At 67.9% G+C, this 55,058-nt stretch carries 55 protein-coding genes, 2 tRNA genes and 1 pseudogene (1 of these 58 running past the window's edge); 32 read left to right on the forward strand and 26 right to left on the reverse strand.

Features of this window, described 5'->3' with window-relative positions; translation table 11 throughout:
• The 4 genes from AC07UH_RS06255 to AC07UH_RS06270 form a co-directional block, all read left to right on the forward strand.
• On the forward strand, positions 1-456 hold a 456-nt coding region (locus tag AC07UH_RS06255), incomplete at its 5' end, for a Dps family protein (RefSeq protein ID WP_495180467.1).
• Between the two features lie 279 nt (positions 457-735).
• Entirely contained in the window at positions 736-1,152 is a 417-nt protein-coding gene (locus tag AC07UH_RS06260; RefSeq protein WP_495189930.1) for a hypothetical protein, read from the forward strand.
• A complete protein-coding gene (locus AC07UH_RS06265) occupies positions 1,149-1,643 on the forward strand; it encodes a DUF427 domain-containing protein (protein ID WP_495180465.1) in 495 nt (164 codons plus the stop codon). Before AC07UH_RS06260 ends, AC07UH_RS06265 begins: the two co-directional genes overlap by 4 nt.
• A gap of 47 nt (positions 1,644-1,690) precedes the next feature.
• Positions 1,691-3,115, forward strand: coding sequence for a deoxyribodipyrimidine photo-lyase (locus AC07UH_RS06270; protein WP_495180464.1), 1,425 nt, complete (start codon positions 1,691-1,693; stop codon positions 3,113-3,115).
• Positions 3,116-3,228: 113 nt separating this feature from the next.
• Here AC07UH_RS06270 and AC07UH_RS06275 read toward each other — a convergent pair whose 3' ends face one another.
• Positions 3,229-4,008, reverse strand: a complete 780-nt coding sequence (locus tag AC07UH_RS06275) for an SDR family oxidoreductase (RefSeq protein WP_495180463.1) — start codon at positions 4,006-4,008, stop codon at positions 3,229-3,231.
• Positions 4,009-4,521: 513 nt separating this feature from the next.
• Here AC07UH_RS06275 and AC07UH_RS06280 point away from each other — a divergent pair.
• The 5 genes from AC07UH_RS06280 to AC07UH_RS06300 all read left to right on the forward strand — a co-directional run bounded on the left by AC07UH_RS06280 (position 4,522) and on the right by AC07UH_RS06300 (position 7,567).
• Complete coding sequence (locus tag AC07UH_RS06280) at positions 4,522-5,070, forward strand: hypothetical protein (RefSeq protein ID WP_495180462.1); 549 nt, start codon at positions 4,522-4,524, stop codon at positions 5,068-5,070.
• 331 nt (positions 5,071-5,401) lie between these two features.
• On the forward strand, positions 5,402-6,370 hold the full coding sequence (locus AC07UH_RS06285; RefSeq protein ID WP_495180461.1) for a magnesium and cobalt transport protein CorA: 969 nt from the start codon (positions 5,402-5,404) through the stop codon (positions 6,368-6,370).
• Between the two features lie 145 nt (positions 6,371-6,515).
• Positions 6,516-6,779: a hypothetical protein gene (locus AC07UH_RS06290; protein WP_137898540.1), complete on the forward strand. Its 264-nt coding sequence runs from the start codon at positions 6,516-6,518 to the stop codon at positions 6,777-6,779.
• Between the two features lie 12 nt (positions 6,780-6,791).
• Complete coding sequence (locus tag AC07UH_RS06295; protein WP_495180460.1) at positions 6,792-7,307, forward strand: SAM-dependent methyltransferase; 516 nt, start codon at positions 6,792-6,794, stop codon at positions 7,305-7,307.
• Complete coding sequence (locus AC07UH_RS06300; RefSeq protein WP_495180459.1) at positions 7,304-7,567, forward strand: hypothetical protein; 264 nt, start codon at positions 7,304-7,306, stop codon at positions 7,565-7,567. Before AC07UH_RS06295 ends, AC07UH_RS06300 begins: the two co-directional genes overlap by 4 nt.
• Positions 7,568-7,829: 262 nt before the next feature.
• Here the strand turns inward: AC07UH_RS06300 and AC07UH_RS06305 are convergent, their stop codons facing one another.
• Both AC07UH_RS06305 and AC07UH_RS06310 read right to left on the reverse strand, forming a co-directional pair.
• On the reverse strand, positions 7,830-8,534 hold the full coding sequence (locus tag AC07UH_RS06305; RefSeq protein WP_495180458.1) for a hypothetical protein: 705 nt from the start codon (positions 8,532-8,534) through the stop codon (positions 7,830-7,832).
• Positions 8,531-9,736, reverse strand: coding sequence for a glycosyltransferase family 4 protein (locus AC07UH_RS06310; RefSeq protein ID WP_495180457.1), 1,206 nt, complete (start codon positions 9,734-9,736; stop codon positions 8,531-8,533). The genes AC07UH_RS06305 and AC07UH_RS06310 overlap by 4 nt, the downstream gene beginning before the upstream one ends.
• A gap of 152 nt (positions 9,737-9,888) precedes the next feature.
• On the opposite strand from AC07UH_RS06310, the gene AC07UH_RS06315 reads away from it, so the two are divergent.
• Both AC07UH_RS06315 and AC07UH_RS06320 read left to right on the forward strand, forming a co-directional pair.
• Entirely contained in the window at positions 9,889-10,563 is a 675-nt protein-coding gene (locus AC07UH_RS06315) for a response regulator (RefSeq protein WP_495180456.1), read from the forward strand.
• On the forward strand, positions 10,560-11,909 hold the full coding sequence (locus tag AC07UH_RS06320; RefSeq protein ID WP_495180455.1) for a sensor histidine kinase: 1,350 nt from the start codon (positions 10,560-10,562) through the stop codon (positions 11,907-11,909). Before AC07UH_RS06315 ends, AC07UH_RS06320 begins: the two co-directional genes overlap by 4 nt.
• A gap of 39 nt (positions 11,910-11,948) precedes the next feature.
• On the opposite strand, the gene AC07UH_RS06325 is transcribed toward AC07UH_RS06320, so the two are convergent.
• A complete protein-coding gene (locus AC07UH_RS06325; protein WP_495180454.1) occupies positions 11,949-12,452 on the reverse strand; it encodes a homogentisate 1,2-dioxygenase in 504 nt (167 codons plus the stop codon).
• A gap of 161 nt (positions 12,453-12,613) precedes the next feature.
• Here AC07UH_RS06325 and AC07UH_RS06330 point away from each other — a divergent pair.
• Both AC07UH_RS06330 and AC07UH_RS06335 read left to right on the forward strand, forming a co-directional pair.
• Positions 12,614-12,745 (forward strand): annotated as a pseudogene (locus AC07UH_RS06330) (helix-turn-helix transcriptional regulator); the annotation flags it as partial.
• Between the two features lie 4 nt (positions 12,746-12,749).
• On the forward strand, positions 12,750-13,670 hold the full coding sequence (locus AC07UH_RS06335; RefSeq protein ID WP_495180453.1) for an alpha/beta fold hydrolase: 921 nt from the start codon (positions 12,750-12,752) through the stop codon (positions 13,668-13,670).
• 344 nt (positions 13,671-14,014) lie between these two features.
• On the opposite strand, the gene AC07UH_RS06340 is transcribed toward AC07UH_RS06335, so the two are convergent.
• A complete protein-coding gene (locus tag AC07UH_RS06340) occupies positions 14,015-15,121 on the reverse strand; it encodes a helix-turn-helix transcriptional regulator (protein ID WP_495180452.1) in 1,107 nt (368 codons plus the stop codon).
• Positions 15,122-15,696: 575 nt separating this feature from the next.
• On the opposite strand from AC07UH_RS06340, the gene AC07UH_RS06345 reads away from it, so the two are divergent.
• Positions 15,697-16,806 carry an alkene reductase gene (locus tag AC07UH_RS06345; protein WP_495180451.1) on the forward strand — a complete coding sequence of 370 codons (1,110 nt, stop codon included), beginning with the start codon at positions 15,697-15,699 and terminating at the stop codon, positions 16,804-16,806.
• Between the two features lie 107 nt (positions 16,807-16,913).
• Here AC07UH_RS06345 and AC07UH_RS06350 read toward each other — a convergent pair whose 3' ends face one another.
• On the reverse strand, positions 16,914-17,555 hold the full coding sequence (locus tag AC07UH_RS06350) for a hypothetical protein (protein ID WP_495180450.1): 642 nt from the start codon (positions 17,553-17,555) through the stop codon (positions 16,914-16,916).
• A 151-nt stretch (positions 17,556-17,706) separates the two neighbouring features.
• A tRNA-Pro gene (locus AC07UH_RS06355) sits at positions 17,707-17,783 on the reverse strand.
• A gap of 315 nt (positions 17,784-18,098) precedes the next feature.
• Here AC07UH_RS06355 and AC07UH_RS06360 point away from each other — a divergent pair.
• Positions 18,099-18,725, forward strand: coding sequence for a hypothetical protein (locus AC07UH_RS06360; protein ID WP_495180449.1), 627 nt, complete (start codon positions 18,099-18,101; stop codon positions 18,723-18,725).
• 96 nt (positions 18,726-18,821) lie between these two features.
• Here the strand turns inward: AC07UH_RS06360 and AC07UH_RS06365 are convergent.
• Together AC07UH_RS06365 and AC07UH_RS06370 are read right to left on the reverse strand one after the other, a co-directional pair.
• A tRNA-Thr gene (locus AC07UH_RS06365) sits at positions 18,822-18,897 on the reverse strand.
• Positions 18,898-18,929: 32 nt separating this feature from the next.
• Positions 18,930-20,258 carry a replication-associated recombination protein A gene (locus AC07UH_RS06370; protein ID WP_495180448.1) on the reverse strand — a complete coding sequence of 443 codons (1,329 nt, stop codon included), beginning with the start codon at positions 20,256-20,258 and terminating at the stop codon, positions 18,930-18,932.
• 165 nt (positions 20,259-20,423) lie between these two features.
• On the opposite strand from AC07UH_RS06370, the gene AC07UH_RS06375 reads away from it, so the two are divergent.
• Entirely contained in the window at positions 20,424-21,017 is a 594-nt protein-coding gene (locus AC07UH_RS06375; protein WP_038666204.1) for a PadR family transcriptional regulator, read from the forward strand.
• Positions 21,014-21,304 carry a DUF2218 domain-containing protein gene (locus AC07UH_RS06380; RefSeq protein WP_495180447.1) on the forward strand — a complete coding sequence of 97 codons (291 nt, stop codon included), beginning with the start codon at positions 21,014-21,016 and terminating at the stop codon, positions 21,302-21,304. The genes AC07UH_RS06375 and AC07UH_RS06380 overlap by 4 nt, the downstream gene beginning before the upstream one ends.
• Before the next feature lie 432 nt (positions 21,305-21,736).
• On the opposite strand, the gene AC07UH_RS06385 is transcribed toward AC07UH_RS06380, so the two are convergent.
• The gene (locus AC07UH_RS06385; protein ID WP_495180446.1) at positions 21,737-22,879 is read right to left on the reverse strand and encodes a glycosyltransferase family 4 protein; all 1,143 of its coding nucleotides are present in this window, start codon (positions 22,877-22,879) and stop codon (positions 21,737-21,739) included.
• A gap of 71 nt (positions 22,880-22,950) precedes the next feature.
• On the opposite strand from AC07UH_RS06385, the gene AC07UH_RS06390 reads away from it, so the two are divergent.
• The 6 genes from AC07UH_RS06390 (at position 22,951) to AC07UH_RS06415 (ending at position 28,748) form a co-directional block, all read left to right on the forward strand.
• Complete coding sequence (locus tag AC07UH_RS06390) at positions 22,951-23,649, forward strand: glutathione S-transferase N-terminal domain-containing protein (RefSeq protein ID WP_495180445.1); 699 nt, start codon at positions 22,951-22,953, stop codon at positions 23,647-23,649.
• Between the two features lie 366 nt (positions 23,650-24,015).
• A complete protein-coding gene (radA, locus tag AC07UH_RS06395; protein WP_038658717.1) occupies positions 24,016-25,386 on the forward strand; it encodes a DNA repair protein RadA in 1,371 nt (456 codons plus the stop codon).
• A 273-nt stretch (positions 25,387-25,659) separates the two neighbouring features.
• Positions 25,660-26,229: a CvpA family protein gene (locus tag AC07UH_RS06400; protein WP_495180444.1), complete on the forward strand. Its 570-nt coding sequence runs from the start codon at positions 25,660-25,662 to the stop codon at positions 26,227-26,229.
• Positions 26,226-26,663 (forward strand): iron-sulfur cluster assembly scaffold protein, encoded by a 438-nt coding sequence (locus tag AC07UH_RS06405; RefSeq protein WP_038658722.1) that lies wholly within the window; start codon positions 26,226-26,228, stop codon positions 26,661-26,663. Before AC07UH_RS06400 ends, AC07UH_RS06405 begins: the two co-directional genes overlap by 4 nt.
• Positions 26,656-28,422: a cation:proton antiporter domain-containing protein gene (locus tag AC07UH_RS06410; RefSeq protein WP_038666208.1), complete on the forward strand. Its 1,767-nt coding sequence runs from the start codon at positions 26,656-26,658 to the stop codon at positions 28,420-28,422. The genes AC07UH_RS06405 and AC07UH_RS06410 overlap by 8 nt, the downstream gene beginning before the upstream one ends.
• The gene (locus tag AC07UH_RS06415; protein WP_495180443.1) at positions 28,419-28,748 is read left to right on the forward strand and encodes a DUF423 domain-containing protein; all 330 of its coding nucleotides are present in this window, start codon (positions 28,419-28,421) and stop codon (positions 28,746-28,748) included. The genes AC07UH_RS06410 and AC07UH_RS06415 overlap by 4 nt, the downstream gene beginning before the upstream one ends.
• 4 nt (positions 28,749-28,752) lie before the next feature.
• On the opposite strand, the gene AC07UH_RS06420 is transcribed toward AC07UH_RS06415, so the two are convergent.
• On the reverse strand, positions 28,753-29,235 hold the full coding sequence (locus AC07UH_RS06420) for an Lrp/AsnC family transcriptional regulator (protein ID WP_495180442.1): 483 nt from the start codon (positions 29,233-29,235) through the stop codon (positions 28,753-28,755).
• 83 nt (positions 29,236-29,318) lie between these two features.
• On the opposite strand from AC07UH_RS06420, the gene AC07UH_RS06425 reads away from it, so the two are divergent.
• The 3 genes from AC07UH_RS06425 to AC07UH_RS06435 all read left to right on the forward strand — a co-directional run bounded on the left by AC07UH_RS06425 (position 29,319) and on the right by AC07UH_RS06435 (position 34,058).
• A complete protein-coding gene (locus AC07UH_RS06425; RefSeq protein ID WP_495180441.1) occupies positions 29,319-30,209 on the forward strand; it encodes an EamA family transporter in 891 nt (296 codons plus the stop codon).
• Between the two features lie 15 nt (positions 30,210-30,224).
• Positions 30,225-30,923 (forward strand): M24 family metallopeptidase, encoded by a 699-nt coding sequence (locus tag AC07UH_RS06430; RefSeq protein ID WP_495180440.1) that lies wholly within the window; start codon positions 30,225-30,227, stop codon positions 30,921-30,923.
• Between the two features lie 624 nt (positions 30,924-31,547).
• Positions 31,548-34,058 (forward strand): TonB-dependent receptor plug domain-containing protein, encoded by a 2,511-nt coding sequence (locus AC07UH_RS06435; RefSeq protein ID WP_495180439.1) that lies wholly within the window; start codon positions 31,548-31,550, stop codon positions 34,056-34,058.
• A gap of 17 nt (positions 34,059-34,075) precedes the next feature.
• On the opposite strand, the gene AC07UH_RS06440 is transcribed toward AC07UH_RS06435, so the two are convergent.
• Positions 34,076-35,455 (reverse strand): FAD/NAD(P)-binding protein, encoded by a 1,380-nt coding sequence (locus tag AC07UH_RS06440; protein WP_495180438.1) that lies wholly within the window; start codon positions 35,453-35,455, stop codon positions 34,076-34,078.
• Positions 35,456-35,588: 133 nt separating this feature from the next.
• Between AC07UH_RS06440 and AC07UH_RS06445 the strand changes: the two genes are divergently transcribed.
• Entirely contained in the window at positions 35,589-36,290 is a 702-nt protein-coding gene (locus AC07UH_RS06445; protein WP_081974294.1) for a TetR/AcrR family transcriptional regulator, read from the forward strand.
• A gap of 119 nt (positions 36,291-36,409) precedes the next feature.
• The gene (locus AC07UH_RS06450; protein WP_169742512.1) at positions 36,410-37,012 is read left to right on the forward strand and encodes an RNA polymerase sigma factor; all 603 of its coding nucleotides are present in this window, start codon (positions 36,410-36,412) and stop codon (positions 37,010-37,012) included.
• Between the two features lie 211 nt (positions 37,013-37,223).
• Here the strand turns inward: AC07UH_RS06450 and AC07UH_RS06455 are convergent, their stop codons facing one another.
• From AC07UH_RS06455 to AC07UH_RS06465, 3 genes are all read right to left on the reverse strand, one after another.
• Positions 37,224-39,617: a DUF3772 domain-containing protein gene (locus AC07UH_RS06455; protein WP_495180437.1), complete on the reverse strand. Its 2,394-nt coding sequence runs from the start codon at positions 39,615-39,617 to the stop codon at positions 37,224-37,226.
• A gap of 592 nt (positions 39,618-40,209) precedes the next feature.
• A complete protein-coding gene (gene xylB, locus AC07UH_RS06460; protein ID WP_495180436.1) occupies positions 40,210-40,995 on the reverse strand; it encodes a D-xylose 1-dehydrogenase in 786 nt (261 codons plus the stop codon).
• The gene (locus AC07UH_RS06465) at positions 40,992-42,131 is read right to left on the reverse strand and encodes a fumarylacetoacetate hydrolase family protein (protein WP_495180435.1); all 1,140 of its coding nucleotides are present in this window, start codon (positions 42,129-42,131) and stop codon (positions 40,992-40,994) included. Before AC07UH_RS06465 ends, xylB begins: the two co-directional genes overlap by 4 nt.
• Before the next feature lie 361 nt (positions 42,132-42,492).
• On the opposite strand from AC07UH_RS06465, the gene rpsU reads away from it, so the two are divergent.
• Positions 42,493-42,699 (forward strand): 30S ribosomal protein S21, encoded by a 207-nt coding sequence (gene rpsU, locus AC07UH_RS06470; RefSeq protein ID WP_038658749.1) that lies wholly within the window; start codon positions 42,493-42,495, stop codon positions 42,697-42,699.
• 108 nt (positions 42,700-42,807) lie between these two features.
• The gene (locus AC07UH_RS06475) at positions 42,808-43,392 is read left to right on the forward strand and encodes an FKBP-type peptidyl-prolyl cis-trans isomerase (protein ID WP_495180434.1); all 585 of its coding nucleotides are present in this window, start codon (positions 42,808-42,810) and stop codon (positions 43,390-43,392) included.
• Positions 43,393-43,525: 133 nt separating this feature from the next.
• Here the strand turns inward: AC07UH_RS06475 and AC07UH_RS06480 are convergent, their stop codons facing one another.
• From AC07UH_RS06480 to AC07UH_RS06530, 11 genes are all read right to left on the reverse strand, one after another.
• Positions 43,526-43,771, reverse strand: a complete 246-nt coding sequence (locus tag AC07UH_RS06480; protein ID WP_245640815.1) for a hypothetical protein — start codon at positions 43,769-43,771, stop codon at positions 43,526-43,528.
• A gap of 129 nt (positions 43,772-43,900) precedes the next feature.
• Positions 43,901-44,671, reverse strand: coding sequence for a metallophosphoesterase family protein (locus tag AC07UH_RS06485; RefSeq protein WP_137898074.1), 771 nt, complete (start codon positions 44,669-44,671; stop codon positions 43,901-43,903).
• An 80-nt stretch (positions 44,672-44,751) separates the two neighbouring features.
• Positions 44,752-46,053, reverse strand: coding sequence for a UDP-N-acetyl-D-mannosamine dehydrogenase (gene wecC, locus AC07UH_RS06490; RefSeq protein WP_495180433.1), 1,302 nt, complete (start codon positions 46,051-46,053; stop codon positions 44,752-44,754).
• A complete protein-coding gene (wecB, locus tag AC07UH_RS06495) occupies positions 46,037-47,173 on the reverse strand; it encodes a non-hydrolyzing UDP-N-acetylglucosamine 2-epimerase (RefSeq protein WP_038658762.1) in 1,137 nt (378 codons plus the stop codon). The genes wecC and wecB overlap by 17 nt, the downstream gene beginning before the upstream one ends.
• A gap of 23 nt (positions 47,174-47,196) precedes the next feature.
• A complete protein-coding gene (locus AC07UH_RS06500) occupies positions 47,197-47,958 on the reverse strand; it encodes a HesA/MoeB/ThiF family protein (protein ID WP_495180432.1) in 762 nt (253 codons plus the stop codon).
• Positions 47,955-48,350: a hypothetical protein gene (locus tag AC07UH_RS06505; protein ID WP_495180431.1), complete on the reverse strand. Its 396-nt coding sequence runs from the start codon at positions 48,348-48,350 to the stop codon at positions 47,955-47,957. The genes AC07UH_RS06500 and AC07UH_RS06505 overlap by 4 nt, the downstream gene beginning before the upstream one ends.
• Positions 48,347-48,793: a dUTP diphosphatase gene (gene dut, locus AC07UH_RS06510; protein WP_038658771.1), complete on the reverse strand. Its 447-nt coding sequence runs from the start codon at positions 48,791-48,793 to the stop codon at positions 48,347-48,349. Before dut ends, AC07UH_RS06505 begins: the two co-directional genes overlap by 4 nt.
• Positions 48,794-48,824: 31 nt before the next feature.
• On the reverse strand, positions 48,825-50,006 hold the full coding sequence (coaBC, locus tag AC07UH_RS06515; protein WP_495180430.1) for a bifunctional phosphopantothenoylcysteine decarboxylase/phosphopantothenate--cysteine ligase CoaBC: 1,182 nt from the start codon (positions 50,004-50,006) through the stop codon (positions 48,825-48,827).
• Positions 50,003-51,121: a hypothetical protein gene (locus AC07UH_RS06520; RefSeq protein WP_495189929.1), complete on the reverse strand. Its 1,119-nt coding sequence runs from the start codon at positions 51,119-51,121 to the stop codon at positions 50,003-50,005. The genes coaBC and AC07UH_RS06520 overlap by 4 nt, the downstream gene beginning before the upstream one ends.
• Before the next feature lie 7 nt (positions 51,122-51,128).
• The gene (ubiB, locus tag AC07UH_RS06525) at positions 51,129-52,664 is read right to left on the reverse strand and encodes a 2-polyprenylphenol 6-hydroxylase (protein ID WP_137898066.1); all 1,536 of its coding nucleotides are present in this window, start codon (positions 52,662-52,664) and stop codon (positions 51,129-51,131) included.
• Positions 52,665-52,965: 301 nt separating this feature from the next.
• Positions 52,966-53,712, reverse strand: a complete 747-nt coding sequence (locus AC07UH_RS06530; protein ID WP_038658779.1) for a class I SAM-dependent methyltransferase — start codon at positions 53,710-53,712, stop codon at positions 52,966-52,968.
• 55 nt (positions 53,713-53,767) lie between these two features.
• On the opposite strand from AC07UH_RS06530, the gene mutM reads away from it, so the two are divergent.
• Complete coding sequence (gene mutM, locus AC07UH_RS06535; protein WP_495180428.1) at positions 53,768-54,583, forward strand: bifunctional DNA-formamidopyrimidine glycosylase/DNA-(apurinic or apyrimidinic site) lyase; 816 nt, start codon at positions 53,768-53,770, stop codon at positions 54,581-54,583.
• Between the two features lie 256 nt (positions 54,584-54,839).
• Positions 54,840-55,058: the 5' portion of a 30S ribosomal protein S20 gene (gene rpsT / locus AC07UH_RS06540; RefSeq protein WP_038658785.1), read on the forward strand. Its footprint extends 45 nt past the window's final position; 219 of the gene's 264 nt are visible here — the first part of the coding sequence; the start codon lies at positions 54,840-54,842; the stop codon falls past the right edge of the window.

Consider the following 55,058-nt stretch of genomic DNA (forward strand, 5'->3'; position numbering starts at 1 on the left):
GTGGAAATCCTGAACCAGATTCTGGTCGATACCATCACTCTGCGCGACATGTACAAGAAGCACCATTGGCAAATGTCTGGCGCGACCTTCTACCAACTGCATCTACTGCTCGATAAGCATTTCGAGGAGCAGTCCGACCTGGTCGACATGATTGCGGAGCGGATCATGGCGTTGGGCGGTATCAGCATCGCCATGGCGCCCGACGTGGCCGAGATGACCCGCATCCCTCGCCCTCCCAAGGGACGCGAAGATGTTCCCTCACAGCTCGCGCGTCTACTCGAAGCGCACGAGATCATCCTGCGTCAGGCCCATGAAGGCGCGGAAGCCGCGGACGAGTCCGGCGATGACGGCACGAACGATTTGCTGGTCAGCAACATCATTCGCACCGGCGAGCCGCAAGTCTGGTTCTTAGCCGAACATCTTGCGGCAACCGAACTGGTACGTCCCAACGCATAAGCCTCAGCGGGTGGCGCACACGTAATCTCCGTGTGCGCCACGTTCCATACGAGGCGAATTGGAGATGAACAGATGTCCAAATATGGGAGCAACGAAGGAGCGCAAAAATGGCTGAAAGTGGATTGGATCAGACAAAGCGGCCGTCTGAAAGAGGGCGCAGTAGTCCATGATAGTCGTCAACGTACCAATCATTGCTTTCCGCTCGTGATCAGCCAACAACATTTCGGCTGTGCGACTTAATCGCTCCCGTTCGTTGGGCGGGTAAGGAGTAACATGCCGATGACCCATCGCATTCTTATCACCGGCGCGAGCGTCGCCGGCAACACCGCTGCCTGGTGGCTGGGGCGCGCTGGCTTCGGCGTCACCGTGTTCGAGGGCACGCCCGGGTTTCGCAATGGCGGCCAAAACATCGACGTGCGCGGTGTCGGCCGCGAGGTGTTGCGCCACATGGCGCTGGAGCCGGCGGCATTGAACCTGAGTACAGGCGAGAAGGGCACTGCCTGGGTAAACAAGAACGGCAAGATCACGGCGGAGTTTCTAACCAACGATACGGGTGCCGACGGTCCTACCGCGGAGGTGGAGATCTTGCGTGGCGACCTCGTTCGGCTGCTCTACGAACCGGCACGCGAGCGCGCGACCTACCGGTCCCGGCCGCACTTGCAGCCGTTGCCGGCCCGGCTCGAGGCGCGGACATGAGGCCGCGTCCAGATCCGGTCGCGTCCGGTCAGGAAAGCGTGTGGCGCTATCCCCGACCCGCCATCGCCGCGCCCAGCGATCGGCATATCCGCATCGAACATCACGGCGTCCTCGTCGCGGACACCCATGCGGCCGTCCGGACGCTGGAAACCAGCCATCCGCCGACCTGGTATCTGCCGCCGGTCGATCTGACGCCCGGCCTCCTGCAACGGTCGGAGCGACAATCGTTCTGCGAGTGGAAGGGCCATGCGGTCTACTGGCACCTGATGATCGGCGGCGAGCTCTTGCACGACGTGGCGTGGAGCTATCCCGATCCGACGCCGGGCTTTGCCGTGATGCGCGACCATGTCGCCTTCTACGCCGGTCCGCTCGATCACTGCACGGTCGACGGCGAACAGGTCCGTCCCCAGCCGGGCGGCTTCTACGGCGGGTGGATCACGTCCGACCTCGCCGGGCCCTTCAAGGGCGCGCCGGGCAGCATGGGATGGTGACGCCCCCTCTGCCCCCCGGCCTTCACGACTGGTGGGAGGCACCGCGCGTGCGGCCGTTGAACGAGCGCGTAGGGAAGCCTGACGGTCGCTACGTTCTCTGCTGGCTCCAGCAGGCGCTGCGCGCGCGCGATAATCCCGTGATCGATGCGAGCATCCGGCTCGGTAACGCACTTGGGCTCCCGGTGCTGGTCTATCATGGCGTACGCGAGGATTATCCTTACGCCTCCGACCGGCTGCATCGCTTCATCCTGGGAGCCAGCCGCGATTTGGGGACCGAATGCCGCGACCGCGGCCTCGCCTGCGTTCAGCACGTCGACAGGGCAGGCCACCGGGAAAAAGGCCTCGTCCATCGCCTCGGGGCCGAGGCGGCGGCGATCGTGCTTGAGGATCAGCCGACCTTCGTCGCGCGCTGGCAGGCCGGGCGGGTCGCAACCCGCACCGCCGTGCCCGTCTATGCAGTCGACGCCGCCTGCTTGGTGCCACCGGCGGTGCTGGGTGACGGCATCGGCGGCCGGTCGGCCTTTCTGCGCCGCCACGAGCCCGAGCGTGACGGCTGGATGAAAACGCAAGACGTGGTGCCGCAGCTGCCGGTCTATGCGGGACCGCTGCCGTTCGTCCCGGATGCGTTGGACGCGTGCGATCTCGACGGCCTGGTCGCCGGGCTCGCGATCGATCACACGCTGCCGGTCAGCGCCATGCATCCGGCCGGGCGGGGTGCGGCGGCCGACCGGCTGCGTCGCCTGACAACTCAGGTGCTACCCGGCTACGCCTCGACCCGCAACGACGCCACCCGGCCCGACGGCGCGAGCGGGCTGTCGCCCTATCTGCACTTTGGCGTGCTCGGTCCTAGGGAGGTGATGGCCGCCGTCGCTGCCGCTGACGCAGGCAGCCAACACAAGCGCAAATTTGCCGATGAGCTGCTCGGCTGGCGCGAATGGTTCCACTTCCAGGCGCGGGCGCTCGCCGCACCGGAACGCTACGATCGCATACCAGCATGGGCGTTGCAGACGCTCTCAGCTCATGCCGGAGATCCAAGGCCCGAGCTGGAGACGCTGGAGGCGCTGCTTCATGGCGAGACGCGCAACGAAACTTGGAACGCCTGCCAGAGGCAATTTCTGGCCGACGGGTGGATGCACAACAACCTGCGGATGTACTGGGGCAAGCGCCTCCTGGCGATGACGCCCAGTCCCGAGGCGGCATGGGCGACCGCCTGCTATCTCAACGATCGACTGAGCCTCGATGGTCGCGACCCGTCGACCTACGGCAATATCGCCGCCATGTTCGCGAGCTCCCCATCAGACCGCGAGCGGCCGATCTACGGCCGCGTCGCGACCCGCGGCGACGGCTCTACCCGCCGCAAGGCAGGCGGCGATGCATGGCTAACGGCCGCCGCGTCAAGGCCCGTCCCGCAGGTATCGACTCCCGTGGAGGTGCCCGTCGATCCGTATCTCACCGGCGAGCCGACGATCTAAAGCATAGTGGAACCGGTTTTGTGAGGCGTTCGATTTTGCACTGAGGTCGGTGCGGCGACAGGTCTTCACGCATGTCGGAAGGCCTGTGGCCGACCACCTGACGGGCAGCACGTTCAGCTCGGTTGGTTACCCTCTTCACGCTGCTTGGCGGCGCGCTCCGTCAGCGTTTTCAACGCCTCGTCGAAGCGGCCCTCGCGTTCAGCCTGACGCAGGAACTGGACCTCGTCGACAAGGATTTCGGCTGGCGTAGGTTGCTGGGCGAATTGCATGGCGACAGCATCGGCGAACGCGTCGAGCGGCATGTAGCCTGGTCGGTTCGCCTGTCCTGGCGTGAGGTCGGTCTGCACGCCCGGCGGGGCCAGCTCGATCACCTCGATCTTGCCTGCCAACTGGGTCCGGAGCGAGACTGAGTAGGAGTGGATAGCTGCCTTGGTCGCCGAGTAGGTCGGCGCCGCCACCAGCGGCACATATGCAAGGCCCGAGGTGACCGTGACGATCGCGGCATCGGGCTGACCCATAAGATGGTCGATCAGCGCGTTCGTCAGCCGGATCGTGCCGAGTATGTTGATCGCCAGCGTCGCTTCGGCGTCGGCCAGGTCGCGCCGACCCGTCAGATCCTCAAACTTCATGATGCCGGCATTGTTGAACAGCACGTTCAGCGCCGGAAAGTCGGCTACGACCTGCTTGGCGAAATCGTCGACTTGCGCAGCGTCTTCGACATCCAGCGTCATGGTATGGATGCGATCACGCCCATCTGCCGCCCGCTGAAGCGCCTCTTGGCGTCGCCCGGCGATTATGACCGTGTCACCGCGATCATGGAAGCGGTGCGCCAGCGCTTCGCCGATACCGCTGCCTCCACCCGTCATCAGGATCGTGTTGCCGCTAATCTTCATGGTTGATCGCTCCGCATCGGGAAAAGGTCGTCGGCTCAGAATGATCGCCGCACCGGATCGTTCATCGATGCCTGAGCCGGCGCGTCGACATACCTGAACGAGCGACCGAATTCGGTAGAGCCTCAACCTGTCCTGAATGACTGCAACTGGGCGGAAGCGGAAGCGATACCCACCAATCGCCCGTGATCGCATAATGAACGGGTGTCCGAAGATGGTGAGCGCACAAATTGGTTTGGCAGTCGGCTTCCGGGTCCGAACGGTTATGGCCTGCCGAACATCGCTATCATCGATGCCTGCCGTCGATCTATGCGCCAGTGAGGTCGGTGGATGCCGTAAATGTGCAAGAATATCCCGGAATGCTATCGACGGCCGGCCGGGTACGTCGTGCTGAATGGCCGCTCGAAGCGCAAGCGAGACAGCAATCGCTATGCCGGCACTATGAAGAAATCTAAAATCAATCTCGAGATGCTACGTCGCGCGCGATAGCTGAACTGCCACAACAAGGATTGTGGCATGCCTGCTCGACATCGTCTGCAACCCGTCGATTTTGGTCTCCGTGCTGTCGGTGCACTTCTCTGCTGCATCGCCTACGTTGCGATCGCGCATCTCACGGCCATGCACATCCGGCCTCGATCGGCAGGAGCGCTCGCCTACGGCCTGGCCACGGCCGGCTTCTTGGGTGCGAGTGCGGGCAGCGCCATGACCGTTCTCGGTCATCATCTCTTCGATGCAATCGAGGTGAGCCAGCGGTGGCAGCACCGGCCTCAAGCCATAATGCAATCGTATCTTCAACCGGAGTTTGCAACTGCGATGGACAGGTCGGATGTCGAGATGCTGGTCGTCGGTATGGATGCCGACGGCGGCTGGACGGTACTAGGCGGCGAAGGGTGGCTGCTCGGACGTTTTCCCACAAGACAAGCGGCCCAGCATTACGCGCGCGACCAGCGGCGGCAGCGTCCGGCCATTTCGATCGCGTCGTCATCGGGCCATCCTCCCCGGCTTGAGGGGCGTCTCAGCCTGGCAAGCGTGCAGCGGCCCAACGGATCTGTCGGGAATGTATGACATGGGCCACCGCCTCTGCGGTCTCGCCACGTTCGTGTTGGGATGTCTCGGATGGCTGCTCGTCATCCACGGCAGGGCGCTATTCAGGCGTGGAGATCGGTCAACGGGTATAGCAGGACGCGCGCCATATCCCAGCTTCCGCTCGAGACTGATAGCGCCGATCACTGCAGCCGGGCGCGCCTACGATACGCGACATGGTGCCTTGGCGATGAAGACGCGGCACGCGGCGGCTTCAGGGCAGGCATCGGCCGGCCGGCACGCCAGCGAAGGGACGGGTTGCCCGGGACATCAAAGCGCTGTCACCATCCGGCCGCGGCGTTAAACGATATCAATGCCTGTCATTGCTGCCTATCTATACCGGCATGGCCGCCGGGTACGCGAGATTGCCATCGACGAGCGCGTCGACTGCCCAATCGATCGGTCTGAGTTCGTCTGGATCGGGCTGACCGATCCGTGCGCGCAGGAGGTGGATCATCTCCGGCAGCTCTACGGTCTCCATCCTCTTGCGGTGGAGGATTCGCTGAAGGACGGGCAGCTGCCCAAGGTCGACGTCTACGGCGACCAGCTCTTCGCCATCGGCCGCACGGCCTATCTCGACGGCGGACATATCGTCTATGGCCAGACCGCCGTCTTTTTGGGGCATAGCCACATCATCACCGTGCGGCAGGGCTCGGTCCGCTCGCACAAGCCGCTGCGAGCACATCTGGAAGCATCGCCCGATCTGCTCGGCCAAGGCTGCGACTACGTTCTGCATGCGATCCTCGATTTCATCGTCGACGGCTATCTGCCGTTGGTGACGGCGCTCGAAGACGAGGTCGCCGCGATGGAGCAGCGGATGCTCGACACGTTCCTCGACCGCGCCGAGATCGCGCGCATTTTCGCGCTGCGGCGCGAGCTGATGCGCTTCGACCGTATCCTGGTGCCGATGGAGGAGGTCGCCCGCAAGCTCGCCAAGAACGACCTGCCGTGCATCGATGAGGAAGCGCGCCATTATTTCCGCGATGTGCTCGACCATGTCCGCCGGGTCGAAGCGATGGCCAGCGGCTTGCGCGAAGTCCTGACGTCGGTGTTCGAGTTCAGCAACCTGATCGAGCAACAGCGCACCGGCACGATTACGCGCCAGCTCGCCGCCTGGGCGGCAATCCTCGCGGTGCCGACCGCCATCGCCGGCATCTATGGCATGAACTTCGAGCATATGCCCGAACTGCATAGTCCCTACGGTTATCCGGTGACGTTGGGCGTCATCCTGACCGTCTGCGTGTCGCTATACTGGCAATTCAGGAAGGCACGCTGGCTCTAGCCGACGGCTGGAATGCGACGAACCGTTTGCAATGCTATGCGCGCGCTATGCCGTCTCCGCAAATCGACCTCGAATGGCTATGCGCGGCTGCGTAGCTATGCCGGGCGGGCGCAGGACGCCCGATCATAGAGGCAATCGAGGCGACATGTCGTCTGAACCCATTGCGGAGCCCGACGAACGCGGGCTCGTCATCTACGTCGGTCAAGATGTGGCGGGTCACTGGCTGGTGCAGGACAATTGCAGGAAGCTGGAGGGCCGTTTCGTCTCCCGGAGTGCGGCGCTGAGTTTCGCACATGCCGAACGCGACATCTATCATGCACGCCTTGAGCTGAGCGCGCTGCCCATGGTGCCGCTCATCCCCTTCGGTCCCGTCGCAGCCGAAGGGCATATGCCCCTTCGCGCCGCCTGACAGGATCCGAACATGACACCCGAGATGACGGTCGGCACCATGCCGACGTGTTTCCGCGCGTATCGTCGCGCCTCCCAGGCACCCGGCTGCCGAACCGTTCGCGCTGACCGACGTTGGCCGCAGATCGCTGCAGCCCTCGGAGAACTGCGGGAGCGCGGTCGCCATGCGGTGCGTATCGTCGATGCCCAGTGCGCCTGCGGTACGCTTCTTATCGTGGCGGCGCGCCACGCTCACACAATGGGATTCACAGGCATCGAGGCACGCGGGATCGACCACTCGCCGGCGCGCATCGGACGGGCGCGGGCGGCGGCCAACCGTCTGCGCGATCCGGCGATAGGCTTTCGCTTCGATGTCGCCGATACGGTGCAGGCGCTCGCCGAAGAGGCCGACTTCCCGGCGGACATTGTTTTGTGGCACGACCAATCATCAGGCGGTTTGCAAGCCGGCATCCGCGAGGCGGTGGCTGCTGCAGGCGACCTCATCATTGGTGATCCGGCGCCTGGTACGTTCATGAAGGCGGCGGCATGACTCGTCGCGACCTGCAATGGAAGGCGGTTGGCTTCGTCCTGACCGCAGGCTCCTGTGCGATGTCGCTCGCGCTCGACGGTTCGCCGCTCATGATTGGCTTCTTCTTCCTGGCCTTCGTCGGCTTGCCGCTGATGATCCACGGCAAGCGGGTGGGCCAGGCACTCCGTGCCGAACGAGGTGGGCATTATCACACCGCCGACGTGCTGCACGCCGCCCGACTTCGCCGACGCCTCAAGCGTGACGGCGATTCCGACTTATGATCCTCGCGGAGCAGATCGCCGTCGTTGCGCAGGAAATCAGCATCGTCCGCCGGATACAGTTCGAGCTTCAACCGCCCTTTGGCGCCATGAAGGCCCTGGACCCGGACCGTGACGAACGGCCCCGCGCCGGCGACGCAACGGCCATCGCCCGGCAGCGCTGCCGAGGCAGGTTGAACCGCGCAACCCGTGCCGATGAGCGCCGCAAGACGACAGAGCGTCATCGCAAGCCGGGCCGGTCGGGCGGGATAGCCGGCAGCCATGCTCATAGCTGGTGCACCATGCGAAGCCCGGCGCGGGGCCGCCACGTGCTGCCCTCGTCGCGTGCCGCCCCGAGGCCGAACTGCAGCTGAATCCGCCGGCTCAGGCCCTGTTGCAGCTGCGGCATCACCAGCGTCGAACGCGCGCGGCCGATCCTCAGGTTGACCTCGACCCCCGCGGTACTCGCGGCGGCGATATCGTAGAAACTGGTATGGTTGATCAGCAACGCGCGGGTCTCGGCGCCTGCTGCGCCGACATCGCCGATGCCGACCATCGTCAGCGTGCTGGTCCTGCGTCCGAACCGATTGCCGATCACGTACAGCACCGAACTCTGGAAGCGACGATGCTCGCGGTTCCACAGGCCGAGATATTGGACGCCGTGGATGCCGCGGCCCCGATTGAACTGGCCGAACGTCCCTTGCAGGCCGAGCTTATATTCGGTGACGTGGCGATCCTCGAACGGCAGCTCGAGCTCGATCGCCATATTATCGGCAAAGGCATATTCGATTTCGGGCGCCCATTCGACCGTCCGATGCGGGCCGGACAGGCTGCGCTGCGCCAAGGCGTTGATCTCCAGTTCGCCGCGCCGGGCGCCGAGCGGGCGAACGAGGTCGAAGACCATCGGCTCGGCGATCACCGGCGCATCCTGTGCTTCGGCATCGGCGGGGAAAGCCGCGAGCAGCAGGAGACCGAACCACAGCCGGGTCATCGCGTCGCCGCGCGCGCAAGCAATTCGGTATAGGCGTCCCATACCATGGCGGAGGCGCGATCCCAGCTATAGCCGGCGCTTGCCTCGCGCGCCCGCCGGCCGATCGCTCGGCGCCGCTCGGGAAACATGACGAGACGGGCGAGCGCTTCGGTCGCGGCATCGAGATCTCCCGCCGGATAGAGGAGACCGCCACCGTGATCGAGCAAGGCCGCGGCGCTCGGCGCATCGACGCTGACGGTCGGTAGGCCGCTCGCCATGGCTTCCAGCGTGACGTTGCCGAACGCCTCGGTGACGCTTGGATTGAAGAAGATATCGGCGCTGGCGACAGCGCGGCCGAGCGCGGCGCCGTCAAGATGGCCGGTCAGTCGCGCGGCCGGCAGCCGCTGCCGCAGCCATTCGCGCTCCGGTCCATCGCCGATGACGAGCGGTTTGACCGCGACGCCGGCACCGGCCAGCCGGTCGATGACCTCGACATAGTCCGCCAGCCCCTTTTCCCGGACGAGGCGGCCGAAGAACAGGACGGCACAGTCGTCGCCGGTGATATCGTTGACGCGCCGCCACGATAGGTCACGGCGGGCGGGATCGAACTGATGACGGTCGACGCCGCGGCTCCACAGTCGCGCCACCTCGCCGAGACCTTCGGCGGCGAATTCGTCAAGGATCGGGTAGGTCGGCACAAGAACACAGTCGCACTTGCGATAGAAGCGCCGGAGATGGCGTTCGATCGCCGGACGGACGAGGCCTGCACCATAAAATCGGGCGTAGGTTTCGAACCGGGTGTGCAGGCTGGCGACGAGTGGCACGTGCAGTGCGCGCGCGAGGCGCTGCGCGGCTAGCCCTGTCCAGTCGGGCGCCGAAACGTGGATCAGGTCCGGTTTGAAGCTGTGGATGTCGCTTCGCAGCCGGGAGGACAGGCCAAGGCCGAGGCGATAGTCGCCGCGTCCGGGAAGACGGACCGATGGCACGGAGACCAGTGTGCCGCTAGGCGCGAAGGCGGGATCGGGGGCGGTGGGTGAATAGACGCGAACCTGTGCGCCTCGCTGTTCGAGGTCTTCGACAAGCCGGTTGAGCGCGCGATTGGCGCCGTCGCGGACATAATTGTAATTGCCCGAGAACAGCGCGATGCGGATGGCGGGCCGGGTCTGCGCGCCGGGCATCGGATCAAGCGGAATCGGACGCGCGCGGGTGGCGGCGGTCGCCATTGTCGAAAACTCCATTTCGAGAGCGAGGGATCGGCCGTCGCCGCAGCGACGGCGGCGCGGGTGCTGGAGATCGGCTAAATCCGCTGGATTACGTGAACCTTACGTCGCGCCGACGAAGACAGGGCGGGGCAACTGGGCTAGCCGGAGCAACGATGCGCTTGTTGATCATCGAAGACAGTGCCGATCTGGTGCGGATGCTGCGCCGCGTGTTCGAGGGCGCGGGGCTCGCACTCGATCATGCCGGCACCGCGGAGGACGGCCTGCTGATGCTCGATGTCGGTCATTATGCCGCGGTCATCCTCGACATCGGTCTGCCCGATCGCGACGGGCGCGAGGTGGCGCGGGCGATGCGGATGCGCGACGATCCGACCCCGGTCCTCCTGCTGACCGCGCGCGGCAGCGTCGCCGACCGCGTGTCCGGCTTCGATGCCGGTGGCGACGACTATCTCGTCAAGCCGTTCGCGCCGGAGGAACTGGTCGCACGCGTCCAGGCGCTGCTGCGGCGGAGCGGGATGGTCGCGCATCGCGAGATCGTCTGCGGCAATATCGTTTTCGACCCGGCATCACGCGACGTCCGCATCGCCGGCGTCGTGACGGTGCTGTCGGCGCGCGAGCTCAGCGTGCTGGAAGCGCTCATTCACCGCCACGACCGCGTCGTCGCCAAGACCCAGCTCGAAGCGCAATTGTTCGGCATGGGCGACGAACTCGGCTCGAACGCGCTTGAGGTGTATGTTCACCGCCTGCGCCGCCGATTGGCCGAGGCGGCGGCGAGCGCGCAGATCGTTACGGTCCGCGGAGTTGGCTATATGCTGGTCGCATCGGCGTGAGGATCGTCGGCCCCCGCTCGCTACTGTCGCGCATCCTGTTGTGGCACGGGGTGGCGGTGATCGTCACCGCACTCGCCGTATCGCTCGGCGTCTACCTGTTTCTCGAAGCCACCGCGGACCATCTCGAACGGCAGACGTTGCGCTCGCAGGCGCTGGCGGTGCAGCGCGCGCTCGTTATCGACCGCACCGGCAGGCCGGGCATCGCGATACCGCGCGATGCGGTCGCGCCCGGCACGGCGGCGGGGATGGGCTATGTTGTGGTCGATCGTAGCGGCCGCGCGCTGCTGGCCTCGTCCCCCGCGCCGCCGATCATGTTCCGCCACATACCGCGCAAGGCGGAGGCGGCCTATTTCTCCCGTCGCTCGCGTCACAGCGTCTATTCGGGGTTGAGCGTACCGGTCGTCGTGAGGGGGCGGTCGATGTGGCTGGTAGCGACGCAAAATCTCGACCATCCCGCCAATATCGTCGATGATATCGTGCGACAGTTCCTGTTCTATGGCGTGCTGATCGTGCTGCCGCTGTTGCTGATCCTGCTCGCAATCGACGCGCTGATCGTGCGGCAGGCACTGCGCCCGGTACGCCGCGCCTCGGCACTGGTTCGCACCATCGCGCCGACGCGGCTCGACGTGCGGCTGACCGATCCGCGCCTCCCGCTTGAGGTCCGCCCGCTCGCCGAGGCAGTCAACGTTGCGCTCGACCGTCTGACCGACAGCCTGCGGATGCAGCGCGATTTCACCGCCGACGCGGCGCATGAGCTGCGCACGCCGATCACCGTCGCGCGCGTCCGCGCCGGTGAAATCGCCGATGCGGCGCTGCGCGATGCATTGATCGGCGATCTCGACTCGCTGACACGGACCGTCGGCTATCTGCTCGATATCGCCGAGATGGACTCGTTCGATACGCTGCCGCTGGAAAGAGTCGACCTGTCGCAACTCGCACGGGAGAGCATCGCCGGAATTGCACCTTTGGTCTTTCGCGGCGGCAAGTCGATCGCGTTGCACGATGCCGACGAGCCGGTCGTCATCCTCGCGCAGCCGCAATTCATCGCCCGCGCCCTGGGGGCGCTGCTCGAAAATGCGGTCAAGCATACGCCTGCGGGCACGCGGATCGATGTCCGCCTCGGTCCCACCAGCCTCTCCGTCACCGACGACGGTCCCGGTATTCCGCAGGCCGAACAGGATGAAGTCTTTCGGCGATTTTGGCGACGTGATCGTAGCACGGCGGTGGGCGCCGGACTTGGATTGGCGATCGTGCAGCGCGTCGCGGAGATCCACGGCGGGAGGGTCGTTCTCGACTCGCAGCCAGGGCAGACACGATTCACGATCCAATTCAAGAAACAGGCGTGATACGGGCGCCCAGGCCGCTTCGCGACAGTGTGACAACGCTTAGGAAAGGCGCGACACCATCAGCCGCAACGACGCCGCATCACTCCCAGCAACCTGCAACAGATACCGTCCTGGTTGCAGATCGAAGTCGACTATCTTGCGAACTGTCGAGCAGGCAGGACCATGGCCATGGGCAACCGATGTGGCCGGCGTGGTCCCGCGCAGAACGTCGATCCAGGCAGCGGCCCCGAGGGCTATGCGGTAGCGACCGGCGGTCGGCACCACGAACGCAAAGATCCCGCCGTTACTGGTCGAGCCACCGGGCTTCCCCGGACGAATGGCAAAGGTAATTTTCGACATCGGCAGCAGCGTCGCGGTTATACCAGTGCCGAGCGTCAGCGCCGCTGCTGCCTCGCTGCGTGCGGCCGCTTTTGCTGGCTGCGCTTGCGCCCATCCTTCCATACCTGCCGGCAACGCTGTGGGACCCCCGGTACAGGGTGCGGTCTGCATCGGCATGGCCATCGACTGTGGTGTGGCGAGCAGGAGGGCGAGAGCGAGCGGCATGGCGTCTTCTCCGTTGGGCGATGGCGATGCATACGAGCGAGCTTAGTATCTGACCAGATACGGTCTCTTCGTTCGCAAGGTTCGTCAAGCACGCTTGACGTAAAGCATGCTTGCCATGTAAAGCGTCCTTCACAGCGATTCGAAGGAGCTTCGTAATGCCTGAGGTCAGTCGGCAGAGCGTCAACGCAATCGAGACCGGGCGCTACGACCCCTCGCTCCCGCTCGCCTTCCGCATCGCCGAACTCTTCGCGCTTCCCATCGAAACCATCTTCATCAGCCCGTCGAAGGAGTAGATCCATGAACCGCATATTCGGCCTTCGCCTTGCCGCCGTCGCCTTCACGCTCGGCGTCGTCCTCCAGCCATCGCCAAGCCATGCCTCGCCCGCTGCACCCGCTCGATCGTCCGAGGTCCGGATGGACCACATCTCCATCGTCGCGACCGGCAGGGGCAGCCCGGTGATCCTGATCCCGGGCCTGTCCTCCCCACGCGCCGTCTGGGACGGCGTCGTGCCGGGGCTCGCGACGAACCACCGCGTCTTCGTCGTCCAAGTCAACGGCTTCGGTGGCGACGCGCCGGGCGCGAACCTGACACCGGGTGTGCTCGACGGAATCGTCGCCGACCTCCACGCCTTCATCGCCAAGGAGAAGATCGCCGGCGCCGCAGTGGTCGGGCACTCGATGGGCGGGCTCGCCGCGCTGATGCTGGCCAAAGCGCATCCGACCGACGCGGGCAAGCTGATGATCGTCGATTCGCTGCCGTTCATCGGCACGCTCTACTCCCCCGCCGCGACCACCACGCTGATCGAGCCGCAGGCGCGCGCCATGCGCGAAGCGCAGGTCGCGAGCTACGGCAAGCCTGTGAACGAGGCGGCGGCGGCCGCGATCGCCGACCGGCTCGCCACCAAGCCGGAATCGCGCGCCAAGGTTGCTGCCTGGGCCAAGGCCGCCGACCCACGTGTGTCTGGACAGGCGATGTACGAGGATCTGACCACCGACCTTCGTCCCGTCATGAAGGACATTACGGCGCCGATCACGATGGTCTTTCCCTGGGGCGCCGGCGGGCAGACCAAGCCATTGGCCGAAGCTATGTACAAGGGCGCTTATGCCGATGCGCCACAGGTGACCTTCATCGACATTGGCGACGCTGCGCACTTCGTGATGCTCGACCAGCCCGCCGCGTTTCAGGCGGCGGTGACGGCGTTCGCGAACGCCAGATAGGCTGCCGACGTATACGGATCGATCATGGTCTTTCCGATGACATGCCCTACGGCGATCGACAGGGCGAGGTTCGCGACCCCGCGGGCAACATCTGGTGGGTGTCGCAGCGGACGACCGCGGACCCGTATTCCGACTACCGCCCCCGCTTCTGGCGCGTTCGATCGATATTCGACGCTATTGCTGTCATCGCATGTGCTACGCGGGCGGTGACGGGCATCTCGCAGCCTATGATATCCGATCCTTGAGCGAACAAGCGAGTCGAGGCCCATTTATGCGACGCGACCTCGCCCCGGATGCGTGAGCGGTCAGACCTATGAGAGCTGCCGCTGCGTAGTTTCGTAGGCTTAAGGAAGAGGTGTGCCAGGTGGAGCGATAAATCCTCCGGCCATACGGCCATTCGCGTCGAGAACCGCGGACATCAACACGCCACCATTGGCAAATACAAGATCGTAAACGTCATCCCCCATCTTGCCCTTGCCCCGATAGGCAATCGACTTGAGCTCCCCCATGGATTTGAACATGGGGTGTGACATCGGCATATCTCGGCGCACCAGATCACCGAATTTGGGGGCAAGCCTGTCGTAGTCCGGCGAGCCGCTTGCCAAGCCGGCGACCAGGCGTCTTAGCGCAGCCTCGGTGCCCGGTGATGGCGTCGTCGAAGAAGGAATGCGGTTGCCCGGTTGCAATATGCCGCCGGCCATTCTGCCCTCCGCATCGAGTGCGGCCGACATCAAGACCTCGCCATTGTTGAAAACGAGATTGTAGACGTCATCGTTCTTCATGCCGCGCGAGCGAAACGTTACAGATTTCAGCTCGCCGAGAGCCTGGAACATGGGGCGTGTCATGGGAAGATCTCGGCGAACAACCGCGGCGAATTCCGGCGACAGTTTCTCGTAATTGGGTGAGCCACTCGCGAGACCGGTGACAAGCTGCCGGAGCGCATCTTCAGTGCCTGGTAGCGGCGCTGCGATTGTTGATACTGCAGACGGCGCACCGCCGGCACCGGGCTGAAGTCCCTGTTGGCCGGCATGGCCAGATGCTTGAAGCCAGACGAGAAGGGCGGCTGCCGCGACTAGGATCATAAGGATCGCTCCCGGAGTGATGTAGATGGAGTTGCGCCGCTCCCCCCGCGTGCTCGACGGGGGAGAGAAGGCGGCGGGAACCTCCTCCACGATCGCCGTGGCTCGGGACAGGCCGGACGTCTCGGGTACCAAGCGGTTGGACGCGTCGTCCGCGGCCACCAGCCTGGCCGCCTCGAGCGAGGACGACAGGCCCAGCTTGGCACGCGCCATCTTCAGACGCTTTTCGACAGCGTGAGGAGAGACACCCAGATCGATCGCCATTTCCTTAGCTGTCTGATGGGCCAGACAACGCCTCAAACACTCCCGCTCGCCGTCCGTCAGGCGCCGGATCGCAGCCCGCATGTTGTCGTCTATCTCGTCTGTCTTCATGCAGCTTATGGTAGCGCCTATGGGCAAAGTACCAACTCTGGCATTCTGGTACCGCTCTAGTACTCTGACAGGGTACCAGTCTGTTCCGGCGGCATGCGGCGATCGCCGTTTGGCTTGGATCGACCAGCCGGATCGGCATTTGCAACACGTTGGTGATCAGGCGTGCTGGCTGAGGAGGGGCGCACGCAGGGCTGTCGCAGAAAAGACGGCGCGGTAGCGTTATGCAGGAACGGGTGGTGGCCATCGGGCTGGGTGGCACAAATCGCACGAGGCAACGTAAGGCGCTCCCGTATGAACCTTTCGAAAAGGATGCCCATATTGTTGCAGAGGCCATGGTCGGGCTCGCCTGATGGCGCTGACGAATTTCGGGGATCGGTGGGCCATGAACCACCGATGAGCGAACAATCGCAGGTCACGGTGGCATAGGGGGCGATAGACGATCGCCGACGCGACAGCTGCGTCGTCGTGTCGTGATCGAGAGAGCCGATAGTAATTTCGGCCGAATTCCGGACCGTAATGGCAGTTTGTCCGTTCAGCGCTCCTCATCTGCTACCGCTTGCTGGACATCACCGACCATGCCTGACCATTCCGCATCGCCCATATTGCAGCCCGTCCAGATCGGCGATTTGTCGCTGCGCAATCGCATCGTCATGGCGCCGCTGACGCGCAGCCGTTCCGACGACGATGGGATCCCGCCCGCTTTCGCCGCCGACTATTACGCGCAGCGTGCTGACGCCGGGATCATCATAAGCGAGGCGACCAACGTTTCGCCGCAGGCGGTCGGCTATGCGCTGACACCGGGGATCTGGAACGATGAGCAAGTCGAGGCATGGCGCCCGATCGTGCAGGCTGTCCATGATCGCGGTGGCGTGATCTTCCTTCAGTTGTGGCACACCGGGCGCATCTCCCATCCGGACTTGCAGGGTGGGGAGCTGCCGGTTGCGCCGTCGGCGATCAAGCCGGTCGGCCAGGCGTTCACCAAGGACGGGATGAAGGACCACGTCACGCCACGCGCGCTCGAGACCGACGAGATTCCAGGCATCGTCGAGGACTACCGCCGCGCCGCCAGCAACGCCAAGGCGGCTGGCTTCGATGGGGTCGAGGTCCATTCGGCGAACAACTATCTGCTTGAACAGTTCGTCCGCGACAGCACCAACCAGCGCGCCGACCGCTATGGCGGGTCGATCGAGAACCGTTTGCGCTTCCCGCTTGAAGTCGTTGACGCGGTGGTCGGCGTGTGGGGCGCGGGGCGTGTCGGCATCCGGCTGTCGCCGGCGACGACGATGCCCGGCGAGACGCCGCTCGACAGCACCGTGATGGAAACCTTCGGCACCTATGTCGATGCGCTGTCGCAGCGCGGGCTGCTCTATGTCCACGACATCGAGGGCGTAACGCAGCAGACGCGTGAGGCGGACGGCGTCGATTTCGCCGCGCTGCGCAAGCGCTTCGACGGGACGTACATCGCGAACAACCAGTACACGCTTGCGCTGGCCGAGGAGGTTCTGGCGCGGGGCGATGCCGACCTGTTCAGCATGGGGCGACCGTTCATTGCCAATCCCGACCTCGTTGATCGCCTGCGCACCGGTGCGCCGCTCGCGGAGGCGCCGAAGGACTATTGGTATGGCGGCGGCTCGGTCGGCTATTCCGACTGGCCGACGATGCGCGGCGAACGCGATCGCGGCTGAACCGCCCCCGCTTCTGAAGCCGCTGTAGGATCGAGCCCATTCGAAGGCTCGATCCTACAGCGGGGACTTCGCCAGTTGGCGTGCCAAGTCGTGGCTGCGGCGGCAGTTTACGCTTGATCGGTTGCCAAAACGGCGTTCGCGCCGACCGGGCAGACGCTGACGCCGGCTTTTCGAAACCACCCTCGGCGTGAACCGGCCCATGCCGAGGACCTGCCGATCGTCGTATCCCCGATACCCCGCAAGGCGGCGCCGGCAAGTCCCGCACCGCGGCCGACGGCCATGGTCGTCGGGGCGATCCCGAAGGTAGCGACACAGCTTTCGATCCGCTGCCCGGAGAAGGGGCTACCACCCTGAAGGTCGAAGACCGTATCGGCGACGGCCTTCGCCTCGCAACTGTTCCAGCCGTTGTCGATCAGGCGCTCGTGATCATCGAGGGACCATTTCGCATCGACGCCACGCTTCGACAGAAAGGTCCACGCCTCGGCATAGCGAGAGTTGAGGCTGGCATGATCGATGGCGGGGCTACTGCTGGCGACCTGATCATCAAGAATACGCTGCAACTGCCAGCGCAGCGCGTCACTGAACACCTTCTTAAGCTGATCGGGGTTCACCCCCGACGACGACTGACCGTAACCCATGCGCAATGCTTCCGCCGCAGAACCGAGACGCAAGGCAATGACCCGCGCGTCTCCGAAGCTCATTGCGCCCAACGGTAACGCCAGCGTTAACCGCACGCCCGCGACCGTCATTTTCTTCCGCCATCAATAGCGACTGCCGCGCAGCGCCACGTTCGAAAAGCCCAATTCGCCATCCCAAGGGGTACAGCGAGGGGTACAGTCGGGGGTACAACCGTCACTGATCGCCGTCGTTAAGACGCGAAATCAAAGGCTTGTAGGCGGATGGTCGGGGAGACAGGATTCGAACCTGCGACATCCTGCTCCCAAAGCAGGCGCGCTACCGGACTGCGCCACTCCCCGACGCGTGGCTCCCTTAGGCGCGGGGCGAGGCGGGACGCAAGCGGCAATCGGATCTTCCGGCGACGATCCCGTATCGCAGCGACATCCCTGTTTGCCGATGGTCGTTCGCCAAGCCGCAGTCGAGCGCGCCATCGAAGCATATGCAACCATTTTGGTTGATTGATCACAAGTTAATGGCGCGTCCTACAGACGATGATCCGTCTGCAAATGGCACGCATATAGTTCGCATACCGATGACGGCCGACTTGACGGCGTGCTGCATCCATCCTCTAATTTGTTGATCGACTGGGGAAAGTCGAATCGAGGGGAGTGATCATGAAGATGTCGATGTGCGCGCTGTCGGGCGCGCTTCTTGTTTGCGCGCCTGCGACGGCGCAGACGGCGATGCCGATCATCGCCGGCGCACCGGACGCGGCGGTTCTGCGCGCGGGAACCAGCGTGCCGCTGAAGATGGCGGAAGCTTTGACCACCAACGGCAAGAAGCTCAAAGTCGGGCAGCGCTTTCAATTGCAGACCGCCGAGCCGGTCGCGGTCAACGGCATGACCGTCATCCCGGCGGGCAGCCCGGTGACCGGCGAGGTCACCGAGGTGCGCAACAAGGGCATGTGGGGCAAGTCCGGCCGGATCAACGCCCGCGTGCTGTTCGTACGGGCGAACGGTCGCCAGATCCGCATGTCGGGCCAGTTGGACGACAAGGGCACGACCGGGACGGTGGGCGTGGTCGGCGCGATCGCCGTCATTCCGGTCGCAGGCTTTTTCGTCACCGGTACGAGCGCCAACATTCCGCTCGGCGCGCCGGTGACCGGGTTCATCGATGAGGACGTGCCGGTCGCCTTTGCCGGTGGCGCGCCAGCGGCGATGATCGTAGCGCCAGCGGCTCCGGCCGCGGTGGTGGCGCCGATCAAGGTCTCGCCGGCGGCACCGGCGCCCGCGGGGAAATAGCGTCGGGATGGCGATCCCGCGCCTCGGGATCGCCGCATCGGCGCGCAACGCGACGTACCGGGTCGCATCGGACGGCAGATCCTGCGGGGATGACGATGGTGCCGGTTGCAGGAATCGAACCCGCGACCTTCGGTTTACAAAACCGCTGCTCTACCAGCTGAGCTAAACCGGCAATCGGCGCACTCCATGGATCAAGCGATGCGGCTAGTCCAGAGGGGTTTGCCGCTTGCGGCGCAGCGCGTCCCAATGCGCCAGCCGTTCCTGCAGCCGCGCCTCGAAGCCGCGGCCGCTCGGTTCGTAATAGGTCTGCGGCGGCAGCTCGTCGGGCCAATAATTGGCGCCCGAAAAGGCGTCGTCGGTGTCGTGGTCGTAGGCGTAATCGGCGCCATAGCCGATCTGCTTCATCAACTTGGTCGGCGCGTTGAGGATGTTGGCGGGCGGCATCAGCGAGCCCGTCTCCTTCGCGCTGCGCCACGCCTTCTTCTGCGCCATATAGGCGGCGTTCGATTTGGGGGCGGTGGCGAGATAGAGGCAGGCCTGCGCGATCGCCAATTCGCCTTCGGGCGAGCCGAGGAAGTCGTAGGTGTCCTTGGCGGCGATACACTGAACCAAAGCCTGCGGATCGGCGAGGCCGATGTCCTCGACCGCGGCGCGGGTCAGGCGGCGGAGCAGGTAGAGCGGCTCTTCCCCGGCGGTGAGCATCCGCGCGAGATAATAGAGCGCCGCCTGCGGGTCCGAGCCGCGGATGCTTTTGTGGAGCGCGCTGATGAGGTTGTAATGGCCCTCGCGATCCTTGTCGTAGACCGCGACGCGGCGCTGGAGGAAGCTCGACAGGCCGGCGGGGTCGAGCGGCGCGTCGATCGCGACCGAGAACAAGGTCTCGGCTTGGTTGAGCAGGAAGCGGCCGTCGCCGTCGGCGCTGGCGAGGAGGGCGTCGCGCGCCGGCGGGGTGAGGGGCAGCGGGCGCCCCTCGGCGGCCTCGGCGCGGTCGAGCAATTTGGCGAGCGCGGTGGCGCCGAGGCGGTGCAGGATGAGCACCTGCGCGCGGCTGAGTACGGCGGCGTTGAGCTCGAACGAGGGGTTTTCGGTGGTCGCGCCGACGAGGATGACGGTGCCGTCCTCGACGAAGGGCAGGAAGCCGTCCTGCTGGGCGCGGTTGAAGCGGTGGATCTCGTCGACGAACAGCAAGGTGCGCTTGCCGATGCGGGCGTGCTCGCGGGCCTCGGCGAACGCCTTCTTGAGGTCGGCGACGCCCGAGAAGACCGCGGAGATGGCGACGAAGCGCAGGTCGACCGCGGCGGCGAGCAGCCGCGCGATCGTCGTCTTGCCGGTGCCGGGCGGGCCCCACAGGATCATCGAGGACAGGCGCCCCGCTGCGACCATCCGGCCGATCGCGCCGTCGGGGCCGGTGAGATGCTCCTGCCCGACGACGTCGGCGAGCGTCCGCGGGCGCAGCCGGTCGGCGAGGGGGGCGTCGGCACCCGGGAGGTGGGGGGTCGGCTCCGGTTCGAGGCCGGTGAGCAGGTCTGCCATCGCGCCGAGATAGGCGGGCGGGGCGGGCGCGTCACCCCCCTGCTAACTTCGCTAAACTGACGCTAAGGCGCTATCCTGCCGTAGCCAAAATATATCTTAGAAGGCTCTTGCGCTCGTCTTCTCAAGATATATCTTGGGTACATCGTGATAGCAGAAGGAATGACGATGTTTGGACATATGCATGGCCGCGGTGGACGCGGCTGCGGGCCGCGCGGCGGCTGGGATCGGTGGGCGGCGCAGGCCGAGGGGCGGTTCGAGGGCTTTCGCCACGAAGGACGTGGCGGCGGCGGTGGCCGGCGACGGATGTTCGACGGTGGCGAGCTGCGGCTGGTGCTGCTGCGGATGATCGCCGACGAGCCGCGCCACGGCTATGAATTGATCAAGGCGGTCGAGGAACTGACCGGCGGCGCCTATGCGCCCTCGCCGGGGATGGTCTATCCGGCGCTGACGATGCTCGCCGAGATGGAGCTGATCGCCGAACAGCCGTCGGAGACGGCGCGCAAGCGCTTCGTCGTCACCGCGGCGGGCGAGGCGCACCTCGCCGAGCATGAAGAGCAGGTGGCGATGCTGATGGCGCGGCTGGCCGAGATCGGCGCGCATCGTGCGCGTCATGATCGGGCGCCGATCCGGCGGGCGATGCGCAACCTGCGCGACGTGGTGATGGAGCGGGTCGAGGCGGGCGATCTGTCCGACGATGCGGTGCACGAGGTCGCGGCGCTGATCGACGGCGTCGTCCAGAAGATCGAGCGGCTCAAGTGAGCGTCTCGGTCGCGCGTGTGCCGACGGGGTCGGCGAGCCGCTATCTCCAGCAACTGGCGAAGCATTGGAGCCACAAGATGGCGGTCAGCTTCACCGCCGAGGAAGGCAGCATCGCCTTCCCCAACGGATCGCTGCTGGCGATGAAGGCGGACAGCGACAGCCTCGATCTGGTGCTGACCGTGCCGGAGGGCGAGGACGAGAGCCGGATGCGCGAGGTGGTGGCGAGCCATCTCGACCGTTTCGCCTTCCGCGAGGCGCCGCTGACCTTCGACTGGCGGGCGGGGTAGGGGCGTCCTTCCCCGCAAGGGGGAGGGGGACCGGATGTAATCGATCGGGGTATTGCGATGACCGTTATATCCCCGTCATGCCGGACTTGATCCGGCATCCCGCTTCTTCGTGTCGGAAGAAGCGGGACCCCGGGTCGAGCCCGGGGTGACGGAGCGGGTTTTGGACTGTCATCCGAAGCATTCAGACGGCCATATGCGATAGCGCTGCCCCGCAAGGGGGACGCCGCATATGAACCTCCAAGTGAGTCCGTCGCTCGCCAAACCATCCCCGTCACCCCGGACTGGTTCCGGGGTCCACCCCGCGGCGAGGAAAGCGGCTTGAGGTGAGACCATCCTCTTGCAGCCCGGTGGACCCCGGAACCAGTCCGGGGTGACGGAGAAAATGTGGAAGCGGCTCGATCCTCACTGCCATCCCCCGGGCGGTGGGAAACCTTAGCGGCCGACCAGTTCCAGATAGGTGTCGAGCACGGTCTGGTTGGCGGTGTCCCAACGGTAGGTCGCGGCGCGCGCCAGACCGGCCGCGCCCATTCGCGCCTTGAGCCCCGGTTCGGTGACGATCCGCTCGATCGCATCCGCATAGCCGGCGATATCGGTCGGCTCGACCAGAAATCCGGTCACGCCATGCTCGACGAGATCGACCGCGCCCGTCGCCCGCGCCGCCACCACCGGCACGCCGGCGGCCATCGCCTCGGTGGTGACGTTGCCGAACGTCTCGGTCACCGAGGGGTTGAAGAACACGTCCATCGACGCGACCGCGCGGCCGAGGTCGTCGCCCGACTGGAAGCCGGCGAAGATCGCGCCCGGCGCCTGTTGCGCGAACCAGTCCTGCGCCGGCCCCTTGCCGATCACCAGCACCTTGTGCGGCACGCCGCGCCGGGTGAGATCCTTGATCACCTCCGCGAAGACGTCGAGCCCCTTTTCCTTGACCAGCCGGCCGAGGAAGCCAACCGCGATCTCGTCGTCGCCGATGCCGAGCGCGCGCCGCCAGGCGAGGCTGCGCCGTTCGGGCACGAAGCGATCGTGGTCGATGCCGCGCGACCAGATCGTGATCGGCGTCGTCACCCCCCATTCGCGCAGCAGCGCGCCCATGCTGGGGCTCGGCGGCATCACCCGGTCGACGCGATTGTAGAAGCGCCGCATCAGCGCCTTGATCCACGGTTCGACAAAGCCGATCCGGTAATAACGGAAATAAGTCTCGAACCGGGTGTGGAAGGAGGCGAGGCTGGGGATGCCGTTGCGCCGCGCCCAGCTCACCGCGCCATGGTTGAGCAGGTCGGGCGCGGAGACGTGGACGAGATTGGGGGCGAAGGCTTCGAGATCGGCGCGGGTCCTGGCGGGCAGATAGCGGCCGAGCAGATATTCGGCGCGCCCTCCCGGCATCGGGATCGCCGGCACCGAGACGAGGTCGCCGGTCGGCGGGAAGGCGGGCGGATCGATCGTCGGCGAATAGATGCGGACCGTGACGCCCTGCGCCAGCAGATGGGCGACGAGCAGGTTCAGCGCCTGATTGGCACCATCGCGCGTGTAATTGTAATTGCCGCTGAACAGCGCGACACGAAGATCGGAGGGTTGCATGCTGCCGCCGGCCATAGCGGCGCGATTGCGGCGTGACTATGTCGGCGGTTCAACAGTCAAGGGTGCCGCCGATGACCGATCTGTCCGCCTTTCCGATCACGCAGCGCTGGCCGGCGCAGCATCCCGAGCGGATCCAGCTCTATTCGCTGCCGACGCCCAACGGCGTCAAGGTGTCGATCATGCTGGAGGAGACGGGGCTGCCATACGAGGCGCACCGGATCGACTTCGGCCAGGACGAGCAGAAGTCGGCGGCGTTCGTCTCGCTCAATCCCAATGGCAAGATTCCGGCGATCATCGATCCCGACGGGCCGGGCGGAGCGCCGTTCGGCCTGTTCGAGAGCGGTGCGATCCTGCTCTATCTGGCGGAGAAGAGCGGACGGTTCCTGCCGGCCGACCCGGCCGGGCGGTGGCAGGCGATCCAGTGGCTGATGTTCCAGATGGGCGGCGTCGGCCCGATGTTCGGGCAGCTCGGCTTCTTCCACAAGTTCGCGGGCCGCGACTTCGAGGACAAGCGGCCGCGCGACCGCTACGTCGCCGAGGTGGTGCGGTTGCTGGGGGTGCTCGATGCGGCGCTGGCGGGCAGGGATTGGCTGCTGGGGGCGGACTATTCGGTGGCGGACATCGCGCATCTCGGCTGGGTGAATGCTTTGGTCGGTTTCTACGACGCGGGCGAGCTGGTCGGCTTCGAGCGGTTCGCGAACGTGGCGGCGTGGCTCGCGCGCGGGCTGGCGCGGCCGGCGGTACAGCGGGGGGTGGCGATTCCGGGGTGATCTCGAGTGCGCCGCATGACCGCGCCCAAATCCTCCCCCTTGCGGGGAGGGGTATCGCATATGATTGCGGTGATGAGGTTCGATCGGTTTCCCCATCAGATGCGTCACCCCGGACTGGTTCCGGGGTCCACCGAGCCGCGGGGGAACGGTGTCGGATCAAGCCTTTCTCCTCGCCGCAGGGTGGACCCCGGAACAAGTCCGGGGTGACGGAATAAGCATGGAAGACGACCGGCCCGCACGAGCGTCCATATAACATAGCCTTCCCCTGGCGGGTGAGGACTTGGGCTCGTTCCTCCCCACCGGTGTCCGCGCGGCCCGACCCGAAATCTGTTCCCTTCCCGTTCTCCTTTGCCTATATCGCGCGGCATGGCGAAACCGCAGAAACGATATGTGTGCCAGGCGTGCGGATCGGTGTCGCATCGCTGGGCAGGACAATGTGCCGATTGCTCCGAGTGGAACACGCTGGTCGAAGAGGCGAGCGCGGTGGTCACGCCGTTCCAGGCCAAGCACGACCTGCGCACCGGCGGGCGATCGTTCGAGCTGGTCGGGCTCGACGCCGATATCGTCCTGCCCGAGCGGATGGCGACGGGCATCGCCGAACTCGACCGCGCGCTCGGCGGCGGCTTCGTCGAAGGGTCGGCGACGCTGATCGGCGGCGATCCCGGCATCGGCAAGTCGACGCTGCTGCTGCAGGCCGCCGCCAAGCTGGCGCTCGCCGGCAAGAGCGTCGCCTATGTCTCGGGTGAGGAGGCGACCGATCAGGTACGGCTGCGCGCGCGGCGGCTGGGCATCGGCCATGCGCCGGTACAGCTCGCCGCGGCGACCTCGACGCGTGATATCCTGACGACGCTGTCGATGGGGCCGCCGCCGGCCTTGCTGGTGATCGATTCGATCCAGACGATGCATTCCGACCTGATCGAGGGTGCGCCCGGCACGGTGAGCCAGGTGCGCGCCTCGTCGCAGGAGCTGATCCGCTTCGCCAAGGAGCGCGGCACCGCGCTGGTGCTGGTCGGCCACGTCACCAAGGACGGATCGATCGCCGGCCCGCGCGTGCTCGAACATATGGTCGACACCGTGCTGGCCTTCGAGGGCGAGCGCAGCCACCAATATCGCATCCTGCGCGCGATCAAGAACCGCTTCGGCGGGACCGACGAGATCGGCGTGTTCGCGATGCAGAGCGAGGGGCTGGCGGAGGTCTCCAATCCCTCCGCGCTGTTCCTGACGCAGCGCGACGAGGGGGTGACGGGGACGACGGTGTTCCCCGCGCTGGAGGGGACGCGGCCGGTGCTGGTCGAGATCCAGGCGCTGGTGGTGCGGCTGGCGAGCGGCGCGACGCCGCGCCGCGCGGTGGTCGGCTGGGACAGCGGGCGGCTGGCGATGATCCTCGCGGTGCTCGAGGCGCGCTGCGGGCTGAGCTTCTCCAATGCCGAAGTCTATCTCAACATCGCCGGCGGCTATCGCGTGCAGGACCCGGCGGCGGACATGGCGGTGGCGGCGGCGCTGGTCTCGGCGCTGTCCGAGCGGCCGGTGGCGATCGATGCGGTCGCGTTCGGCGAGGTCGCGCTGTCGGGCGAGATCCGGCCGGTGGCGCATGGCGCGCTGCGGCTGAAGGAGGCGGGCAAGCTGGGGTTCGAGCGCGCGCTGGTGCCGGCGGCGGTGGCGAAGGAGGAGAGCACGCTGCGGATGACGGGGTTCCGGACGCTGGGCGAGTTCGTGGATCATATGCTGGGGCGGTGACCGGGGGGAGGGGCGGGCTGCCGCTTCGTCGGTCCGCTCCGTCCGGCGCTTTCCCCATTCGTCATCCCGGCGAAGGCCGGGACCCATGGACACCGCGCCGCCAGCGATGGCACGCACCATCCACCGCCCGCCACCATGGGGCCCGGCCTTCGCCGGGATGACGAAGAAGGGGCCGGACGAAGTGGGGGACCTCGACCGCACCGAGCCACGAGGACCGCCCCCACGACCACCAAGGACTAGCGCCCCCGCCCGCGCATCCCTATTCCCTTGGGCATGGCGCTGACCGCTCTCGACATCATCGTACTCGTCGCCGTGCTGGGCGCGGCGCTGCTCGGGCTCAAGCGTGGCTTCGTCACCGAAGTGCTGTCGCTGTTCGCCTGGGTGGCGATCGTCGCGATGCTCAAGCTGTTCCATGTCGCGCTCGCCGCCAAGCTCGCCGGCACGATCGGCACCGCGTCGGGCGCGGCGGTGGCGGCGTTCGTGGTGATCGCCGGCGGTACCTATATCGGCGGCAAGCTCGTCGCCAATGCGATCGGCAAGCGGACGCGGCAGTCGATCCTCGGCCCCGTCGACCGCGCGCTCGGCTTCGGCTTCGGCGCGCTCAAGGGGCTGATCATCGCCAGCCTTGGCTTTCTCGTCGCGGCGTTGCTGGTCGATACCGCGCGCGGCGGCCCGGCGCAGCGGCCCGACTGGATGACGCAGTCGCGCTGCTACAACCTGCTCAACGCGACCAGCGCGGGGATCGCCGATTTCGTCGACCGGCGGCGGCGCGGCCTGCCGGTGTTCGGCGCGCGCCAGAGCCTCCGGTCCGATGCCTCCGACAATGCGAGCAGTCCACGATGAATGCGCCCCTCTACAATGCCGAGATCCTGCGGCTCGCGGCGTCGATCCCGCATCATGCGCGGCTCGATCATGCGCAGGCCACCGCGGAGAAACGCTCGCCGATCTGCGGCAGCCGCGTGACGGTGGACGTCGGCGTCGGCGACGACGGCCGGGTGAGCGAGGTCGGGCTGCTCGTGCGCGCCTGCGCGCTGGGGCAGGCGTCCGCGTCGCTGCTCGCGCGCGACATCCTCGGCAAGACGCCCGAGGAGCTGGCGGCGGCGCGCGATGCGCTGACCGCCTGGCTGGCGCGCGAGGGCGACATGCCGGACTGGCCGGGGCTCGACGTGTTCGCGCCGGCGCTCGATTATACCGCGCGGCATCCGTCGATCCGGCTGGCGTTCGAGGCGGCGGCCGAGGCGGCCTTCGCGGCGCGCGAGGCGCATGCCGATGCATGAGGCGGCCGGCGGCGCGTCGATGCTGCGCGACGGGGTGATCCTGCTGGGGTTCGGGCTGGGCTTCGTATTGCTGTTCCGGCGGCTCGGGCTGGGTGCGACGCTGGGCTTTCTCGTCGCCGGCGCGGTGGTCGGGCCGCATCTGCTCGGCCTCGTCGGCGATGCCGAGGCGAAGATCGGGGTCGCCGAGCTCGGCATCACGCTGCTGCTGTTCATCGTGGGGCTCGAGCTCAACCCGACGCGGCTGTGGCGGATGAAGCAGGAGATCTTCGGGCTCGGGCTGATCCAGGTGGTGGTGTGCGGGCTGGCGATCACCGCGGTCGTTTGGGGCGCCGCGCATTTCTCGCCGACCGCGGCGCTGGCGCTCGGGCTGCCCTTGGCGCTGTCGTCGACCGCGCAGGTGCTGCCGCTGCTGCAATCGTCGGGGCGGTTGCGTACGCCGTTCGGCGAGCGGGCATTCTCGATCCTGCTGTTCCAGGACCTGTCGATCGTGCCGCTGATCACGATCGTCGCGGCGATGAGCCGCAACCCCGCCGATGCCGGCGGACCGCCGGGATGGCTGCTCGCGCTCTATACCGTGGGCGCGGTGGCCGGGCTGATCCTGGTCGGCCGGTTCGTGCTGCGGCCGCTGTTCCGGCTGATCGGCAATCTCGGCGAGCGCGAGATGTTCGTCTTCGCCGCGCTGTTCACCGTCATCGCCAGCGCGGCGGTGATGGAGGCGCTGGGGCTGTCGACCGCATTGGGCGCGTTCATCGCCGGCGTGATGCTCGCCGACAGCCCCTATCGGCACGAGCTGGAGGCGGATGTCGAGCCGTTCCGCTCGATCCTGCTCGGCCTGTTCTTCCTCGCGGTCGGCATGATGCTCGACCTGCATGCGATTTCCGAACGGCCGCTGTTCGTGGCGAGCATGGCGCTGGCGCTGATCGCGACCAAGACCGCGGTCATCATGGGGATCGGCCTCGCCTTCAGGATGACGTGGCGCAGCGCGCTGGCGCTCGGCGTGCTGCTCAGCCAGGGCGGCGAGTTCGGCTTCGTGCTGTTCGCGCAGGCGCAGCAGGGCCTGCTCGTCGCGCCCGAGGCGGCGAGCCTGTTCGGCGCGATCATCACCGTGTCGATGGCGACGACGCCCTTCCTGATGGGCGCCACCCGCCGCTTCCGCGAGGAGCCGGTCGCCAAGGACCAAGCGCGCGACGGGCCCAAGGCCGACGGCGCCAATGCGATCATCGTCGGCTACGGCCGGTTCGGCCAGACGGTGGGGCAGATGCTGCTCGCGCAGAAGATCCCGGTGACGCTGATCGACCGCGATATCGAGATGATCGACATCGCCGGCGAATTCGGCGCCAAGGTCTATTACGGCGACGGCACGCGGCTCGACCTGCTGCGTCAGGCCGGTGCGGCGGAGGCGGAGCTGATCCTGTTCTGCATCGATGGCGACCAGATCGAGCCCGATACGCTGGAGGGGGTGCACGAGGCGTTTCCCGATGCCGCCATCTACGTCCGCGCGTTCGACCGGCGCGCGCTGGTCAAGCTCAAGAAGTCCTCGGGCGTGTTCGTCGTGCGCGAGGTGCTCGAATCGGCGGTGAAAATGGCGCGCGTCGCGATGCGCGACCTCGGCATCGCCGGCGCCGAGATCGATCGTGCCGAAGAGGCCTATCGTGCGCGCGACAAGGAGCGGCTGCGCATCCAGATCGAGGCGGGGGATATCCGCGCGGCGCGGTCGATGGTCGCCGAGCAACAGCCATGGGGGAATGATCCGCGATGATCGTGGCGATACTGGCGGCGCTGTCGGGCGCCATCGCGGTGGCGGCTGGGGCGTTCGGTGCGCACGGCGCGAGCGGCCCGGCGGTCGATTGGCTCAAGACCGGCAGCCATTACCAATTGATCCATGCGGTGGCGGCGCTGGTCGCGTTGCGCTTCGAGGCGCGCGGGCCGGCGTGGCTGTTCGTCGTCGGCGGCGCGATCTTCGCGGGGACGCTGTATCTGATGGCGCTGGGCGCGCCGCGCTGGTTCGGCGCGATCACGCCGGTCGGCGGCGCCTTGCTGATCGGCGGCTGGCTGTGGCTGGCGTGGACGCTGCGCGGCGCCTGACCCGTCAGAGCAGCGGCCGGCCGCGCGCCGGGTCGTAGCGGACGATCTCGCGCAGCGTGACCAACGTCTCGAACTGCAGCACGGCATCGTCCGCCGCCAGCATCGTATCGGCGAAATGCTGATAGGCCGCGATCGTCGGCACCGCGACGATCAGCAGGAAGTCGGTGCGGCCGGTGACGTTCCAGGCGCCGATCACCTCGGATCGCGCCTGCATCCGCTGCGCGAAGGCGGTTTCGGTACGCAGGTTGCTCTGGTGGAGCTGGACGAGGACGTGGATCGTGATCGACGGGGTCAGCCGGGCGGGATCGATCACCGCGACATCGGCGACGATCACCCCGGTGCTGCGCAGCCGTCGCAGCCGCCGCAGGACGGCGCTTTCGGATAGTCCGACGCGTTCGGCGAGCGCACGCGCCGGCAGCAGATTGTCTTGCCGGACGAGGTCGAGCAGCCGATGGTCGAAGGGATCGAGGGCGACGGTTTCGGTCATGATCGGTCAGATTATGCCGCGATCCGCCGTGCGATGCCAGATTAGGGCGACCGCCGTCGCCCGTCCGCCGCTAGAAGGTCGATATGAGGACTCACGCTCTGTCCGGCGGGCGGCACCGCCTGCTGCCCTATGCGGCGCTCGCCGCGTCGATCACGACCTTCTGCGTCGGCACGTCCTTCGCCAAGCGGCTGTTCCCGCTGGTCGGCGCCGAGGGGACGAGCGCATATCGCGTCGGCTTTTCGGCGATCGTCCTGCTCGTGGTGGTGCGGCCGTGGCGATTCGGCCTCACGCGGGCGGATGCGGCGCGGATCGTCCGCTACGGCGTCGCGCTCGGATCGATGAACCTGTGCTTCTACATGGCTTTGCGCACACTGCCGCTCGGCCCGACGATCGCGATCGAGTTCCTCGGCCCCTTGTCGGTATCCCTGTTTCACGCGCGCCGGCCGGTGCATGTCGCGATGGCGGCGCTGGCGGTCGCGGGGCTGGCGCTGCTGCTGCCGCTGCGCGTCGGCGCGCAGGCACTCGATCCTGTCGGCATCCTGTTCGCGCTCGGCGCGGCGACCGGCTGGGCGTGCTACATCGTCTTCGGCAAGCGGACCGCGCATCTGCCCGCGGGACAGGCGGTGGCGTTCGGCATGGCGAGCGCGGCGCTGCTGGTCGTGCCGATCGGCGTCGCGCAGGCGGGGACGGCGCTGCTCACCCCGGCGTGGCTCGGGCTGGGGCTGATCGCCGCGCTGCTGTCGAGTGCCATCCCCTATTCGCTGGAGATGATCGCGCTCAAACACATTCCGGCGCACAGCCTCGGCGTGCTGCTGAGTCTGGAGCCGGCGGTGGGGGCGGTGGCGGGCGTGGCGCTGCTCGGCGAGACGCTGACGCCGGCGCAATGGGGGGCGATCGCGATGGTGATGACCGCATCGATCGGCATGATCGCGGCGAGCGATGCGCCGGGCGATAGGCCGGGTCCGGATTTTTGACTGGGGGGTGAAGCGATGGACGAGATGAATGAAGCCGAGGACACGCGCCTCGCCGCGTTGCTGGCGGCGGAGGACCGGGCGCTGGCGCTGCTCGAGATGATCGAGGCGCGCGGGCTGATCCGGCCGGGACGCAGCGAGCGCGAAATCGAGCAGGACATCCGCGGCATCGCGCGCGACGCGTTCGGTGTCGAGCGCGACTGGCACAAGCGCATCGTCCGCGCCGGGCCGAACACGCTGGCGATCGCCGCGGACAACCCGCCGATCGTGACGGTGCAGCCGGACGATATCGTCTTCGTCGATCTCGGCCCGGTGTTCGGCACCTGGGAGGCGGATGTCGGGCAGAGCTATGCGGTCGGCGACGATCCCGCCAAGCAGGCGCTCGTCGCCGAACTGCCGCGCCAGTTCGCCGCGATCGCGCAGCGGCTGGCGGCCGAGCCGGACATCACCGGCGCGGCGCTCTACGCATATGCCTGCGCCGGCGCGGCGGCGGCGGGCTATCACTTCGGCGGGCGGATCGCCGGGCATATCGTCGCCGAATTCCCGCACGCGCGGCTGCCCGGCGAGCGGCAGGCGCATCATATCAGCCCGGCCAATCCGTTGCCGCTGAGCGATCCCGACGCCTTCGGACGGCGGCGCCACTGGATCATCGAGGTGCATCTGGTCACCACCGACGGCGCGTTCGGCGGCTTCTACGAGCGTCTGGCGCGCGGGTGAGCGGTGCGGGGCTGAGATGCGGACGCGGGTGAAGATCTGCTGCCTTGCCTTGCCTCGCCCGCCGGATCGCCGCCGATCGTTCGAAGAAGGAATGTTTCGCGCAGAGGCGCGGAGGCGCGGAGACGCGGAGGAATAGCGCGTGAGGCAATCTCACCCGCGGTCTCGACGGCTCGCGGGAAGCAACGTCACGACGACGAACGCAACACCTCCGCGTCTCTGCGCCTCTGCGCGAACCCGATTATGTCGTGTCAGCCCTGACGGGAACGGCCTCCCCGGACGGGAGAAATCGTCATCCCGGCGAACGCCGGGACCCATGGCCACGCCGCGTCGGCGGCGATGCGAGCCGTATCAGGGCCGTACCCCGGCGGAGGCCGGGGCCCAGTTGGGTGACATTCGTCATCACTTACGGCGGCTTTCCCAACTGGGCCCCGGCCTTCGCCGGGGTGCATGTGGCGTGTTGCCGAACGGCGGCAGGCGGCGAACGTCGGCGCGAGACATCGCATCCCCCACGCCGGCCTCACCCATCGCAAAGTTTTTCTTCGCCCGTCGTCATGGGCTTATTCGGCTATGCTGCGCTGCACGCGCAACAGCGCACCGAATACGGACCATTATAGGGGGTCGATCGTGACGATTATCAGCGAACTTCTGCTCGCGGCGAGTTCCGCCGCGCTCGCGGCGCAAGCCGCTCCCGCACCCGCCCAGCAGGACCAGCCCCCCGCGGTCGCCGAACCGGCGCAGGCGGCGCCCGTCGCCGACGCCGCGGCGCAGTCCAACGAGGGCGACGACATCATCGTCACCGGCACCCGCAGCGCCGGGCGCAGTCGCCTCGACAGCGTCGCGCCGGTCGACGTGCTGAGCGGCGCCAGCCTGCAGCGGCAGGGGACGACCGAACTGGCGAGCGCGCTCGCCGCGATCGCACCGTCGATCGACTTCCCGCGGCCGTCGGCGACCGACGGCACCGATGCGATCCGCCCGGCGACGCTGCGCGGCCTGTCGCCCGACCAGACGCTGGTGCTGATCAACGGCATCCGCGCGCATGCCTCGTCGCTGGTCAACACCAACGGCAGCGTCGGCCGCGGTTCGGCGGCGGTCGATCTCAACACCGTGCCGACCGTCGCGCTCGACCGGATCGAGGTGCTGCGCGACGGCGCCTCGGCGCAATATGGCTCGGATGCGATCGCCGGCGTCATCAACCTGCGCCTGCGCGAGGCGCGCAGCGGCGGTGGCGGCTCGGTCACCTACGGCTTCTACGACACGCAGGTCGACACCGCCAACAACCGCCGCGAGGTGAAGGGCGAGCACGCGGTCACCGCCACGGCGTGGCAGGGGATCGGCTTCGGCGACGACGGCTTCATCACCGTGTCGGGCGAATATACCAAGCGCCAGCCGACCAATCGCGCCGACATCGACACCCGCGTCTCGCCGCGCCGCGTCACCGGTCGCTACGGCGATCCCGAGGTCGAGCAATATACCGGCTTCGTCAACGCCGGCACCTCGCTGACCGACAGTCTCAAGCTCTACGCCTTCGGCGGCTATCAGGATCGCGACAGCCGCAGCGCGGCCTTCCCGCGCGTGGTGTCGGTCACCCCCGCTGCGTCGGCCGCCGCGCTCGCGCTGCTTACCCGCGCGGGCTATCCCGATGGGTTCCTGCCGATCATCAACACCAAGTCGAAAGATATCAATTCGGCCGCCGGCATCCGCGGTGACGTCGGCGGTTTCAATATCGACCTCTCGCTGAGCTACGGCCGCAACCGGATAGACTATCGTACGCTGAACTCGGCGAACTATGCCTATGGCACTGCGACGCCGCGCAACTTCTACGACGGCGCGACGATCTACGATCAATATGTCGCCGGACTCGACGTCACCCGCCAGTTCGACGTCTTGCAGTCGCTCAACGTCGCCTTCGGCGTCGAGGGACGCCGCGAGGGCTATAAGATCCTCGCCGGTGAGCGCGCCTCCTATGATTATCCGGTGGACGGTACCGTCACCGGCATCCCCACCACGACGACCAATGCGACGCCGGGCGCGCAAGGCTTCGGCGGCTTCTCGCCGCTCAACCGGACCGAGCGCAGCCGCCGCAACGGCAGCGCCTATCTCGACCTCGAGGCGCAGGTCACCGACCAGTTCCTCGTCGGTCTCGCCGGCCGGTTCGAGGATTATTCGGACTTCGGCTCGACCGCGACGGGCAAGGCCTCGGCACGCTACGACATCACGCCGTGGTTCGCGCTGCGCGGCACCGCCTCGACCGGTTTCCGCGCGCCGTCGCTCCAGCAGCAATATTTCACCCAGATCGCCTCGGTCGTCACCAACGGCGTGCCGGTGCTGACCGGCACCTATCCGTCGACCAGCCCCGTCGGCACCGCGCTCGGCGGCCTGCCGCTCGAACCCGAAAAGTCGACCAACCTCTCGGCCGGCACGGTGATCCGCGCGGGCGGCTTCGACCTGACGATCGATGCCTATCGCATCCATATCCGCAACCAGATCGGCCTGTCGGAGAATATCACGACGTCCTCCAGCCCGTCGCCTGCCGTCAACGCCGAGATCGCCCGCCTGCTCGCGGGGACGAATACCGGCGCCGCGGCGGCGCGCTTCTTCATCAACGGCCTCGCCTCGACCACCAAGGGCATCGACGCGGTCGCGCATTACCGGCTGGCGACCGACACCGTCGGTGCGTTCGACCTGACGCTGGCGGGCAACGTCAACAAGGTCGACGTGACGCGCGTGCCGACCTCGACCGCGACGCTCAACCCGGCGCCGACGCTGTTCGCGCGCAGCCGCATCCTGACGCTGGAACAGGGCACGCCGGGCGAGAAGGTGACGGGGCAGATCGACTGGTCGCTCGACCGTATCGGCGCGCTCGCCCGCGTGACCTATTACGGCGACGTCAACCAGCCGGGGACGCTGGTCAGCGGCGACGTCCACACCGGCAAGCACGCGATTACCGATTTCGAATTGCGCTACGCCACGCCCAAGGGCGCGCAGATCGGCCTCGGCGTCAGCAACCTGTTCGACGTCTACCCCGACCGGACGATCGCGGCGAACAATTCGACCGGCGTGCTGGGCTTTCCGTCCTATTCGCCGTTCGGCTTCAACGGCCGCTATCTCTACGCACGCGCCGGCCTGAACTGGTAGAGGGCAGGGGGCGGGGGCTACAGGCCCTCGCCACCCACCCATTGCGCATTGGCCAGCCGCCGCGCGAGCGTCCAGTTCTGCTGGCGGATGTCGGGCACCGCGACCACCTCCCACAGGCCGCCGCGCGTCATCGGGCCGATGCAGAACAGGCGCGGATCGGCGATCCCGTCGCGGCCGATCACCTGCGACTGCGCATCGACGTCGAGCCCGATCCGCAGCGGGTCGGGCCGGATCAGCCCGTGGTCGAGCAGGTCGCGCAGCAGCGGCTCGTCGGAGCGCATCAGATCGCCCTGCGGCCCGGTGCAATTGACGATCCGCGCCACCCGCGTCTCGACCCGATCGTCGGACCCGCGCGGCCGCCAGCACAAGCGCGCGCCGCTGCCGTCCGCACTCGCCCCGACCAGCTTGCCGGCGGTGAAGCCGAGCCGTCCGGCCGCACACAAAGCGTCGACCCGCGCCGCCACCGCCGGCGCCAGGCGGTGGCGATGGACGTCCCAATAGGGCCGCAGGTGGCGCAGGAACCGCGCCCGCGTCACGGCGTCCGCCGCTCCCCACATCATCTGCGTGATCGGCCGCAGCTCGTCGACCGCGGCGCGCCAGCCGACCGTCGCGGCGCGGTCCCGGACGTGGCGCACCAGCCGCGACAGCGTCCCCGCCGGTCGCTCGCGCAGGCCGGGCTGCGGCGGCGTATCGGCATGCGGCCGCGGCACCAGCCCGCGCCGGGAGATCGCGACCACCCGGCCGCCGAACCCCGCCGCCTCCAGCAGGAGCGCCGCGTCGATCGCGGTCAGTCCGGTGCCGATCAGCGCCACCGTGTCGTCCGGCCCCAACCCCTCGGTGATGTCGCCCGCCCACGGATCGGCGCGATAGCAGCCCGCCGGCAGCACCGCCGGATCGAGGCCGGGCGGGGTATGCGGCGGCAGGTTGCCGATCGCCAGCACCGCCACGTCCGCGGCGATCGCAGCGCCGGCGTCGAGCGTCAGCGTCACCTCCTCCGCCCCGCGTGCCAGCGCCACCACCGCGCCCTCGACCAGGGCCAGCCGCCCGGGGTTCGCCGCCACCGCCGCGTCGAGCATTTCGCGCAGATAGGCGCCATAGATCCGCCGCGACACGAAGGTCTTGGCATCGCCCAGCGCCTTGCCCTCCAGCCAGCGGACGAAATGGCCTGGATCGTCGGGCAGCGCGCTCATGTTGCCGGCGCGGACGTTGAGCAGATGCTCCTCGTGCGCCGCGCTATAGGCGACGCCGCGCGCCATCTGCGCCGGGCGGCGTTCGATCAGCGTCGCGCGCGGCCCGTCGTGGCGCATCAGGTTGATCGCGAGCAGCGTCCCCGAAAAGCCGCCGCCGATGATCGCGACGTGATCGCCGGCTCTGGTCGCGTCGGTCGTCGCTGTCACTGGCCTGTCTCCTGCAAGCCCGCCCCCTAATCCTTGTGTGCCATCGCGGCAACGGGCGGGCGGTGGACATCGCCGGGGACGGTGGCCATGGTGGCGGCGGTAGGGACGAAGGAACGGAGCAGGACTCGCGCGGATGACGGTGACGACGGATGACGGGGTGCGGGCGGGCGCAGGCGGCGCCGTGCAGCGTCGCGCCGGCCGGCCGAGCCGCAAGGAGGCGCAGGCGATCGAGGCGCTGATCCTCGACGGTACGATCGCGGCGATGCGCGACGCCCGCTATGCGACATTGTCGATCGACGCGCTGGCGCAGGACATCGGCGTCACCAAGCAGACGATCTACCGCCGTTTTCCCAGCAAGGATGCGCTGATCGACGCCGCGATCCGCCACAAGATGGACCAGATCCACGCCTTCGCCCGCGACACCGCCGACAGCGTCGCCGAACCGATCGCCAGCCTGCGCACCTTCGCCCGCCATATGTTCGACATGATGCTCAAGCCCGAGAATGTCGGGCTGGCGATCTTCATCGACCACGCCTCGCTGACCGACGCCGCCTTCGCCCGCCGCCGCCAGCAATGGCACGTCATGCTGATGGCACCGATGAAGAGCGCGATCGCCACCGCGCAGGCACAGGGCCTGCTCGACGCGGGCGATGTCGAGGGGAAGGTCAACATGCTGTTCGACCTGCTCGCCGGTCCGGTCAACCGCATGCGTTACAGCGTCGCGCCCGACGTCGCGCTGGAGGGATTGTGCGAGGATCAGGCGTTCGCCGCGCGCTTCGACGTCTTCCTGCGTCTCTACGCGCCGGTGTTGCCGGCATGCTGCACCGCAAAATAAAAAGGAACCGGTCAGTATTGTAATCGTTCGATACCTGCCTCTATGGGCTCGCGACGCCCGCGCCGACACCGTTCGTCGCCGCGCCCGTCCAGTCTGTCTCGTGTCGAGTGATGAACCGCATGACCACCGCCGCTCTGCCGTCCGACGTGCTCACCGAACGCGGCTTCGTCGCCGCGATCGACGCGGTGCTGCCGTCGCTCCGGCGGTACGCCCGCCATCTCAGCCGCGATCAGGGTGACGGCGACGACCTCGTCCAGGAGACGATGGCGCGCGCCTGGGCGGCGCGCACCCGCTTCCAGCCGGGCACCAATTTCCGCGCTTGGCTGTTCCGCATCCTGCGCAACCTGTTCCTCAGCGACCGCCGCCGCGGCGGCCGCAGCGTGTCGTGGAACCCCGATATCGACGACGACCGGCTGGTGACCCCGGCCGATCAGGAATCGGGCGTCATGCTCGCCGACCTCGACGCCGCGCTCGACAGCATCACCCCGGGTCAGGCCGAAGCGCTGGTGCTCGTCGCACAGGAGGGCCTGTCCTACGAGGAGGCCGCGATCCGCCTCGGCGTGCCGATGGGCACGGTGCGCAGCCGCGTCTTCCGCGCCCGCGCCGCGGTGATCGACCGTCTCGCCGGCACCGCGCCGACCCCGGCGACGCTCCCGCCGCCGGCGGCGATGGGCGAGGGCTACCGTCGCTGGAAGCATGCCGGCACCGGCATGATCGGCTAGGGTTGGACATTCAGGAAATTCCGCCCCCGCCAGCGTAGGGCGATCGGATAGGACAGACCGGGAGATGCAATTACATCTTCCGTCACCCCGGCCCTGCGCCGGGGTCCCGCTTCTTCTCCGCGCCGTCCGAAGAAGCGGGACCCCGGCTCGAGGCCGGGGTGACGGGCGGGTTTGGAAACAGGTTCGCTTCGCACATCGAACCCTTGCCTCCTCAACCGGCCGCGGCATCGCCGAGCTGCGGCGGCACCGTCACCCATTCCACCCGTTGCGGTACCGTCCCAAGCTCGATCCCCTCGTCGCGCATCCGCCGCAGCAGCGTCAGCAGCACGTTGCTGCGCGCCTCGCCGGTGCTGCGCGGGCTCGCGACGTGCGCGAGGCAGTTGAACAGGATGCGGCCGTCGCCGATCCCGTCGATCAGCACCGCCGGCGCCGGCGCGTCGAGCACCATCGGCTCGGCGACGAACGTCTCCAGCACGATCGCCCGCACCCGGTCGGCATCGCTGGCGATCGGCACCGAGAAATGGATCTGGATCCGCCCCATCGGCCCGGCGAGCGTCTTGTTGAGCACCGATTTGGTGATCAGCTCCGAATTGGGCACGATCAGCGTCGAATGATCCGCCAGCTCGATCTCGGTCGAGCGCACGCTGATCCGCTTGACGTCGCCCTCGTCGGTGCCGACGCGGATCAGGTCGCCGATCTTGATCGGCCGCTCGGCGAGCAGGATCAATCCGGAGACGAAATTGGAGGTGATCGCCTGCAGGCCGAAGCCGATGCCGACCGACAAAGCCGACAGCAGCAGCGCGATCCGCTCCATGCCGATGCCGAGCGAGGCGAGCGCCCATACCACCGCCAGCGCGATCGCCAGATAGCGCGCCACCAGCCGGATCGAGTTGCGCACGCTGCTGTCGAGATCGGTGCTCGGCAGATAGCGATGGTCGAGCCAGCCGGTGAACTGCCGCACCAGGAACAGCCCCAGGGCGAGCACCGCGACGAAGCGGATGATCGTCCCCGGCGAGATCGCGATGCCGCCGACCTCGACGCCGCGCGCCAGCCCGCCGACCCGGTCGAGGAACGAACCGAAGCCGGCGCCGAACGGATAGAGCAGCAGCCCGAGCGCGACGACGATCACCGCCAGCCGCAGCACCGCCGACAGCAGCACGCCGAACTGGTCGACCGCGCTGCCGCTGATCCCCATGCCGTGGCGCAGCGTCAGCCCGACGCGGCCGTCGCGCTGGAACAGGCTGGTCGCGACATCGTCGATCACCACCATCAGCAGATAGGTGCTCACCCCCAGCAAGGTCGCCCAGATCACCGCCTGGGTGATCGTGATCGCCAGCCCGACATAGCCGATCAGCAGCGCCAGCCCGGCGCCGGCGACGATCAGCCACACTGCCAGCGTGATCGCGCCGACGCCGGCGCTCGCCGCCGCCTCCGCCTCGCTCTCGCCGTCCGCCGCCTCTGCGGCGCGCAGCCGGCCGATGATGACCAGCGTCCCCGCGATCAGGATCAGGTGGACGATCACCTCGACCACCTGCGTGCCGAGCAAGGCGGTCGGGCTGACGCCGGCGGTGGTGTTGAACGCATTGGCGAGGATGACGACGAAGGTCAGCGTCGCGAACGCCCACGCCACCGGCCGCAGCGCGGTCGCGGTGGCATCGGTCAGCGTCGTCACCCGCCACGACGGCTGCCGCGCCATCAGGAAGGCGGCGCCGACCGCCGCGGTCAGCCCGCTGAACGCCGCGGCGATCACCAGCGCGTCGGCGAGCGCGTTCCACGCCGGCGCGAGCAGCGCCGACCAGCGCAGCCCCTGCACGAACAGGAAGGCGGCGGCCATCGGCATCGTCGTCCCGACGAACACCCGCCACAGGGCATTGGCCGAGCGCCGCACGCGATGCCCCGGCGCATCGGCGATCAGATAGCGTTGGCCGATCCGGCGCAGGAACTGCCGCACCGGGACCAGCATCACGAGCGCCAGCAGCGCGCCGAGCAGCGCGCCGATCGGAAACCCCCGGCGCAGGCCGGTATCGATCTGCGCCCATTCGCGGCTGAGGAAGGTCGACACGCGCCGGCTGTCGCGCGGCAAGGCGGCGAACATGTCGCTCCAGAAGTGCGGCGACAGCGGGGAGGGGGTCCGCACCGCGATCCGCTGGTTGATCTCCTCGGCCTGCGTCTCGTCGATCTCGGTGACGAGCTGTCCCGCCTCGACCGCGACGAGCTGACCGCGCTTCACCTTCGAATCGAGTGCGCTGCGCGCCTGCGCCAGAGCGCGACGCTCGGCGCGGATGTCGGGCGCCTCGACCACGCCGGCGACCGGCGGCCCGAGCCCGGCGATGCGCGCGTCGACCAGCGCGAGCTGGCTGCGCAACTGCTCGGCCGCCTCGCGCGCGTCGCTCTGCGCGCCGAGCGCCTGATCGCGCAATGTGCCGCGCGTCTCGCGATCGACCTTGCCGTCGAGCGCCTTGTCGACGGCATCGAGCGCCGTCTCGGCACCGGCGAGCTGCCGGCTGGCGGTCTCGACCGGCGTGGTCTGCGCCGCGGCCGGCGCCGCGATCGCGAGGGCGACGAGCATCACCAGCAACACCAACCGCCGCACCGCTGCCATCATCGCGTCACGCTCCCGTCCATACCGCCCGGCTGGTTAGGAGGAGTCGCGCGACAAAGCGAGCGGTGACCGTTTTGGGGGGAAAACGGCCGCCTACGCGTCCGGCTCGCGCGCCCCTTTTCGTCATCCCGGCGAAAGCCGGGACCCACGGTGACGGGCGGTCGGCGGTACGTGCCACGACCGGCGGCACCGGGCCCATGGGTCCCGGCTTCCGCCGGGATGACGAGAGGGCAAAAATTCCTCGCTCGCGTGTGCGGGGCGGCAGGGTCAATATTCCCCCGGCATGGGCTGTAAACGGCTGGGGGCGTTCAATCCGGCGCTCGCTGGCGGGGAAGGATCGCCGTGGGCTGCGGTGATGAGGCTCGATCGGTTTCCTCATCCCATCCGTCACCCCGGACTTGTTCCGGGGTCCACCGGGCCGCGAGAGCAGGGTGGCGAACCAAGCCCTTCTCCTCGCCGCAGGGTGGACCCCGGAACAAGTCCGGGGTGACGGGGTGGGCTTGGAGCGCGGCGGGCTTAGGTGAAGGTTCGTTTGCGATTGCCCTGCGCTGGCGGGGGAGGAGTCACCACCTACCCAATCCCCCCGCAGCCCCCATCACCGCCAGCCGGCATCCATCCAGTAATTGTGCGCCGTACACATGCGCGCATCCTCCGACGCGAGGAACAACACCAGCGCGGCGATGTCCTCGGGCTCGATCCGCCCGTCGAGGCATTGCGCCGCGACGATCTCCGCCTCGCCCTCGGGCGTGTACCATTTCTCCTGGCGCGGCGTCTTGACGTTGCCCGGCACCACCGTGTTGACGCGGATGTTGTCGCGGCCGAGGTCGCGGGCGAGGCTGCGCGTCAGCCCCTCGATCGCCGCCTTGGCGGTCTGGTAGAGGACGAGGTCCTCCAGCCCGAGGTGCCAGCTGATCGAGCCGAAGTTGATGATCGATCCGCCGCCCGCCGCCTTCATCGCCGGGATCACCGCCTGCGCCGCGAAGAACTGATGACGCAGATTGACGTTCATCCTTTGGTCCCAATAGGACGGCGTCACCTCGGCGACCGTATGGCGATCGTCGTTGGCGGCATTGTTGACCAGCACGTCGACGCCGCCCAGCTCGGCCTGCAGTTCGGCGAACACCGACGCCAGCGCATCGAGATCGGTCAGGTCGAGCCGGCGGAACACCGGCACATGCGCGGCATCGCCCAATCGCTCGACCAGCGCGCGGCTGTCCGCCTCGGCGACGTCGACGAAGGCGACCTTGGCGCCCTGTCGCGCGAACGCCTCGACCAGCCCCGCGCCGATCCCCGATCCGCCGCCGCTGATGATGACCCGCTTGCCGCTGAGCGAGGGGTAGAGCGCGCGCCGGCCGTTGCCGTCCATTGCCGTCCCGGTCATGCGAGCAACCCGCGGCCGGCGAGGTTGCGGATCAGCGCGGTCAGGCCGAATCGCCACGGCGGCGCCGCCTTCGAGGTGCTGACCGTGTTGACCAGCCGGCCGAGCCGCGGCGTCTCGATCGCCACCGTGTCGCCGACCTTGTGGGTGAAGCCCTGGCCGGGCACGTCGCGGTCCTGCGTCGGCGCGAACAGCGTGCCGAGGAACAGCACCAGGCCGTCGGGATATTGGTGCTCGCTCAGCGCCTGGCGCAGCAGCTCCTCGGGATCGCGGCTGATCTGGTTCATCGAGCTGGCGCCGTCGAGCGCATAGCCGTCGGTGCCCTCGATGCGCAGCGTGATCTCCGCCTGCCGGACGTCGTCCATCGTGAAGTCGCCATCGAACAGCCGCACGAACGCGCCCAGTGAGCAGGAGGCGTTATTGTCCTTCGCCTTGCCGAGCAGCAGCGCCGAGCGCCCCTCGAAGTCGCGCAGATTGACATCGTTGCCCAGCGTCGCGCCGACCGCGAGCCCGTCGGGACCGGCGAGCAGCACCACTTCGGGCTCGGGGTTGTTCCACGTCGAGTCCGAGCGGATGCCGACGTCCGCGCCCCAGCCGACCGTCGCCAGCACCGGCGCCTTGGTGAAGATCTCGGCATCGGGGCCGATCGCCACCTCGAGATATTGCGACCACAAATTCTCGTCGATCAGCGCCTGCTTGAGCGCCGCCGCCTCGGGCGAGCCGGGCACCACCGCGCGCATGCTGCCGCCGATCCGCCCTTCCAGCCGGCTGCGCACCTCGGCCGCCGCGCCGGCGTCGCCGCGCGCGCGCTCCTCGATGACGCGCTCCATCGCCGACACCGCGAAGGTGACGCCGGCCGCCTTGACGCATTGCAGGTCGATCGGGCTGAGCAGCCGCGGCAGGCCCTCGACCGACAGGCCGATCGCATCGAGCGCACCGATCTCCTCGCCCTGCGCGTGGTCGAAGCTGCCGCCGGCGACCAGTTCGGCGACGGTCGGGGCGACGCGCGCCATGTCATAGGCGATGCCGTCGACGACCAGCACCGGGCTCGGGCCGGCGCCCAGATCGATGCGGCCGAGCCAGCGCGCGCTGCGCCAGTCGCTGCCGAGCGCGTCGGCGGGGTCGAAGGGTATCGGCATTGGGCTCTTCTCCGGATCGGACGCACCGGCCGATCGGACGTCGGTCGGCGGGCGCGGCGTGGCGCTGGCCCTGACGGTACGGCGACCGGCTCGGCGGGTGGAGCATCGCCGATGCCCTCGTTCCCGCCGCGGCGTTCGCCGTCTTCCATCTCTCCCAGCTGGTTATCGCTACCATTAGCTTGCACAATCCGCGCCGCAAGCCGAAAGACGGGGCGCCGATCATCCCCGCGCGTGTCGCGCGGCGGGCAGGCGCGGGCGCGCGGGTTGCGCATCGGGCCGCTCGCTGCTACGGGCACCGTTCGCACGGCGCGGACCTTTCGTCTGCAGCCGCCATAGCTATTGACCGGAGTGTTTCAGTTCCATGCAGATCGTCGTCCGCGACAACAATGTCGACCAGGCCCTTCGCGTGCTCAAGAAGAAGCTGCAGCGCGAGGGCGTGTACCGGGAGATGAAGCTGCGCCGTCACTTCGAAAAGCCGTCGGAGCGCCGCGCGCGTGAGCGTGCCGCCGCCGTCCGCCGTTCGCGCAAGCTCGACCGCAAGCGCGCCGAGCGCGACGGTGCGCGCTAAGTCATTGTGATCGCTGCGAAGATGCTTTCCTCCGGATGCGTCTTCGTGCGAAGTTAGAGATGTTAACCGGTGACGGCCGGCCCGGCACCACAACTTCAGGTGCCCCAGATGTCGACCGTCACCGCCGTTCCGCTGCGTCCCATCAAGCGGACCTATCTCGTCTATCTGTGGGTGGGCATCGTCGTCGCCTGTCTCGCGGCCTTCCTCCTGGCGCGGCAAGGCGACGACTTCCTCACCCGCAACGCCCGCGCGAGCGGCGTGGTGACGACCCCGTCGGGGCTGCAATACAAGGTGGTGCAGCCCGGCGCGCCGGGCGCCCCCAGGCCGACCGACAGCGACGTCGCGCTCATCAATTATGAAGGCAAGCTGCTCAACGGCACCACCTTCGACAAGTCGCAGCAGCCGACGCCGATGCCCGTCGCCGGCGTCGTCCCCGGCTTCTCCGAGGCGCTCAAGCTGATGCCGAAGGGCGCCAAGTATCGCGTCTGGATCAAGCCCGCGCTCGGTTACGGCGCCGAGGCGAAGGGGCCGATCCCCGCCAACTCCACGCTCGTCTTCGACATCGAGCTGATCGACTTCCTGCCCGAGGCCGTCGTCCGCCAGATGCAGGCGCAGGCCCAGGCACAGGGTGCCGGCGGCCCCGGCGGGATGCCGCGCGGCGCGATGCCCCCCGGCATGCCCGGCGGCCGCTGATCCGCCACGACGACGAACAGCCGGCGCCGGACCATCCGGCGCCGGCTTTTTCGTGCCCGCCATCGCCGTGCGCCGGACAAAAAAATAGCGGCCCGAAGGCCGCTACTCTCTCTAGCCGAGGCTAACGGTCAGCTTAGTTGCTGTCCGCATTGTCATCGCTGTCGGCGACGACGACGATGCCCGCGACGACGGCAGCGGCCGCGATCAGGGCGATGACGATCCCGCCACCGGCGAGCTCGTTCTTCTTGGCCGAGGTCGAACCGGTGCGAACCGACTTCGACACCGACAGGCTGGCTGCGGGGTTCGCCGGAGCGGCAACCGCCGGAGCAACGGCCATGGTGGCGGCCGCAGCGGCCATGACAATCTTACCGAAACGCATGATATAACTCCCTCTTGTGCTCGTCACCGGTTTGCATGGCAGAAGTATATAGGCGCGACAACAGTTTAACCGCCCGGTTTCGGAATGGCCGGCGACCGTTGCCGCGACGCCACACGTTCCCGCCGCCGGTCAGCCCGCGCGGGTCGCCTGCACCGTCCAGCGCGCCGTACCTTCCAAACCCAAAGCGGTCAGCACGCCGGTCTCATAAGCCCCGGTATCGACACCGATCCGATGGACCTGCTCGTCGAGCCCGGCGCTGATCGTATGGCCGTGGACGACCATCTTGTCGAGCGCACGATCGTGATCGAGGAAGGGGTTGCGGATCCAGCGCAGGTCGGCGCCGCGCTGCGCGGCAAGATCGGTACCCGGCCGCACGCCGGCATGGACGAAGGCATAGTCGCCGATCGTCACCATATCCTCGAACGATTCGAGGAACGCCTGATGCTCGGCGGGCACGCGGACGCGCATCGCGGCATGCAGCTCCTCATAGTCCATCCGGTCATAATCGGCGGCGTCCAGCCCGTAGCTCATGATCGTCTCGCGCCCGCCGATCCGGCAGAACATGCGCAGCGCCTTGGGCTCGCCCTTGAGCGATTCGAGGAACACCTCCTCGTGATTGCCGAGCAGGAAGCGCGTATCCGGCCGCTCCGCCGCGAGCAGCCGCAGCCGCTCGATCACCGCCGCCGACGCCGGGCCGCGGTCGACGAGGTCGCCGAGGAAGACGATCGTGGTGCGCGCAGGATCGCGCGCCCGGTCGTCCGCTTCGATCCGGGCAAGCAATTGATCGAGCAGATCGGCGCAACCGTGGACGTCGCCGATCGCATAGACGCGTTCGCCTTCCGGAATGGCGGTCAGCGGCGTTGCCGTGGAACGGCGCGCGTTGAGCAGCTTCTTGAGCATGGATTCCCGTCGATCGTGCCGAATGGCAGGTATACCCGCGCAGGTCTGGCCGCAACAGCCTGAACCCCGCGTGAAAGTGGCTAGCCGACCAGCCGTAGCACATCCTGTACCGGCGAGGCGACCGCAGGTTGATCCGGCCAGATCCCGCGCGTGTCGAGCACCGCCTTGTCGCGCCGTTCCTCGATCGGCACCGAGCGGAACACGTCGTGATCGACCAGCACGACCATGATCGGACAGCATTCGATCGCGCCGTCGATGTCGATCAGCGTCGCGCCGGTGCCGTCGAACGCCTTGGGCAGCGTCCCCGCATAGGGTTCGACGATCCGCACCCGTTCACCGAACCGCTCGGCCAGCGCGACCGCGACCTTGAGCGCCGGGCTCTCGCGGAAGTCGTCGATGTTCGCCTTGAACGCGAGGCCGAGGCAGGCGACCGGTGCGCCGGGCCGCGCCTCGATCAGCGCGCTCGCCTGCGCGACGACATGATCGGTCTTGCCGTCGTTGACCAGTCGCGCGGTGCGGATCAGCGGCGTGTTGGCGGGATCGGCATGGACGAGGAACCACGGATCGACCGCGATGCAATGGCCGCCGACGCCCGGCCCCGGTTGCAGGATGTTGACGCGCGGATGACGGTTGGCGAGGCGGATCACCTCCCACACGTCGACCCCCATCGTATCGGCGATCAGGCTGAGTTCGTTGGCGAAGGCGATGTTGACGTCGCGAAAGGCATTCTCGGTCAGCTTGGTCATCTCCGCCGCGCGCGCGGTGGTGGTGACGCAGGCGCCGCGCACGAAGCGGCGGTAGAAGGTCAGCGCCTTGCGCGCGCAGCGCGGCGTGATACCGCCGATGACGCGATCGTTATCGATCAGCTCGACGAGGATGCGCCCGGGCAGCACGCGCTCCGGGCAATACGCGATCGCGATATCGGCCGCCTCGCCGGCGCGGCCGGGTACGCGCAAATCGGGACGCAGCTCGGCGAGCAGGTCGCGCACCCGTTCGGTGGTGCCGACCGGCGAGGTCGATTCGAGGATGATCGCGTCGCCCGGCTTGAGCACCGACGCGATCGTCGTTGCCGCCTGCAGCACATAGGCGATATCGGGCGCATGATCCTCGCCGAACGGGGTCGGCACCGCGATCACGAAGACGTCGGCCGGCTCGATCCGCGTCGACGCACGCAGCGATCCGCGCGCGACCACGCCGGAGACGAGGCCGTCGAGATCGACCTCCTCGATATGCACGCGCCCAGAATTGACCGTCTCGACCACCGATTCGGTGACGTCGACGCCGAGCACCTTCGCCCCCGTCCGCGCGATCACCGCCGCGGTCGGCAGGCCGATATAGCCGAGGCCGAGAACGACGACCTTGAGTTCAGAGTCCGAAATCATCGGCGATGATCCTTGCGATCCGGGTGCTGGCCTGGCCGTCGCCGAACGGATTGTGGGCGCGTGCCATGGCGGAATAGGCAGCCTTGTCATCGAGAAGCGTGAACACTTCGGAAACGATGCGGTCTTCGTCGGTGCCGATCAAGCGCGCGGTGCCCGCCGCGACGCCCTCGGGCCGCTCGGTGGTGTCGCGCATCACCAGCACCGGCTTGCCGAGCGCGGGCGCCTCCTCCTGCACACCGCCCGAATCGGTCAGCGCAAGGTCGCACAGTTCGAGCGCCCGGATGAAATGCGGATAGTCGAGCGGCGCGATCCGCGCGACATTGTCCGGCGTGCCCAGCCATTCGTCCATCACCGCGCCGACATTGGGATTGGGGTGCATCGGGAAGATCACCGCGACATCGTCGCGCGCCGCGATCCGCGCGATCCCCCGCGCGATCGCCGCCATGCCGTCACCGAAATTCTCGCGGCGATGCGTCGTGACGAGGACGATGCGCTTGCCCGCGAAGCGCGCCGCGAGCGGATCGAGATCGCCGGCCAGCGCCGGCGTCTCGGCGATGCGACCGCGCGTCCAGAGCAACGCGTCGATCACCGTATTGCCGGTGACATGGACGCCCGCGGCGACGCTCTCGCGCGCCAGCGCCGCCGCGGCGGTGGCGGTGGGTGCGAAATGCAGATCGGCGATCGGCGCGACGATGCGCCGGTTCACCTCTTCGGGCCAGGGCTGGTAAATGTCGCCCGAGCGCAGCCCCGCCTCGACGTGTGCGACCGGGATCTTGCGATAATAGGCGGCGAGCGCACCGACCATCGCGGTCGCGGTGTCGCCCTGGACGACGACGCGGTCGGGCCGCACCCGGTCGATCACCTCGCCAAGCCCGGTGAGCAACCGCGCGGTCAGCCGATCGAGCGATTGGCCCGGCTCCATCAGGTCGAGGTCGATGTCGGGCGTCAATCCGGCGATGGCGAGCACCTGGTCGAGCAGCCCGCGATGCTGCGCGGTGACGCAGGTCACCGTCTCGATGCCGCCCGCCGCCTGTAGCGCCCGCACGACGGGGAACAGCTTGATCGCCTCGGGGCGGGTGCCGAAGACGGTGAGGATCCTGGGGCGGCTGGCGCTGGTCATGCCGGCTAACTAGCGCCCGTCGCTTAATTTCGGGCTAAGCCACAGGTCGGGCAGCCGGGGTCCTTCGGCAGCGTCAGCGTCCGGAAGCGCAGCGACAGCGTATCGGCGAGCAGCAGCTTGCCGGCGCTGTCCTCGCCGAAGGCATGGATCGCGCGCAGCACCTCCAGCGCGGCGAGGCTGCCGATCGCCCCCGCCATCGGCCCCAGCACGCCGTCCTCGGCACAGGTCGCGCCGGGCCGGTCGGGATCGCTGCCGACGAAGCAGCGATAGCAGGGCTTGCCCGGCTCCCAGCCGCGGAACACCCCCAATTGCCCGTCGAACTGGCCGATCGCCGCCGATACGAGCGGCACCCGCGCGGCATAAGCCGCATCGGCGACGATCAGCCGCGTCGCGAAATTGTCGCAACCGTCGAGCACCACGTCGACATCGGCGAGCAGCGCAGCGACGTTGCCGGCGTCGACGCGTATCGGTCGCGCCACCGCGGCGACATGCGGGTTGAGCCGCCGCGCCGCCGCCGCCGCCGTCTCCGCCTTGCCCGCGCCGATCTCGGCGGTGGCATAGATCGTCTGGCGTTGCAGGTTGGACAGATTGACATGGTCGTCGTCGACGATCGTCAGCCGCCCGATGCCCGCCGCGGCGAGATAGGGGATCGCCGGCGATCCGATTCCGCCGGCGCCGATCACCACGACATGCGCCGCGGCGAAACGCTGCTGACCGGCGCCGCCGACCTCCTTCAGGACGATGTGCCGGGCGTAACGGGTCAGTTCCCCGTCGGAGAGCGTCACGCCGACCAGGAGAAGGTGAGGCTGGTCCGATACCAGGTATCGGCATCCGCCACGCCGGGCGCGATATTGCCGCGCGCCATGCTGGAGACGAGGCCCGCGGCATATTGCTCGACGGAGGGGCAGGCGATCGCCCGCGGCACCACCCGCTTGGGCTGGCCGCCGGCACCGACCAGCACCGCGAGATCGACCTTGAGCACATAGCCCTGTGGCGACGGCGTCGCGGCGTTGCACCGCCCCGCCTTCACCTCGGCGCGGACGAAGCTCGACAGATTGGCGCCATCGTCGGGATCGCGGCTGTAGGGCAATGGATGCAGCGCGCTCCAGTCCTGCGGCGGCATCGGCATGGGCGATGCACCGGCGAGCTGGGCTGCCAGGAGAATTGCTGTGATCATCGGCCGGTCGATCCGAACCCTCCGCTTCCACGGTCGGTATCGTCGAGCGCGTCGACGATTGCCAGCGTCGCGCGCTGAACCGGGGCGGGGACGAGTTGGGCGATGCGTTCGCCGCGGGCGATCGCGAAGGGGGCCTCGCCGAGGTTGATGAGGATCACCTTCACCTCGCCGCGATAGTCCGAATCGATCGTGCCCGGCGTGTTGAGGCAGGTGATGCCGTGCTTGATCGCCAGACCCGAGCGCGGGCGCACCTGCACCTCATAGCCCTCCGGTATCGCGATCGCGAAGCCGGTCGCCACCGCCGCGCGCGCGCCCGGCGCCAGCGTCAGCGCCTCGGCCGCCACCACGTCCATCCCCGCCGCACCCGCGGTCGCATAAGCGGGCGGCGGCAGCCCCTCGCCATGCGGCAGGCGGTGGAGGCGGATGGCGATGGCTTGGCTCATGGCGCAGGGCTAGCCTGCCTGCGCGAACAGATCAAGAACCGGACAGCGTCTCGGCGATCCGTTGCGCCAGCCGCCGCGCGACGTCGGCCTTGGGCAAACGCTCCCAATGTTCGACGCCGTCGGCGGTGGCGAGGTGCACGGTGTTGGCGTCGCCGCCGAACACGTCGCCCGACACGTCGTTGGCGACGATCCAGTCGGCGTTCTTGCGCAACCGCTTGGCGACCGCCTGTTCGACGACGCGCTCGGTTTCGGCGGCGAAGCCGATCACCAGTCGCGGCCGGCGCGGCCCATGCGCCAGCGTCGCGAGGATATCCTCGTTCTCGGCGAGCACCAGCGCCGGCGGCGCGTCGCCCTTCTTGACCTTATGCGGCGCGGCGGCGACCCGCCAGTCGGCGACCGCGGCGACCATCACCGCCGCATCGGCGGGCAGCGCATCCGCGACCGCAGCCGCCATCTCGGCCGCGGTGACGACGTCGACCCGCCGTACCCCCGCCGGGGTGGCGAGCGTCACCGGCCCGGCGACCAACGTCACCGTCGCGCCGAGATCGGCGAGCGCGCCGGCGATCGCGAACCCCTGCCGCCCCGACGAGCGGTTGGCGATATAGCGCACCGGATCGATCGGCTCGTGCGTCGGCCCCGCGGTGACCAGCACGTGCCGGCCCGCGAGCGGCGTCGCGCGCGGCGCGAGCATGCGGTCGACCGCCGCGGCGATCGCCTCGGGCTCGGGCAGCCGGCCGGGACCGAACTCGCCGCACGCCATCGCCCCTTCGTCGGGTTCGACGATGGTGATGCCGTCGGCGCGCAGCTGCGCGACGTTGCGGACGGTCGCCGCATGCTGCCACATCCGCACGTTCATCGCCGGCGCCGCCAGCACCGGCGTATCGGTGGCGAGCAGCAGCGTCGTCGCCAGATCGTCGGCGATGCCCCCCGCCATCCGCGCCAGCAGATCGGCGGTGGCGGGCGCGATGACGACCAGATCGGCCTGCCGGCTGAGCTGAATATGCCCCATCTCCGCCTCGTCCTTGAGATCCCACAGGCTGGTATAGACCTGGTCCTCACTCAACGCGGCGAGCGTCATCGGCGTGACGAAATGGCTCGCGCCCTCCGTCATCACGCAGCGCACCGCATAACCGCGCCGGCGCAGCAGCCGGATCAGCTCGCACGCCTTATAGGCGGCGATGCCGCCGCCGACGATCAGCAGGATACGCGTCATCGAACGATCCTCTTCACCGTGATCCGCCGCCGGTCGCTCACCGCCGCCAGCAGGTCGCGCGCGCCATCGGGCACGAAGACGAGGCCGACGAGCAGCAACGGCGCCACCAGCAGCCCCCAATAGAAGGTATCGACCCGCCCGAACACGCTCAGCACCGCGGCATAAGCGGCGATCACCACCAGCACGCGCAGCCCCAGCACGTCGCGCCACGCCGCCCAGCCGAACAGCGCCAGTCCGACCAGCGGCGCGGCGAGCCAGAGCGGCACGATCATCAGCGCGGTCGACAGCGTCATCGTCCGCACGAAGAAGCCGAAGCCGAGATGCCCCGACCAGCCCGGCGACTGCGGATCGAGCGGCCCGACCACTTCGGCCACCGCATGCGCATGTGCCGCCAGCGCCAGCGCGAGGATCGCCCCCGCGGCGATCCACGCCGCGCCTTCGCGCCGGTCGCCGCCGGCGAGCGCCAGGATCGCCATCAGCAGCAGATACAGCCCCGCGGTCTCGCGGATCAGCGCCGCCGACAGGCCGAAGGCGACCGCAGGCAGCCACTGCCCGTCGCGATGCACGCCGAGCGACAGCGCGATCAGCAACCCCGCCCAGATTTCGTGGAAGGCGAGGAGGTCGCGCTGCACGAACGCCATCAGTCCGGCGGCGAGCAGCACCATCGCGACGATCCGCGGCGGCGGCCGCGCGAACGCCGGCGCCAGCCGCCGATACCAGGCAAGCGCCACCGCCGCGGCGAGCAGGTAGAGCAGGATCACCACGATCGCATGCGGCACCGCCGCCTGCACCATCGCCAGCGTCGGCAGGCGGAAGGTGACGAACGGCTTGAGCGGGTAATCTCCCGCGCGCATCGCATCCGCCGCGGTGGCATAATAATCGCCGCCGTGGCGGACGTTGGCGACGATCGTCTCGTACAGCACGACGTCGGCCTGATCGTCGCTACGCTGCGCGGCATCGCCGCTCGCCGCCGGCGGGACGGGCGCGGCGAAGACCAGCAGGCACGCGAGCAGCAGCAGCGCCAGCGCGACCAGCGCCGCCGCGGCGTTGCGCGGCGCCAGTCCGGCGAACCGCGACGGCTGCGCCAGCCACAACGAGGCGGGGACGCGCCGCATCATCGCCTCAGTGGACGACCAGCCAGGTCGCGGCGACGCTCGCCGCCGCGCTGGCCGCCGCGACCGCGGCATAGCGCCAGCCGCCGCCGATCCGCACCACCTCGATCTCGCGCAGCGGCGGGGCAGGGGGTTCGCCGCCCGGTGCGGGATAACGCGCTTCGATCCGCCGGATCAGCTCGGGCAGGCCGGCGATCGTCTTGACGTCGGCGATCAGCCGGTCGGCGATCGCCGCTTCCGGCCCCAGCTCGGTGCGGATCCATTCGCGCACGAACGGCGCTGCCGATTCCCACAGGTTGATGTCCGGATCGAGCCGCGTCGCGACCCCTTCGACCATCACCATCGTCTTCTGCAACAGCAGCAGATGCGGCTGCGTCACCATGTCGAAGTCGCGCGTGATCGAGAACAGCCCGTCGAGCATCATCCCGATCGACATGTCCTTGACCGGCAGCCCGCGCATCGGCTCGCCGACCGCGCGCAGCGCCGTCGCGAATTCGGCGACATTGTGATGGCTCGGCACATAGCCCGCCTCGAAATGGATTTCGGCGACGCGCCGGTAATTGCCGGTGATCAGCCCGTAGAGGATCTCCGCCAGCCATACCCGCGCGCGCCGGTCGATCCGGCCCATGATGCCGAAGTCGATCGCCGCGATGCGGTTGCCGGGCAAGGCGAACAGATTGCCCTGATGCATGTCGGCGTGGAAGAAGCCTTCCGCGATCGCCTGCCGCAGGAACGCCTGCACCAGCGTATTGGCCAGCTTGGGCAGGTCGTAGCCCGCCGCGACCAGCGCGGCGCGGTCCGACAGCTTGATTCCGTCGATCCATTCGACGGTCAGCACCCGCGCGGTCGAGCGCTGCCAGTCGATCGCCGGCACGACGAAATCGGGCTCGGCGGTCATCGACTCGGCGAGTTCGGACGCCGACGCCGCCTCGCGCCGGAAGTTGAGCTCGCGCGCGGTCCAGCGCTTGAAATTCTCCACCGTCAGCCGCGGCCGCAGCCGCCGCGCCTCGATGCTCATCCCCTCAAGCTGCGCCGCCGCCCATTCATAGGTGGCGATCGCGCGGGTAAAATCCGCCTCGACGCCGGGGCGCAGCACCTTGACCGCGACGGTCCGCCCGTCGGTGGTCACCGCGCGATGCACCTGCGCGATCGACGCGGCGCCGACCGGTTCCTCCTCGATGCTGGCGAACAGGTCGGACGGCGGCCGGCCGAAGCTGCCCTCCATCGCCGCGGCGATCGTCGCATAGGGGACGGGGGGCAATTGATCCTGCAACCGCAGCAGATCCTGCGTCGCTTCCTCGCCGACCAAGTCTGGCCGGGTGGCCAATGTCTGCCCGAGCTTGATCGCCGCCGGCCCGATCGCCTGAAAGGCATCGGCATAGCGCGGCACCTTGGGCACGCGCGCGCCCAGCCGCGCCACCCGTGCCAGCCGCCGCACCGGCGCCGGCGTATTGGGATCGCGCTCGATCCCGCGCAGCGCCCCATGCCGCGCGAGGATGCGCCCCCATTTCAGGAGTCGCCAGACGTGGACGACCGAAGCGGTCATGACGGCATGGCGATCGAGCCGGCCGCCGCACTCCAGTCAAGCCAGTCAAGCCGTTGCCACACCCGACGCGTCACCCCGGAACAATTCGTAACAGCTGCGGAATTTCGCCAGTGCTCCTGCGAAAGCAGGAGCCCAGGGGTTCCAAGTGCCGTAAAGGGTTGTGCTGCTTGGCCCTGGGTTCCTGCTTTCGCAGGAACACTGCGCTGATCCACCAGCATCGCAGACTGTCGCTGAAGTCCCGAACGAGTCCGGGGTGACGGGTCTTGCGAGGCGGCGGCATCGAAACCGCCAAACGACCCCATCAAATCTTCCACCCGGAGTGAATCGCGACGAGCCCGCCGAGGATCGGTTCCGCCTTGGTCCGCACGAAGCCGGCATCGGCGATCATGCCCTTGAACGTCGGCATGTCGGGGAAGCGCCGGATCGACTCGATCAGATAGCGATAGCTGTCGGCGTCCTGTGCGAGCAATTGCCCCAGCTTCGGCACCATCTTGTGCGAATAGCCGTCGTAGACTTCCTTGAACCCCGGCCAGGTCGTCGTCGAGAATTCGAGGCAGAAGAACCGGCCACCACGGCGCAGCACGCGATGCGCCTCGCGCAGCGCCTTGGGGATGTCGGTGACGTTGCGGATGCCAAAGGCGATCGTATAGGCGTCGAAGAACCGGTCCGGGAAGGTCAGCGTCTCGGCATTGGCCTCGGTCCACACCAGTCCGTCGATGCCGCGCTTGGCGGCGCGCTCCATGCCGACTTCGAGCATCGCCGGATTGATGTCCGCCACCGTCACCGACGCGCCCGATGCGGCGAGGCGGAAGGCGATGTCGCCGGTGCCTCCCGCCATGTCGAGGATCTGCTGACCCTCCTGCGGCTGCACCCGCCGGACGAAGCGATCCTTCCACAACCGGTGCATGCCGCCCGACATCGCATCGTTCATCAGGTCGTAGTTCTTGGCGACGCTGGAGAAGACGCCGCCGACGCGGGCGGTCTTCTCGTCGGGGGCGACGTCCTCGTAGCCGAAGGATACGGTTCCGGTGGTGGCGGTGTCGGTCATGCCACCGCCCTAGCCGCCGCTTGTGGCCGGGGCAAACGCAACCTAGCTGTTTGACGTGCCAGAACTCCCCGAAGTCGAAACCACCGTCCGCGGCCTCACCCCCGTGCTCGCCGGCCAGCGCCTGACCCTCGTCGAGCCGCGCCGCGCCGACCTGCGCAAGGCGATCCCGCCCGATTTGCGCCAGCGGCTCACCGGCGCCACCGTCACCGCGCTCGGCCGCCGCGCTAAATACGGCATGATCGACACCGATCGCGGCGATACGCTGATCTTCCATCTCGGCATGTCCGGCCGCTGGCGGGTCGATCCCGCCGAACGCCTCGCCCACGACCATCTGCTCATCGAGACGGGGGAGGGGCGCAGCCTCGCGCTCAACGATCCGCGCCGCTTCGGCTTCCTCGATCTCGTCGAAACCGCTGCGCTCGCCGCTTATCCCCCCTTCGCGGCGATGGGGCCGGAGCCGCTGGGGGAGGATTTCACTGGCGCCTATCTCGGCGAGGCGCTGAAGGCGCGCGCCGCGCCGATCAAGGCGATGCTGCTCGACCAGCGCATCGTCGCCGGGCTCGGCAACATCTACGTCTGCGAGGCGCTGCACGTCGCGCGCATTGCACCGACGCGGGCCGCCGGCCAGATCGCACTGCCGCGACTCGAGCGGCTCGCGGTGGCGGTGCGCGAGGTGCTGCTCGCCGCGATCGAAGCCGGCGGCTCGACGCTGCGCGACTATGCCCGCCCCGACGGCGAGCTCGGCTATTTCTCGAAGCAATTCCTCGTCTACGGGCGCGAGGGCGAGCCCTGCCATTGCGGCGGCACCGTCAAACGCCGGGTGGATAGCGGGCGATCGACCTTCTACTGCCCGAAATGCCAGAAGAGTTGATCCCCCTGTCGTCATCCCGGCGAACGCCGGGACCCATGGTCACGGGACGCGGGTGGAGCGTACAACGCCGGCCATACCGTATCCATGGGTCCCGGCCTTCGCCGGGATGACGAGCGGGGTGAGGAACCGGTGGTAAAACACCCCGCAACGGTTGACCCCGACCCCCGGCTTCGCTAAGGGCGCTGCCTTCGAGAGGGCGTAGGGTGATCCGGCGCCTCTTCTGACATCGACCAATTTACTCGCAAGGACGTACCGAATGGCGAATACGCCGCAAGCCAAGAAGCGCATCCGTCGCAACGATCGCCGCGCCGAAATCAACGGTAACCGCATCGGCCGCATCCGTACCTTCATCAAGAAGGTCGAAGCGGCACTGGCGTCGGGCGACAAGGCTGCGGCGGACACGGCCCTCGCAGCGGTGCAGCCCGAGCTGCAGCGTGGCGTCGCCAAGGGCGTCCTCCACAAGAACACCGCGAGC

This window comes from Sphingomonas sp. GW821-FHT04B01, from assembly GCF_059420425.1.

Excerpts from the sequence above, each read along its gene's own strand:
- AC07UH_RS06260 (WP_495189930.1), top strand. The coding sequence starts at position 736 with ATGACCCATCGCATTCTTATCACCGGCGCGAGCGTCGCCGGCAACACC.
- AC07UH_RS06265 (WP_495180465.1), top strand. The coding sequence starts at position 1,149 with ATGAGGCCGCGTCCAGATCCGGTCGCGTCCGGTCAGGAAAGCGTGTGG.
- AC07UH_RS06275 (WP_495180463.1), bottom strand. The coding sequence starts at position 4,008 with ATGAAGATTAGCGGCAACACGATCCTGATGACGGGTGGAGGCAGCGGT.
- AC07UH_RS06280 (WP_495180462.1), top strand. The coding sequence starts at position 4,522 with ATGCCTGCTCGACATCGTCTGCAACCCGTCGATTTTGGTCTCCGTGCT.
- AC07UH_RS06285 (WP_495180461.1), top strand. The coding sequence starts at position 5,402 with ATGCCTGTCATTGCTGCCTATCTATACCGGCATGGCCGCCGGGTACGC.
- AC07UH_RS06290 (WP_137898540.1), top strand. The coding sequence starts at position 6,516 with ATGTCGTCTGAACCCATTGCGGAGCCCGACGAACGCGGGCTCGTCATC.
- AC07UH_RS06295 (WP_495180460.1), top strand. The coding sequence starts at position 6,792 with ATGACACCCGAGATGACGGTCGGCACCATGCCGACGTGTTTCCGCGCG.
- AC07UH_RS06300 (WP_495180459.1), top strand. The coding sequence starts at position 7,304 with ATGACTCGTCGCGACCTGCAATGGAAGGCGGTTGGCTTCGTCCTGACC.
- AC07UH_RS06305 (WP_495180458.1), bottom strand. The coding sequence starts at position 8,534 with ATGACCCGGCTGTGGTTCGGTCTCCTGCTGCTCGCGGCTTTCCCCGCC.
- AC07UH_RS06310 (WP_495180457.1), bottom strand. The coding sequence starts at position 9,736 with ATGGCGACCGCCGCCACCCGCGCGCGTCCGATTCCGCTTGATCCGATG.
- AC07UH_RS06315 (WP_495180456.1), top strand. The coding sequence starts at position 9,889 with ATGCGCTTGTTGATCATCGAAGACAGTGCCGATCTGGTGCGGATGCTG.
- AC07UH_RS06325 (WP_495180454.1), bottom strand. The coding sequence starts at position 12,452 with ATGCCGCTCGCTCTCGCCCTCCTGCTCGCCACACCACAGTCGATGGCC.
- AC07UH_RS06335 (WP_495180453.1), top strand. The coding sequence starts at position 12,750 with ATGAACCGCATATTCGGCCTTCGCCTTGCCGCCGTCGCCTTCACGCTC.
- AC07UH_RS06340 (WP_495180452.1), bottom strand. The coding sequence starts at position 15,121 with ATGAAGACAGACGAGATAGACGACAACATGCGGGCTGCGATCCGGCGC.
- AC07UH_RS06345 (WP_495180451.1), top strand. The coding sequence starts at position 15,697 with ATGCCTGACCATTCCGCATCGCCCATATTGCAGCCCGTCCAGATCGGC.
- AC07UH_RS06350 (WP_495180450.1), bottom strand. The coding sequence starts at position 17,555 with ATGACGGTCGCGGGCGTGCGGTTAACGCTGGCGTTACCGTTGGGCGCA.
- AC07UH_RS06360 (WP_495180449.1), top strand. The coding sequence starts at position 18,099 with ATGAAGATGTCGATGTGCGCGCTGTCGGGCGCGCTTCTTGTTTGCGCG.
- AC07UH_RS06370 (WP_495180448.1), bottom strand. The coding sequence starts at position 20,258 with ATGGCAGACCTGCTCACCGGCCTCGAACCGGAGCCGACCCCCCACCTC.
- AC07UH_RS06375 (WP_038666204.1), top strand. The coding sequence starts at position 20,424 with ATGTTTGGACATATGCATGGCCGCGGTGGACGCGGCTGCGGGCCGCGC.
- AC07UH_RS06385 (WP_495180446.1), bottom strand. The coding sequence starts at position 22,879 with ATGCAACCCTCCGATCTTCGTGTCGCGCTGTTCAGCGGCAATTACAAT.
- AC07UH_RS06390 (WP_495180445.1), top strand. The coding sequence starts at position 22,951 with ATGACCGATCTGTCCGCCTTTCCGATCACGCAGCGCTGGCCGGCGCAG.
- radA (WP_038658717.1), top strand. The coding sequence starts at position 24,016 with ATGGCGAAACCGCAGAAACGATATGTGTGCCAGGCGTGCGGATCGGTG.
- AC07UH_RS06400 (WP_495180444.1), top strand. The coding sequence starts at position 25,660 with ATGGCGCTGACCGCTCTCGACATCATCGTACTCGTCGCCGTGCTGGGC.
- AC07UH_RS06405 (WP_038658722.1), top strand. The coding sequence starts at position 26,226 with ATGAATGCGCCCCTCTACAATGCCGAGATCCTGCGGCTCGCGGCGTCG.
- AC07UH_RS06410 (WP_038666208.1), top strand. The coding sequence starts at position 26,656 with ATGCATGAGGCGGCCGGCGGCGCGTCGATGCTGCGCGACGGGGTGATC.
- AC07UH_RS06415 (WP_495180443.1), top strand. The coding sequence starts at position 28,419 with ATGATCGTGGCGATACTGGCGGCGCTGTCGGGCGCCATCGCGGTGGCG.
- AC07UH_RS06420 (WP_495180442.1), bottom strand. The coding sequence starts at position 29,235 with ATGACCGAAACCGTCGCCCTCGATCCCTTCGACCATCGGCTGCTCGAC.
- AC07UH_RS06425 (WP_495180441.1), top strand. The coding sequence starts at position 29,319 with ATGAGGACTCACGCTCTGTCCGGCGGGCGGCACCGCCTGCTGCCCTAT.
- AC07UH_RS06430 (WP_495180440.1), top strand. The coding sequence starts at position 30,225 with ATGGACGAGATGAATGAAGCCGAGGACACGCGCCTCGCCGCGTTGCTG.
- AC07UH_RS06445 (WP_081974294.1), top strand. The coding sequence starts at position 35,589 with ATGACGGTGACGACGGATGACGGGGTGCGGGCGGGCGCAGGCGGCGCC.
- AC07UH_RS06450 (WP_169742512.1), top strand. The coding sequence starts at position 36,410 with ATGACCACCGCCGCTCTGCCGTCCGACGTGCTCACCGAACGCGGCTTC.
- AC07UH_RS06455 (WP_495180437.1), bottom strand. The coding sequence starts at position 39,617 with ATGATGGCAGCGGTGCGGCGGTTGGTGTTGCTGGTGATGCTCGTCGCC.
- xylB (WP_495180436.1), bottom strand. The coding sequence starts at position 40,995 with ATGACCGGGACGGCAATGGACGGCAACGGCCGGCGCGCGCTCTACCCC.
- AC07UH_RS06465 (WP_495180435.1), bottom strand. The coding sequence starts at position 42,131 with ATGCCGATACCCTTCGACCCCGCCGACGCGCTCGGCAGCGACTGGCGC.
- rpsU (WP_038658749.1), top strand. The coding sequence starts at position 42,493 with ATGCAGATCGTCGTCCGCGACAACAATGTCGACCAGGCCCTTCGCGTG.
- AC07UH_RS06475 (WP_495180434.1), top strand. The coding sequence starts at position 42,808 with ATGTCGACCGTCACCGCCGTTCCGCTGCGTCCCATCAAGCGGACCTAT.
- AC07UH_RS06480 (WP_245640815.1), bottom strand. The coding sequence starts at position 43,771 with ATGCGTTTCGGTAAGATTGTCATGGCCGCTGCGGCCGCCACCATGGCC.
- AC07UH_RS06485 (WP_137898074.1), bottom strand. The coding sequence starts at position 44,671 with ATGCTCAAGAAGCTGCTCAACGCGCGCCGTTCCACGGCAACGCCGCTG.
- wecC (WP_495180433.1), bottom strand. The coding sequence starts at position 46,053 with ATGATTTCGGACTCTGAACTCAAGGTCGTCGTTCTCGGCCTCGGCTAT.
- wecB (WP_038658762.1), bottom strand. The coding sequence starts at position 47,173 with ATGACCAGCGCCAGCCGCCCCAGGATCCTCACCGTCTTCGGCACCCGC.
- AC07UH_RS06505 (WP_495180431.1), bottom strand. The coding sequence starts at position 48,350 with ATGATCACAGCAATTCTCCTGGCAGCCCAGCTCGCCGGTGCATCGCCC.
- dut (WP_038658771.1), bottom strand. The coding sequence starts at position 48,793 with ATGAGCCAAGCCATCGCCATCCGCCTCCACCGCCTGCCGCATGGCGAG.
- coaBC (WP_495180430.1), bottom strand. The coding sequence starts at position 50,006 with ATGACGCGTATCCTGCTGATCGTCGGCGGCGGCATCGCCGCCTATAAG.
- AC07UH_RS06520 (WP_495189929.1), bottom strand. The coding sequence starts at position 51,121 with ATGCGGCGCGTCCCCGCCTCGTTGTGGCTGGCGCAGCCGTCGCGGTTC.
- ubiB (WP_137898066.1), bottom strand. The coding sequence starts at position 52,664 with ATGACCGCTTCGGTCGTCCACGTCTGGCGACTCCTGAAATGGGGGCGC.
- AC07UH_RS06530 (WP_038658779.1), bottom strand. The coding sequence starts at position 53,712 with ATGACCGACACCGCCACCACCGGAACCGTATCCTTCGGCTACGAGGAC.